Origin of the sequence: Chitinophaga sp. RAB17 (assembly GCF_052114225.1) — a bacterium.
Lineage (GTDB): Bacteria > Bacteroidota > Bacteroidia > Chitinophagales > Chitinophagaceae > Chitinophaga.
In genome coordinates, this window is record NZ_JBFREI010000002.1 from 576,715 (window position 1) to 634,385 (window position 57,671).

General features: G+C 45.2%; 36 protein-coding genes (2 of these 36 only partly in view). 18 read left to right on the plus strand and 18 right to left on the minus strand.

What is annotated here, in order from left to right; all coding sequences use genetic code 11:
* From AB4Z08_RS08415 to AB4Z08_RS08435, 5 genes are all read left to right on the plus strand, one after another.
* Positions 1-1,989: the 3' portion of a GH92 family glycosyl hydrolase gene (locus tag AB4Z08_RS08415; RefSeq protein ID WP_441573282.1), read on the plus strand. Its footprint begins 306 nt before the window's first position; 1,989 of the gene's 2,295 nt are visible here — the last part of the coding sequence; its start codon lies beyond the left edge, outside the window; its stop codon occupies positions 1,987-1,989.
* A gap of 148 nt (positions 1,990-2,137) precedes the next feature.
* Positions 2,138-4,420 (plus strand): GH92 family glycosyl hydrolase, encoded by a 2,283-nt coding sequence (locus AB4Z08_RS08420; RefSeq protein WP_441573283.1) that lies wholly within the window; start codon positions 2,138-2,140, stop codon positions 4,418-4,420.
* 153 nt (positions 4,421-4,573) lie between these two features.
* Positions 4,574-5,308 carry a GNAT family N-acetyltransferase gene (locus AB4Z08_RS08425; protein ID WP_441573284.1) on the plus strand — a complete coding sequence of 245 codons (735 nt, stop codon included), beginning with the start codon at positions 4,574-4,576 and terminating at the stop codon, positions 5,306-5,308.
* Between the two features lie 590 nt (positions 5,309-5,898).
* Positions 5,899-8,967, plus strand: coding sequence for a SusC/RagA family TonB-linked outer membrane protein (locus AB4Z08_RS08430; RefSeq protein ID WP_441573285.1), 3,069 nt, complete (start codon positions 5,899-5,901; stop codon positions 8,965-8,967).
* Between the two features lie 21 nt (positions 8,968-8,988).
* Positions 8,989-10,389, plus strand: coding sequence for a SusD/RagB family nutrient-binding outer membrane lipoprotein (locus tag AB4Z08_RS08435; protein ID WP_441573286.1), 1,401 nt, complete (start codon positions 8,989-8,991; stop codon positions 10,387-10,389).
* Between the two features lie 118 nt (positions 10,390-10,507).
* On the opposite strand, the gene AB4Z08_RS08440 is transcribed toward AB4Z08_RS08435, so the two are convergent.
* From AB4Z08_RS08440 to AB4Z08_RS08470, 7 genes are all read right to left on the minus strand, one after another.
* On the minus strand, positions 10,508-13,915 hold the full coding sequence (locus tag AB4Z08_RS08440) for a ThuA domain-containing protein (protein WP_441573287.1): 3,408 nt from the start codon (positions 13,913-13,915) through the stop codon (positions 10,508-10,510).
* 9 nt (positions 13,916-13,924) lie between these two features.
* Entirely contained in the window at positions 13,925-14,668 is a 744-nt protein-coding gene (locus AB4Z08_RS08445) for a ThuA domain-containing protein (protein ID WP_441573288.1), read from the minus strand.
* Between the two features lie 146 nt (positions 14,669-14,814).
* The gene (locus AB4Z08_RS08450) at positions 14,815-15,537 is read right to left on the minus strand and encodes a 3-keto-disaccharide hydrolase (RefSeq protein ID WP_441573289.1); all 723 of its coding nucleotides are present in this window, start codon (positions 15,535-15,537) and stop codon (positions 14,815-14,817) included.
* A gap of 31 nt (positions 15,538-15,568) precedes the next feature.
* Positions 15,569-15,985, minus strand: coding sequence for a c-type cytochrome (locus AB4Z08_RS08455; protein WP_441573290.1), 417 nt, complete (start codon positions 15,983-15,985; stop codon positions 15,569-15,571).
* 53 nt (positions 15,986-16,038) lie between these two features.
* Positions 16,039-17,094, minus strand: coding sequence for a sugar phosphate isomerase/epimerase family protein (locus AB4Z08_RS08460; protein WP_441573291.1), 1,056 nt, complete (start codon positions 17,092-17,094; stop codon positions 16,039-16,041).
* 23 nt (positions 17,095-17,117) lie between these two features.
* A complete protein-coding gene (locus AB4Z08_RS08465; RefSeq protein ID WP_441573292.1) occupies positions 17,118-18,281 on the minus strand; it encodes a Gfo/Idh/MocA family protein in 1,164 nt (387 codons plus the stop codon).
* A gap of 22 nt (positions 18,282-18,303) precedes the next feature.
* Positions 18,304-19,587: an MFS transporter gene (locus AB4Z08_RS08470; RefSeq protein ID WP_441573293.1), complete on the minus strand. Its 1,284-nt coding sequence runs from the start codon at positions 19,585-19,587 to the stop codon at positions 18,304-18,306.
* A gap of 351 nt (positions 19,588-19,938) precedes the next feature.
* On the opposite strand from AB4Z08_RS08470, the gene AB4Z08_RS08475 reads away from it, so the two are divergent.
* The 7 genes from AB4Z08_RS08475 (at position 19,939) to AB4Z08_RS08505 (ending at position 36,074) form a co-directional block, all read left to right on the plus strand.
* Positions 19,939-24,045 (plus strand): two-component regulator propeller domain-containing protein, encoded by a 4,107-nt coding sequence (locus AB4Z08_RS08475; protein WP_441573294.1) that lies wholly within the window; start codon positions 19,939-19,941, stop codon positions 24,043-24,045.
* A 310-nt stretch (positions 24,046-24,355) separates the two neighbouring features.
* Positions 24,356-25,153: a CHRD domain-containing protein gene (locus AB4Z08_RS08480; RefSeq protein WP_441573295.1), complete on the plus strand. Its 798-nt coding sequence runs from the start codon at positions 24,356-24,358 to the stop codon at positions 25,151-25,153.
* A 35-nt stretch (positions 25,154-25,188) separates the two neighbouring features.
* Entirely contained in the window at positions 25,189-28,020 is a 2,832-nt protein-coding gene (locus tag AB4Z08_RS08485) for a SusC/RagA family TonB-linked outer membrane protein (RefSeq protein ID WP_441573296.1), read from the plus strand.
* A 17-nt stretch (positions 28,021-28,037) separates the two neighbouring features.
* Positions 28,038-29,675, plus strand: a complete 1,638-nt coding sequence (locus AB4Z08_RS08490) for a RagB/SusD family nutrient uptake outer membrane protein (RefSeq protein ID WP_441573297.1) — start codon at positions 28,038-28,040, stop codon at positions 29,673-29,675.
* A gap of 19 nt (positions 29,676-29,694) precedes the next feature.
* Positions 29,695-32,811, plus strand: coding sequence for a SusC/RagA family TonB-linked outer membrane protein (locus AB4Z08_RS08495; RefSeq protein WP_441573298.1), 3,117 nt, complete (start codon positions 29,695-29,697; stop codon positions 32,809-32,811).
* 35 nt (positions 32,812-32,846) lie between these two features.
* Entirely contained in the window at positions 32,847-34,619 is a 1,773-nt protein-coding gene (locus AB4Z08_RS08500; protein WP_441573299.1) for a RagB/SusD family nutrient uptake outer membrane protein, read from the plus strand.
* Positions 34,620-34,643: 24 nt separating this feature from the next.
* Positions 34,644-36,074 carry an alpha-L-fucosidase gene (locus AB4Z08_RS08505; protein ID WP_441573300.1) on the plus strand — a complete coding sequence of 477 codons (1,431 nt, stop codon included), beginning with the start codon at positions 34,644-34,646 and terminating at the stop codon, positions 36,072-36,074.
* Between the two features lie 86 nt (positions 36,075-36,160).
* On the opposite strand, the gene AB4Z08_RS08510 is transcribed toward AB4Z08_RS08505, so the two are convergent.
* The 6 genes from AB4Z08_RS08510 to AB4Z08_RS08535 all read right to left on the minus strand — a co-directional run bounded on the left by AB4Z08_RS08510 (position 36,161) and on the right by AB4Z08_RS08535 (position 45,256).
* Positions 36,161-37,573: a PKD-like family lipoprotein gene (locus AB4Z08_RS08510; protein ID WP_441573301.1), complete on the minus strand. Its 1,413-nt coding sequence runs from the start codon at positions 37,571-37,573 to the stop codon at positions 36,161-36,163.
* Positions 37,574-37,605: 32 nt separating this feature from the next.
* Positions 37,606-38,343, minus strand: a complete 738-nt coding sequence (locus tag AB4Z08_RS08515; RefSeq protein ID WP_441573302.1) for a DUF4843 domain-containing protein — start codon at positions 38,341-38,343, stop codon at positions 37,606-37,608.
* Between the two features lie 17 nt (positions 38,344-38,360).
* Positions 38,361-39,776, minus strand: coding sequence for a RagB/SusD family nutrient uptake outer membrane protein (locus tag AB4Z08_RS08520; RefSeq protein WP_441573303.1), 1,416 nt, complete (start codon positions 39,774-39,776; stop codon positions 38,361-38,363).
* Between the two features lie 20 nt (positions 39,777-39,796).
* Positions 39,797-43,180: a SusC/RagA family TonB-linked outer membrane protein gene (locus AB4Z08_RS08525; protein WP_441573304.1), complete on the minus strand. Its 3,384-nt coding sequence runs from the start codon at positions 43,178-43,180 to the stop codon at positions 39,797-39,799.
* Between the two features lie 285 nt (positions 43,181-43,465).
* The gene (locus AB4Z08_RS08530; protein ID WP_441573305.1) at positions 43,466-44,620 is read right to left on the minus strand and encodes a FecR family protein; all 1,155 of its coding nucleotides are present in this window, start codon (positions 44,618-44,620) and stop codon (positions 43,466-43,468) included.
* A 57-nt stretch (positions 44,621-44,677) separates the two neighbouring features.
* Positions 44,678-45,256 carry an RNA polymerase sigma factor gene (locus tag AB4Z08_RS08535; RefSeq protein WP_441573306.1) on the minus strand — a complete coding sequence of 193 codons (579 nt, stop codon included), beginning with the start codon at positions 45,254-45,256 and terminating at the stop codon, positions 44,678-44,680.
* Between the two features lie 377 nt (positions 45,257-45,633).
* Between AB4Z08_RS08535 and secA the strand changes: the two genes are divergently transcribed.
* The 4 genes from secA (at position 45,634) to AB4Z08_RS08555 (ending at position 51,348) form a co-directional block, all read left to right on the plus strand.
* On the plus strand, positions 45,634-48,957 hold the full coding sequence (gene secA, locus AB4Z08_RS08540; RefSeq protein WP_441573307.1) for a preprotein translocase subunit SecA: 3,324 nt from the start codon (positions 45,634-45,636) through the stop codon (positions 48,955-48,957).
* A gap of 88 nt (positions 48,958-49,045) precedes the next feature.
* On the plus strand, positions 49,046-49,717 hold the full coding sequence (gene deoC / locus AB4Z08_RS08545; protein WP_441573308.1) for a deoxyribose-phosphate aldolase: 672 nt from the start codon (positions 49,046-49,048) through the stop codon (positions 49,715-49,717).
* Positions 49,718-49,748: 31 nt separating this feature from the next.
* A complete protein-coding gene (locus AB4Z08_RS08550) occupies positions 49,749-50,189 on the plus strand; it encodes an SPOR domain-containing protein (RefSeq protein ID WP_441573309.1) in 441 nt (146 codons plus the stop codon).
* The gene (locus AB4Z08_RS08555) at positions 50,173-51,348 is read left to right on the plus strand and encodes a M20 metallopeptidase family protein (protein WP_441573310.1); all 1,176 of its coding nucleotides are present in this window, start codon (positions 50,173-50,175) and stop codon (positions 51,346-51,348) included. The genes AB4Z08_RS08550 and AB4Z08_RS08555 overlap by 17 nt, the downstream gene beginning before the upstream one ends.
* Positions 51,349-51,477: 129 nt before the next feature.
* On the opposite strand, the gene AB4Z08_RS08560 is transcribed toward AB4Z08_RS08555, so the two are convergent.
* The 5 genes from AB4Z08_RS08560 to glyA form a co-directional block, all read right to left on the minus strand.
* Positions 51,478-52,203, minus strand: a complete 726-nt coding sequence (locus AB4Z08_RS08560) for a hypothetical protein (RefSeq protein WP_441573311.1) — start codon at positions 52,201-52,203, stop codon at positions 51,478-51,480.
* A 1-nt stretch (position 52,204) separates the two neighbouring features.
* Positions 52,205-52,576, minus strand: a complete 372-nt coding sequence (locus tag AB4Z08_RS08565; RefSeq protein ID WP_441573312.1) for a GntR family transcriptional regulator — start codon at positions 52,574-52,576, stop codon at positions 52,205-52,207.
* Between the two features lie 12 nt (positions 52,577-52,588).
* A complete protein-coding gene (locus tag AB4Z08_RS08570; protein ID WP_441573313.1) occupies positions 52,589-53,401 on the minus strand; it encodes a hypothetical protein in 813 nt (270 codons plus the stop codon).
* A 9-nt stretch (positions 53,402-53,410) separates the two neighbouring features.
* The gene (locus AB4Z08_RS08575; protein WP_441573314.1) at positions 53,411-54,244 is read right to left on the minus strand and encodes an ABC transporter ATP-binding protein; all 834 of its coding nucleotides are present in this window, start codon (positions 54,242-54,244) and stop codon (positions 53,411-53,413) included.
* Between the two features lie 162 nt (positions 54,245-54,406).
* Positions 54,407-55,684 carry a serine hydroxymethyltransferase gene (glyA, locus tag AB4Z08_RS08580; protein ID WP_441573315.1) on the minus strand — a complete coding sequence of 426 codons (1,278 nt, stop codon included), beginning with the start codon at positions 55,682-55,684 and terminating at the stop codon, positions 54,407-54,409.
* A 226-nt stretch (positions 55,685-55,910) separates the two neighbouring features.
* On the opposite strand from glyA, the gene AB4Z08_RS08585 reads away from it, so the two are divergent.
* Together AB4Z08_RS08585 and AB4Z08_RS08590 are read left to right on the plus strand one after the other, a co-directional pair.
* Positions 55,911-56,903: a sugar phosphate nucleotidyltransferase gene (locus AB4Z08_RS08585; RefSeq protein ID WP_441573316.1), complete on the plus strand. Its 993-nt coding sequence runs from the start codon at positions 55,911-55,913 to the stop codon at positions 56,901-56,903.
* 120 nt (positions 56,904-57,023) lie between these two features.
* Positions 57,024-57,671: the 5' portion of an NAD(P)H-dependent flavin oxidoreductase gene (locus tag AB4Z08_RS08590; RefSeq protein WP_441573317.1), read on the plus strand. It continues 291 nt past the right edge of the window; 648 of the gene's 939 nt are visible here — the first part of the coding sequence; the start codon lies at positions 57,024-57,026; its stop codon lies off the right edge, out of view.

The window sequence follows — 57,671 nt, forward strand, 5'->3', positions numbered from 1 at the left end:
ATTATGCCGGTGACGGGAGCCGTTAAGTTTGACCAGCACGCACGTGCCAGCTGGTTTTCCCATAAATCGGAAGTAGCCAGACCTTATTATTATAGCGTATACCTTGCTGATCCGGATGTAACTACAGAAATCACCCCTACAGAAAGAGCTGCCCAGCTGCGTTTTACCTATCCGGCTACCGACAGCGCCTTTATCATTGTAGATGCATTTGATCACGGGTCTTATATTAAGATATTACCGGAACAACGGAAGATCATTGGCTATACCACTAAAAACAGTGGAGGCGTTCCTTCCAATTTTAAAAACTATTTCATCATCACTTTTGATAAGCCATTTACCGCTACTAATACCTGGCACGACTCCGTACTGGTGAAAGGTCAGCTGGAATTACAGGCAGATCATACCGGTGCTGTGGTAGGCTTCAAAACAAAGAAGGGAGAAAAGATAGGGATCAAAACTGCATCTTCCTTTATCAGCTTTGAACAGGCAGAATTAAACCTGCAGCGCGAAATTGGCGGCGATAGTTTCGATGCTACCTGCAAAAAAGCAAAAGATATCTGGAACAAGGAACTCGGCAGACTGTCTGTAGAAGGCGGATCCAGCGAACAGGTAAGTACTTTCTACTCCTCCCTGTATCGTACCATGCTGTTCCCCCGCAAGTTTTATGAAATCAATGCGAAGAACGAAATCGTACACTATAGCCCGTTCAATGGCCAGGTATTACCCGGCTATATGTTTACCGACAACGGATTCTGGGATACTTTCCGCGCAGTACATCCTTTCTTCACCCTGATGTACCCTACCCTGAGTTCACATATCATGGAAGGATTATCCAACGCTTACAATGAAAGCGGATGGTTACCTGAGTGGGCCAGCCCCGGTCACCGCGACTGTATGGTGGGCTCCAACTCTGCTTCCCTAATCGCTGATGCCTATCTGAAAGGTATCCGTGGGTATGATATCAATAACCTGTACAAGGCGATATTGAAAAATACAGAAAACGAAGGTCCGCTCAGCTCTGTAGGCAGACTGGGGGTGAAATACTACAACTCCCTGGGTTATGTGCCTTACGATGTAAACGTAAATGAAAATGCGGCACGTACACTGGAATACGCATATGACGACTTCACCATTTTCCAACTGGCAAAAGCGCTGAACCGTCCTAAAAGCGAAATAGACCTCTTTGAGAAGCGCTCCCAGAACTACCGCAATCTCTTTGATCCGGAAACAAAACTGATGCGTGGCAAAAACAAGGATGGTAAATTCCAGGTACCCTTTAATCCGTTCAAATGGGGGGATGCTTTCACCGAAGGAAACAGCTGGCACTATACCTGGTCTGTATTCCATGATGTGCAGGGTCTTGCTAAACTGATGGGTGGACAACAAATGTTCTCTCAAATGCTGGATTCTGTTTTCAACATGCCACCGGTATTTGATGAAAGCTACTATGGAACCGTTATCCACGAAATACGCGAAATGCAGATCATGAACATGGGACAGTATGCACATGGCAACCAGCCCATTCAACACATGATCTATTTATATAACTATGCAGGTCAGCCATGGAAAACACAATACTGGGTACGCCAGGTAATGAGCCGTTTGTACAAAGCCACTCCGGATGGATACTGTGGCGATGAAGATAACGGTCAAACCAGTGCCTGGTACGTATTTTCAGCGATGGGATTCTATCCTGTATGCCCGGGTACACAACAGTATGTACTGGGTACGCCCCTGTTTTCCAAACTGACAATGACATTGGAAGACGGTAAAAAAATGGTGATCAACGCACCAGGCAACAGTGATACTAACCTGTACGTTCAAAGTGCGTCTTTAAACGGACAGCCTTATTCCAAAAACTGGATCAGTCACCAGGATCTGCAAAAAGGCGGTACTCTGGAATTCAGAATGGGGGCTACTCCTGAAAAATCAAGAGGTACCAGTCCTGCTGCTTTTCCATACTCTTACTCGCCAACAGCGAATAAGTAGACCTGTAAACGATTTTTCATTGTTCACTGAAATATTTCGTCCCGACTCTTCGGGATGTACTTCTTTTAGCTTTTAGGGGTTAGCTGTTGGCTTTTAGGAAATGCAGCGGATGGCTAACACCTACAGCTAAACACTAAAATCAACCGGCATGAGAAAATTTTTATTACCCATTATCCTCTTTTCTTCTCTGTCAGTAATGGCACAGGAGAACGTTATTCAATATGTGAAGCCGATTACCGGCACACAAAGAATGGGACACACCTATCCCGGCGCCACAGTGCCTTTCGGGATGGTGCAACTCAGTCCTGAAACAGATACCATCCCCTACGAAATGAATGGGAAGTATAATCCCGATGTATATAAGTACTGTGCGGGTTATCAGTATGAAGATAAAACCATTGTAGGTTTCAGTCATACGCATTTCAGTGGTACCGGCCACTCCGACCTGGGAGACTTTCTAATTATGCCCACTGTTGGTAAACTGCAGCTGAACCCTGGTACAGCAGATCACCCGGAAAGTGGCTATCGTTCTGCCTTTTCCCACAGTACAGAGGTAGCAGAGCCCGCCTACTATAAAGTGAAGCTGGAAGATGATAACATCCTGGCTGAACTCACTGCCAGCAATCGTGTTGGATTTCACCAATATACTTTCCCCGGTACAGATCAGGCACATATCATCCTGGATATGATGTCCGGTATTTACAACTACGACAATAAAAACGTGTGGACCTTTATAAGAGTAGAAAATGATACCCTTATTACCGGTTTTCGCCAAACTAACGGTTGGGCACGTACGAGAATAGAATATTTTGCAATGACCTTCTCCAAACCATTTGTAGCGTACGGACAGCAAAACAATGCCAAAGACGTGTACAAAGGCTTCTGGAGGAAGTTTGACCAGACAAAGAACTTCCCTGAAATGGCCGGCAGACAGATCCGCGCCTATTTCGATTTCAAAACAGCGCCCGGCGAGAAGATCAAAATAAAAATGGCATTGTCACCTGTAAGCACCGAAGGCGCCCTGAAAAATCTGCGTGCAGAAATTCCGGGTTGGGACTTTGAACAGGTGAAGCGCGATGGACAGGCCCTGTGGACAAAAGAGCTGAATAAAATACATATTGAGTCCGGCAGCAGAGAAGAAAAGGAAAACTTCTATACCGCGATGTACCATGCCTTCATTAATCCTACTACCTACATGGATGTGGATGGGCAATACCGCGGACTGGATATGAACATTCATACCGCTAACGGTTATACGAACTATACTACTTTTTCTTTATGGGATACATACCGTGCATTGCACCCGCTGTTTAACGTGATTCAGCCACAGCGCAATGCCGATATGATTCAGTCTATGCTGAACCATTACGAACAAAGTGCCCAGCATATGCTGCCTGTCTGGGCGCATTATGCCAATGAAAACTGGTGTATGATCGGTTATCACAGTGTATCCGTTATTGCCGATGCCATTATGAAAGGCAATGCGCCTTTCGATGTAAACAAGGCACTGGATGCCTGCGTTACCACTGCCCGTCACCGTACTTATGACGGCCTGGAGTATTATATAGACCGGGGTTATATACCGGAGGATAAAAACGGATCTTCTGTTTCCAAAGTACTGGAATATGCGTATGACGACTGGTGTATTGCACAGGTTGCGAAGAAATTAGGCAGAACGGATATTTACGAAGAATTCATTAAGCGCTCTGTGAATTATAAGAACGTATATGATAGCAATACCGGATTTATGCGGCCCAAACTGAATGATGGTACCTTTAAAGCCAGCTTCGATGCGCTGCAAACGCACGATCAGGGCTTTATTGAAGGTAACGCCTGGAACTACAGTTTGTATGTGCCGCATGATCCCAATGAAATGATTGCCATGATGGGAGGAAAGAAGCAGTTTACTGCTCACCTGGATTCCCTGTTCACCATGGAGTTGCCGGATAAATATTTTGCGGAAACGGAAGATATTACCCGCGATGGTATCATTGGAAATTACGTTCATGGTAACGAGCCTTCGCACCACGTAGCCTACCTGTATAACTGGACCGGCTATCCGTGGAAAACGCAGGAACGTGTACGTATGATCCTGAAAAAAATGTACCATCCCGGACCTGATGGTTTAGGTGGCAATGATGACTGCGGACAAATGAGTGCCTGGTACATTTTCACCACACTGGGTTTCTATCCTGTGTGCCCGGGATCTGATCAGTATTCACTGGGAAGTCCGGCGATAGACAAGGCTACTTTGCAACTGGAAAATGGTAAATCATTTGTGGTAGATGTGAAAAATCAAAGTGATAAAAACGTGTATGTGCAGAAGGTGTTACTGAATGGTGCACCGTTGAATCGTTTGTACATTACACATGCAGATATCATGAATGGCGGTACCATTACGTTTTATATGGGTGCTAAGCCAAAGAAATAAAGATCATTTAATGATGAACAGGCTGCCGCTGGAATACAGAGGCAGCCTGTTTTTTTGTAGGTAAAAGGGCAGTTTAACAGCTGGTGTACGCGGGCGTTATTATTTGAAATGAGATATGCTATATCTTGCGGCTATTATCTAATAGCTAATAATATGAAACAACCCTTCGATATTATAGGAACGAATTTGGACAATCTCACTTCTCTATGGAAAACAGCAGGTATCCCTTTTAACGCTTATGTAGAAACACCTGCATTTAATTATTGCAGGATCGAAGATGCTGACTGGCCCAACCGGTTGTGGTTTAAAGAAGATGTAACGCCGGAGGCGTTGAATGCTGCGCTGGAAATACTTCCTGCAGGGAAAATGACGATTCCTTACTGGGATATCTATAACAGTAACGCCGATGAGTATATTGCTGCCAAAGGCGGGGTGAAAGCGTTTGAGCAGGCAGGCATGTCTTTAAAACTGGACCGGCCGTTTACAGGGGCACGTAATCTATCTTACGTGCAGGTGACCAACGATGCGCAGGCAGAGATATGGGCGATGTTATACCCGCAGTCTTTCGGATACAGGATCAGCGCAGGCATATTAAAGAAGCTGTATAATGATGTCAGGTTTTACCTGGCTTATTACCAGGATCAGCCAATAGGTACCGCTATACTGCATTGTACAAACGGTATTGCAGGTATTCATGGTGTAGGGGTAATTCCTGATATGCGAAAGAAAGGTTTTGCCAATGAGATCATGGAGTTTGTTTTAAACCAATCTATTGATTTAAATGCGACTTACGCCACTTTGCAGGCGTCTAAGATGGGCGCGGGTATTTATCTGAAAATGGGTTTTGAGGATCAGTTCCTGATTAAAAATTACACATTCCTTTCGTGAGTAAATGGTCAGCTGTGTTGGCAAACATAGCTGACCTAAACAACTCCGCAATAAACTGGCAATATGAACGGATTTTAACCCATCGGAAAGCAGGCGCTATTACGTCACCACACATTTTTTCACCCCGGATTTACTGCGTTTAATGGGGGCCTGTTATCTTTAATATTATTGTCTGATGGACATTTAATACTTGTTTGGATAGATGGGATAAAGCTTCTGAGGATACCTGTATTAACGAAATTATCTTCCTGGTTACTTTTTTACCCGAAGTTAATATCTGCACAAAATTGGTTAATTCTGGTGTGACTACATCGGTGAATGTGACCTAATTTTACTTTTATATCAAATGTAATTTATACGTCTTATTTCAGTTGAAGGAGGATGCATATTGGTATGCAGAACGAATCGGCCAATAGCACATGTTATGAACTGCCTTTAGGCAAATAAAAATCACCAGACACAAAATCTTAATACCGGACACAAAATCTTTACTATTATTCATTAATCATTTTTCCGCGTTGCTTACAACGCTGGCTGGCTTGCGTTTGCAAGCGTGATGCCGGCTGTTTAATCTCAACAATTTATCTCTTATGAAAAAAACAATTGCAATGGCAGCATGGCTGCTGTTAGCGGTAGCTTTTGCCTACGCCCAATCACCGGCTGTTTCCGGGAAGGTGTTGACTAAAGAAGGGGCGGCCATACCTGGTGCGTCTATTCATGTACAAGGCCGCAATACTGGTGTAGCAGCAGCGGCAGATGGGAGCTTTAAAATAGAGGCAAAAGATGGCGACCTCCTGTTGATTACTGCTATAGGATTCACTACAGCGACCATAAAGGCCAGCACCACTGTTCCGCTGATGATATCCATGACAGAAAATTCCAAAGAAATTAATGAAGTAGTAGTAACGGCACTGGGTATTAAGCGCGATAAGAGAATGCTCACATATAGTGTGCAGGAAGTAAAAGGCGCTACCCTGATAGAAGCCAAGCAGGATAACCTTGTCAACGCGATTGCAGGAAAGGTAGCCGGCGTACAAATCACTAATTCCAGTGGTATTCCGGGTAGTTCTGCCAGGATTGTGATCCGCGGTAATACTTCCCTGGTAGGTAATAACCAGGCATTGTTTGTAGTAGATGGTATTCCAATGGATAACAATGAAGCCGGCAATCCCAACAGGCCGGAGTATTCAGGTGGTACCGCCAACAGGGCGAGTGATATAGATCCCAACATTATTGAAAGTATTACGGTGCTGAAAGGTGCCGCTGCTACAGCACTTTATGGTTCTGCCGCCGCAAGGGGTGCAGTAATCATTACCACCAAAAATGGTACAGGTGCGGGAAGCAAAGGCGCACCAAGTGTATCCGTGAGCAGCAGCTACTCTTTTCAAACCCCTATACTGCCTGAATTGCAGGACAAATTTGCACAAGGTACGGGTGGTGTGTATGTAGATGGTAATAACGGCGGTATCAGTTCTTCTTCCTGGGGTCCACTGATGGATACCCTGAAAGTAAACGGTGTGCCGGTGCCGAAACATAATCCTGCCAAAGAGTTTTTTAAAACAGGACATACCTCGGATAATAATGTGAATGTTAGTGGCTATTCAGATAAATCTAATTACCTCGTTTCTTACTCTTATCTGAAAACAACCGGTACTATTCCCAACACGGATTATTCCAGGCATTCCTTTTTCACCCGCTATGGTGTGAAGTTACTGAACAACCTGCAGCTCAGCGCTCAGTTCAATTATGTTCAGTCAAATAATCATCGCTACCTGGAAGGCAATAACTTCGTCAATCCACTATGGACAGTATACGGCGGACCTATTTCCTGGGACCCACATCCTTCTGTGAATGAAGATGGTTCGCAGCGCCTGTTCCGTGCAGCGCGTAATAATCCTTACTGGATACTGGATAACACTGGTTTGCAGGATAAAAACAACCGCATTATCCCGGTGGTGACATTGAGCTACAATCCGCTGCCCTGGCTGACGATCACGGAACGGGCCGGCGCGGATATGTATGTAAACTCCACTGATTATCACGAAGCACCTGGTGCTATAGGCTGGGGCAATACCGGTCCTACACCCGTGATAGGTCAGTTATACCAGCGGAATATCAAGTACCAGCAATTCAATAATGATGTGATGGTGGAAGCCAGGAAAGAGTTTGGTAAAGACTGGTTTACAAGTGTACTCGTAGGAAATAATATCCTCAGTAATTATAATGATTATTCTTTTGTACAAGGAGTAGGGATATCGGTAGATAAGCTGTATAACATCGGTAACTTCTCCAAGGTATCTTCTAATTATAGTTATTACAGAAGCCGGAAAGTAGGCTTTTACGGACAAGCCAACCTGGAATATAAACGTATGCTGACGATAGCCCTCACTGGCCGTTATGATGGTAGTTCCGTATTATCGAAGGATAACCAGTTTTATCCTTATGGCTCTGCCAGTGCAGGCTTTATTTTTACAGAAGCATTGCATATGCAGGATAATCCGATCCTGAATTTCGGTAAAGTGCGGGTGTCTTACTCTGTAGTGGGTAATGACAACGTAGCGCCCTATTCTCTCAGCAATCCCTGGTACCAGGCCAACATAGGTAATATTACCTTTCCATTCCGTGGTGCAAATGGATATCAGCTGACTACTACTTATGGGTTCCCACTAAAGAATGAAACCCTGAAAGAATTTGAAATAGGACTGGAAACAAGATTCCTGAAGAACAGAGGCTCACTGGAAATTTCCTGGTTCAATAAACGCAGCAGTGATTTGTTAACGCCTGGTTCTCCTATTTCCGCGGCTACCGGGTTTAATGCTGCTTCTTTGAATGCCGGCGATATGCTCAATAAGGGCGTTGAAGTCACCCTGGGTTTTACTCCTGTGAAAACAAAAAATGTGACCTGGACTATCGGTGTCAACTATACGAAAATCGATAACAAGGTGCTGAGCCTGGCGAATGGTGTTCCTTATATACAGCTGGCAGGTTTTACAGCTCCGGGTATTTTCGCTTACGCCAATCAGCCTTATGGTGTTATTTATGGAGATCACTATGTACGTAATGAACAACATCAGCTGGTGCTGACAGACAATGGTTATCCTATTGTAAGTACGGACTTTGGCCCTATTGGTAACTCCACACCCAAATGGACTGGCGGCATCAACAGTAATCTGACGTATAAAGGATTTACGTTCTCTTTTGTACTGGATCATAAACATGGTGGTGATGTGATCAACCTGGATAACGGATCACTCTTTTACTATGGAACTGCCAAGGCAACAGAAAACAGAGGTACTTCGGTGGTACTACAGGGTGTAAATGAAAAAACAAATGCACCTAATACCAAAGCAATTGTATTAGATGAAAACTATTACAAATCCTACTATTCTGCCGCTGATGAAAACAGTGTGGAAGATGGATCTTATCTGAAGTTGCGCCAGGTATCACTTGGATATAATTTAGGCGCCAGTGTATTGAAAAATTCATTTTTTAAATCGGCCGTTATCACGCTCACCGGTACCAATTTCATCCTGCATAAAAACTACACCGGCTCTGACCCTGAAGTAAGCCTGAATGGAAGTGGTAACGGGCAAGGTTTTTCCAACTTTCCCGTGCCTTCCAACAGGAGTATTATTGCCGGAGTAAAGGTTACGTTTTAAACAACATCAAAAGAGTACGACATGAAAAATAAACTAATCATCTTCCTGGTGGCCGGTTGCACCTTATTGGGTGCCGGCTGTAAAAAGTTCCTGGATATAAATACCGATCCTAATAATCCGTTAAAAGTAAAAGAAGCGCAGGTACTGGGACCAGTGGAGGTTACTACTTCTACTACTGTTGTGGGTGGGTTATACGGAACTGTTACCGCTTACTGGATGCAGCAGTTATCACTTAACCAGGCATCTCCCAGCATAGAGTCGTATACCATTACCCCGGTAGATGCGAATAACACCTGGAGCTCTTATTTGTACCCCAATGTTTTCCAGAACCTGAATATGATGATTGATGAGGCAGAGCAACAAAAGCACCACGAGTATGCGGCGATTGGTAAAGCATTGTTTGCCTATAATCTGGCTATAGCGGCTGATCTGTGGGGAAATATTCCTTATTCACAGGCGTTCAAAATACCAACGGTCATGCAACCAGGTTACGACAAACAGGAGGCGATTTATACTATCATTCAGCAAATGCTGGATAGCTCGTTGTATTACATGGCGCAACCTGCATCCAAAATACAGCCCGGTGATGATGATTACATTTACAAAGGCGATATGGGCTTGTGGAAAAAATTTGTTTATACCCTCAAGGCGCGGTATTACCTGCGTTTGAGCAAAGCGCCCGGTCATACGGCTGCGCAACAGGCAGATAATGCCTTGCTTGCTTTGCAACAGGGATTTGGCAGTAACCAGGATAATGCATTGGTATCCTATCCGGGCACCGGTCAGGCAGAAAACCCCTGGTACATGAATACCGGCGATGCATCTGGTGGTGTGGTGATGGCACAATCTTTTATAGACTCGCTGGTGTCGAGAAAAGATCCACGGTTAGCCATCTTTGCTACCAAAGGGAATAAAGGAAATTATGCAGGCAGAAGAGTTGGTGATACGCCTGCTGCTGATCCGGATTCTTTTTCCCTGGTGAATAAATTTTATGCCGGTAAGGATGCCAATCTTTATTTATCTACTTACAGCGAAGTGTTATTTATAAAAGCAGAAGCTACCTTTATTAAGCAGGGCGCTGCGGCAGCCGCGCCGGTATACACCGCTGCTATTGCTGCACATATGACGATGCTGGGTATTCCTGTTGCAGCGCAGCAAAGCTACATTGCTTCCAGGCCGGTATTAACGGCTACGAATGCGCTGGCGCAGATCATCACCGAGAAGTATGTGGCAGGTTTCCTGTCTCCCGAAACATACAACGACTGGAGACGCACCGGTTATCCACAACTGAAGCCTTACCAGGATGAAATAGTTAAAAGTATTCCGCGCAGGTGGCCTTACCCGGCCAATGAGATGCTCACTAACCCGCAACCCGATCAGAAAGTGACGGTGAGCGACCGTGTGTGGTGGGACGCGAATTAAGCAGAGAGCAAAAAGCAGAAAGCAAAAAGCTATTAAAGCGAATGACCCAAGCGAATATTATTCTTTCGCTTGGGTCATTCGCTTTAATAGCTTTTTGCTTTCTGCTTTTTGCTCTCTGCTATATATGTAGCGTAAAGGTCAAAATACCTAACTGTACTTTTTGTGTAGCATCCGTTGCTTTGAAGCGGAAATAAAGACTATGTTTCTTACCATCTGCTACCGGGGTGAAGTTGAAGTTCGCCTTGTTGGCGGTTTTAGGCAAGGCGCCTGGTCCAATGGTCACTTCGCCTAAGCGGGCACCGTTGGCATCGTCCAGGAAGGCTTCCACTACATAACCCTGTTGTGGTGTTTCCTGAACCATGTAGGCCAGTTCTATCCCTTTCACATCTGTAAGATCCAGTTTGCTATATACTACCCAGCCTTCTGCGTTGGAAGGAATGAGGAACTTCATACCGTCTACAGCGAAGGTAGATACGCCGTCTGCCTTGTTGTAGTCTGCCGCTGCGAGTACGGGGCTGACCAGCTCGGCCTGTGCTGTACCGGTGATAGGCTTAATGCCGGGACCACCTTTATCGGTATAGCTGGCGAGCATATACAATACCCCGTTATCTTTTGCTTCACCACCCATAGTAGGATTAATGGTGCCGGAAACGGGCAGGGAGGCTATTTTAGGAGCGTTGCCGCCAATAGAATAAATATATTCTACCAGTTGTTTGGCTTCTCCCACAGAGAGACCTGGGTGAGCAGCCATGGCTGTTTCGCCCCATACGCCACCTCCACCGCTGATGATCTTTTTAGCCAACATTTCAGGGGCGGCAGGATCGTTTTTATACTTTTCTGTTACCTGCTTGAAAGAAGGTCCGATTGATTTTTCATCCGGTTTGTGACAGGTTTTACAGTCAGATACTTCCATAATGTTTTTACCTGCAATAGCGCCGGTAATCACCTGGTGCCCCTGTGGTGCTGCTGCTTTATCACGTCCTTGGATATAATCTGCCTTTACGAAAATATTGTTGGCATCGAGTTTACCGTCAGCTGAATTACCATCTTCTTTATCATTGATGTTTACGGTGTACTGTACGGGTTTGCCCGGGAAGTAGAACATCTGGTTGCCGGTGATGGCAATTTTCACATCAGGTGTTTCATTACCTGCGTAAACATCTATGGATTTACTTTTCGTTTTAGCGCCTTTGCCATCCGCTACTTCTACAAATACCTGGTATTCACCTGGTGTGGTGTAGGTAAATTCAATGGTAGGCTCTGTGGTTTCTTTTTTGGTACCATTACCAAAATTCCAGAGGTAGGTGATTTTGTCGCCATCAGGGTCAACAGAACCTTCTGCGCTTACTTTCACTTTAAAGGGCAATCCGCCGGTTAAACGGTCTGCGTGGATGTTAGCCTTCGGCGCACGGTTACCACCGTTAAAATCGATCCGGGAGAGGCCTGCATCTACGTTTTTGCTGAACCATCCATTACCATATTCCAGGATGTACAAACGACCGTCCGGACCCATTTCCATATCAATCGGTGCATTCAGTTTGGTATTAGGCATGAATCTTTCCATTTTGGAGAAGTCGCCGTTCTTATCCATGGTTACTGCCATCACCCAACCGCGGATCCAGTCGTAGATAAACAGTTTGTCGTTATAGTAATCGGGGAAGCGGGTTTCTTTTGGATAGAATTCGCTGTAATAAACCGGACCTGCTTCTGCGTTACGGCCGCCACTACCTACAATCGGGAATTCTTCTGATTTTGCGTAGGGGTACCAGATGAATGCAGAAGTTGCCGGAGGCAGCTCTTTCAGGCCGGTATTGTTACGGGAATCATTGATAGGTTTCAGCGGATCGAAGTAAGGACCGCTTTCGCCTGTTTCGTAATTGTATTTGCGGTATGGTTTGTTGTTGGCAATGAACATCGGATAACCGAAGTTACCGGGTTTTTTCGCCTGGTTTATTTCATCATATCCTCTTGGTCCGCGGGTAGAGTCATCGTTATTTGCATCGGGTCCTACTTCTCCCCAGTATACATAGCCTGTTTTCTGATCTACAGACATACGATAGGGGTTACGTGTACCCATGGCAAAAATTTCAGGACGGGTGCCTTTGGTACCTTTTGGAAACAGGTTACCATCAGGAATGGTATAAGATCCGTCTGCCTGTACTTTGATGCGCAGGATTTTTCCGCGCAGATCGTTGGTGTTGGCAGAACCGCGGCGGTCATCGTACTGCAGGTGACCGGGACGGTCATCTGTAGGACCGTAACCTTTACTTACATATTTCTGTCCGGGCTCATCAAACGGAGTAGTGTTGTCGCCGGTAGATAAATATAACAGTCCACCTGGTCCGAATGCAATAGAGCCACCGGTATGGCAGCAGATATCACGTTGGGAGTAGAACTGCAGGACTACTTTTTCGGAAGACATATCCAGTTTGTTGTTTTCAAATTTGAAACGTGACAAACGGTTTACGGAAGTATCCGCGGGGGAATACATCGCGTAGATGAAGTGGTTATTTTTGAAGTCGGGGTCAGCGGCGAGGCCGAGGAAACCTTCTTCAGCATTTACATTTGGTACATTGGTATGGTGATATACATTCAGGAAGCCTGCCTGTGAGAGTTTCTTTTCTGCTGTATTGTAAAGCATCAGTTCTCCGCGGCGTTGTGCCACCAGGATATCCAGGTTAGGGAGTATAGCCATTTCCGTTGGTTCGAAGAACTCACCGGATACCAGTACATTTTTAGTGAAACGATCTTCTTCCGGTACACGCAGGGTTTTAGCCAGGCTGTAATCCAGTACCTGGTTTTTACCGATTGCATATTTGATACCGCCGGAGAGGTGTTTCAGGAATAAGCTGTCTGTATAAGATTCTTCGGTGTGTCCGAGTCCTGTATAGAATGCACGGCCACCATCGTAGTCATGATACCAGCTGATTGGGTGATTGCCGCCCATGGTACCACCCTGGTAAGATTTCTCATCTAATTTTAACAGGACAGTGGTGGTGGTGTCCACATTTTTGTAGTTATACCACTCATCGGTATGTTCCCATTTTTCGGGGAGACCTTCCGTGGCTGGAAATGATTTTACAATTACGTCAACTATAGCTTTGTGAACGCCCGGAGGATGGCTCTGGAACCATGCGCCGGCGAGGTGGTTATACCAGCCCCATTCGTATTCTGTATCAGCCGCGGCGTGTATACCTACGTAACCGCCGCCTGCCTGAATATATCTTTCGAAATCTGCTTCCTGGTAGTTGTTGAGTACATCACCGGTGGTGCTGAGGAAGATCACCGCAGAGTAGTTCTGGAGGGTATCTTCATTGAATTTGGTGGCATCGGTGGTGGTATCTACGTCAAAGCCGTTTTCGGTACCGAGTTTCTGCACGGCAGCAATGCCTGCTGGGATGGAGGCGTGGTGAAAGCCGGCTGTTTTGGTAAACACGAGTACTCTTGGTTTACCCGGACGGGATTTTTTACAGGCCGCCATGCCCACAAGGGCCAGCAGCAAAATAAGCTTGATGGTATGTTTCATTATAGCGGATTAGTTTTTGGGTTTCCAGTTGCCGATAGCATATTCGATGCCACCCAGCAAATGTTTCAGATATACGGGATCCTGGTATGATTCTTTGATATGTCCCATTTCAGTGTAGAAGGCACGTCCTCCTTCAAAATCGTGATACCAGCACATTGGGTGGTTATCGCCGTTTTTGCCGCCGGTGTAGCTGCTTTCATCAATTTTGATCAGCACATGTACATCGGGGTTGAGGTTTTTGAAATTGTACCACTCATCTTTACGGATCCATTCATCTGGCAGGTCTTTGGTAGCAGGATGATTATGATCCACTACTTTCAGGGTGGCTGTTTGCTGATTCGGGTGACTCAGAAACCAGGCACCGGCGAGTTTGTTATACCATGGCCAATCGTATTCCGTATCTGTTGCTGCATGGATACCCATCCAGGCGCCGCCTTTGTGGATGTAGTTTTCAAAAGCTACCTGTTGTGCGCTGTCGAGTACATCGCCGGTGGTGCAGCTGAAAATAACGGCCGCATATTTTTTCAGGTTGTTAGGGGTAAATGCGCTGGCATCTTCAGTAGTATCTACTTCAAAGCCATTGTCTTTTCCCAGTTGCATGATAGCTGTTTTGGCAGCAGGAATGCAATCGTGGCGGAAGCCTTTTGTTTTAGAAAAAACCAATACCCTTTTGGCCTTGTGTTTATTCTTTGCCTGCACAGAAATGGTGCCGGCGAGGAGCAAGAGTGTAATAAACGCGGTTAATGCTTTCATCTTATTTTTCGTGGGATTTTAGTGAGAATTACGAATTTCAAATTACGAATTACGGATTTACAGGTAGATTATAAACGCGAAAGCCATCTTCCGCTTAGATCTACCTGTAAATCCGTAATTCGTAATTTGAAATTCGTAATTCTTAATTAGAGAACTCTTATTTTGATATTGCGATACCATACATCATCACCATGATCCTGCAGGGCAATATGACCTTTGGCATATTTGCCGAAATCTTTCCAGTCATGGAATTTGCTCTTGGCTACCAGTGCATCCCATTCAGGGGTACCCATAGTAGTTTCTGCAGTTTTCACGCCATTGAGCCAGAGAGTCAGGTGACCATCTTTCTTGGATATTTTGGCGGAATTCCATTGTCCAACAGGTTTAACGGGTCTGTTAGTTGCTTTGATCAGGTCGTACAATTCACCCGCATTGTGTTTTGGGTTTTTGCCATCCGGATGGCCAGCATCATCGATTACCTGCATTTCAGGACCTGACAGGTAGGTCTGGCTTAAGGAAGGATCTTCGTGAACGCTGAAAATAAGACCGCTGTTGCCACCTGGAGAAATTTTCCATTCGTAGCTCAGTTCATAGTTTTCATATTCTGCGTCTGTAACGAGGTCTCCACCGGGTGCGCCATTCTTTTTTGCTGCCTGATCCAGTGCAATTGCACCATCTGCCACGCCCCATGCAGGGCTGGCGGTAGACTTCAGATACGTATGCCAGCCTTTGGTAGAAGTACCATCGAACAGCAATACCCATCCTTGTTTCTTTTCCTTAGCTGACAGGGTATTTAATTGCTGGGCTTTCACTGCGGAAGCGCCGAGTATAGCGCTTGCCATGAATGCCCCCAGGATTATTTTTTTCATTACAGATGATTGAGTTTATGTTAAACAACAATTATTTGCCAATAGACAGGATATATGTTACCATCTCTTTAGCATCTTCTTTTGAAATCTGTGGATGTGGTAACATCGCTACTTCACCCCAGTTACCAGAACCGCCTTTGATTACTTTGTCGGCCAGTTTATCTATGTTTTCCGGTGTGTTTGGATATTTACCTGCAATGTCTTTCAGTGCGGGGCCTACCACTTTCATTTCTTCTTTATGGCAGGTTTTGCAATCGCTTTGTGCCATCAGGGTTTCGCCTTTGCTCACAGGTTTGCTAGCACTTGGCGACACCATGGAATTATCTGCTGCTGGCGCGCTTTCATGAGTGCTTGCACTATCAGCATTTTCTTGTTTTTTTTCACCTCCTCCGCATGCTGCAAAGAATAAAACACTTAGTACGAGCGGCGCCAGATATCTCTTTCTCATTTGTTGATTTTTTATTTGGTTATTGTTTACTATAACGATCGGTGGATAATTAATTAAATACCTAGTATTCTTTTGTTGAAAGCATCATCTGTGCCGGCACCTGCGAAATCATCGAATGCTTTCTCGGTGACACGGATAATATGATCCTTAATAAATGGTGCGCCTTCTTTGGCGCCATCTTCCGGATGTTTGATACAACATTCCCACTCCATAACGGCCCAGCCGGCAAAATCGTATTGCGCCATTTTGCTGAAGATGGATTTAAAGTCTACCTGTCCATCGCCGAGAGAGCGGAAACGGCCCGGACGATCTATCCAGGACTGGTATCCGCCATAAACGCCGGAGCGGCCGGTAGGATTGAATTCCGCATCTTTTACGTGGAATGCTTTGATCCTTTCATGATAGATATCGATATACTCCAGGTAGTCGAGGCATTGCAGCAGCAAATGGCTCGGATCATACAGGAGGTTGGCACGGGTGTGATTGCCGGTAGCTTCCAGGAAACGTTCAAAGGTGATACCATCATGCAGGTCTTCTCCCGGATGAATTTCATAACAAACGTCTACGCCGTTGGCATCAAATTCATTGAGGATGGGGAGCCAGCGTTTTGCCAGTTCAGCAAAACCTGTTTCTACCAGTCCTGCCGGACGCTGTGGCCATGGATACATGGCTGGCGCCCATAACAGTGCACCACTGAAAGTAGCGTGGACATTAAGGCCCAGGTTACGGCTGGCTTTAGCAGCATATTTCAGCTGGTTTACGGCCCACTCCGTACGTGCGTTAATGTTATTGTGATATTGTGCAGGCGCAAATCCGTCAAACATTTCAGAGAATGCAGGATTTACAGCTACCAATTGTCCCTGCAAATGTGTACTCAGTTCTGTTATTTCCAGTCCTGCGGCATTTACAATACCTTTGATTTCATCTGCATAGGTTTTGCTTTCCGCTGCTTTTTGCAGGTCTATCAAACGGGAATCCCAGCTGGGGATCTGCACTCCTTTAAAACCAATGGAGGCCGCCCATTCACAGATAGATTTCAGACTATTGAAAGGCGCTTCATCTCCCATGAATTGCGCCAGAAAAATACCAGGTCCTTTTATCGTTTTCATACGCTCGTTCTAGTGATGAAATACTATATCTCGAAGTTTGTCCATTTAGCATCGCTCTGAGAAGAACGTACTACGTTATCGATGAAAGCCATACCGCGAACACCTTCTGCTGTGCCCGGGAAATCCAGGGATTCCGGAGATGGTTGTACGCCATCAATTTTAGCAGATAAAGTTTGTGCGAAGTTGCGATACAGGTTACCGAATGCTTCCAGGTATCCTTCCGGATGGCCGCCTGGCGTGCGGGTATTATGTGTCATGTAGCTGGACTGGAAAGAATAGCCACCACCTGCGCGGTAGATTTCAGTAGGTTTATCCAGCCATTTTACAAGGAGGGTATTGGGTTCGTGCTGTGCCCATTCGAGACCACCCTTTTCTCCGTATACACGGATTTTCAGTGCATTTTCTTCACCGGCAGCTACCTGTGATGCCATCAGTACGCCAGCAGCGCCATTGTCGAAGCGGAGCAATACAGCGCCGTCATCATCCAGTGCACGACCCGGTACCATGATGTTCAGGTCAGCGCATAATTTTTCAATTTTAGCGCCGCTGATATATTCTGCCAGGTTAGCAGCATGGGTGCCAATATCGCCCATACAGCCGCTTTTGCCTGATTTTTTAGGATCTGTTCTCCAGGCTGCCTGTGCATTACCTTCTCTTTCACTCAGTTTGCTGAGCCAGCCTTGCGGGTATTCTACCCATACTTTGCGGATCTTGCCGAGTGCACCATCTTTTACCATCTGCCTGGCTTGTTTCACCATTGGATAGCCGGTGTAGGTATGTGTGAGCAACAGTGTTAAGCCGGTGGCTTCTACTTTTGCCTGTAATTGTTTGGCCTCATCGAGAGAAAAAGTGATGGGTTTTTCTATAACTACGTTGAAACCAAGATCGAGCGCCATCATAGCCGGTTCGAAGTGAGCGAAGTTAGGTGTAACGATGGTCACAAAGTCCATACGTTTATCTGCCGGCATCTTCGCTTCGTTTTCCAGCATGGTTTTGAAATCGAGGTAAGTGCGTTCCGGATCGAGGAACAGCATTTTACCGGATTCCACTGCAATGTCGTTATTGATGCTGAGGGCGCCTGCTACCAGCTCAATCAGTCCGTCCATATTGGCCGCAATACGATGAATTGCACCAATGAAGGCATCTTTACCGCCTCCTATCATTCCCATTCTTAGTTTCCGTGTCATATTTACAATTATCTTTTATAAGTTATACTATTTGAACCTGTGCTTTTTCTACCTTTTTGCGGTTGCGCATAAAAAAGAAAAGTCCTGCAAAAGCTACGACCAGCATTACAGGTATGATCAGTGTGGCATTGATGATTTCAGGTCCGGCTACTGCGGTGGCCTGACTAAAGGCGGTGGCTTCTGCACTGCCTGCTGCCGCAGAACGGTAAGCATCCAGCGAAGCACCGGCAGGGAGTTGTTTTACAATGATGCGATCATAAAAACCTCCCATGAAATACATGTATACTGATACGGCAAACATACCGGCACCCCCCATCAGGTTCATACCTAAAGCGCCTGACTGAGGAATATTTTCTGATACAAAACCCAGCATGGTAGGCCAGAAATAAGTAACGCCCATACCAAAAATAACGGCGGCTACAAAGATCATATTACCAGATACATGGGAAAGTAAATATAAGCCCAAAGCGGAGAAGATCGCGGAAAAAAGTAAAACGCCGGTAGGAGATATTCTATGAACTACTGGCCCGGCTACACCTCTGCCCAATGTTTGCACTCCTGCTGTTAATGCCAGGATGAGGATCGCATTCTCGGTTACATTTTTTAACAATACGTTGATCCACTGTCCGGTGAAAAGCTCTGTGATGGCGGTGCCAAACATCAGGATAAACATCACGATGAACAGGGGACTTAAAATTGATTTGTACATCTGTGCGGAAGAAACGCCGGATGCTACCCTTTCAGTAACAGGGAAATCAAGTTTCAAAAAGAGATAACCATAGATAAGGGTAGGGATGATCATGGTGGCTACCTGCAGCTGCCAGCTGAGGCCCAGTTTAGATAATAAGAATACCAGCAGGGTACCTACTACGATACCACCAGGGAACCACAGGTGAAAGTGATTTAATTTGGTGGTTTTGTTGTCAGGGAAAATGGTGGCTACCAGCGGGTTACAGGCCGCTTCTACGGTACCATTGGCCATACCGATAAACAAGGTGGAAATAAACAGGGACCAGAAACCGGACGCAAATACCGTCAGTACAATTCCCAGCAGATGCAGGATGAAAGCTGCCAGCAGCAATCGTTTCATGCCTATTATATCTACTATAAAACCGCCTATTACTACTGCCAGCGGAAAGCCCCAGAATGCAGTACCGGTGATAATGCTCAGTTGCTGCGTATCCAGGTGGAACTCAACGCCAAGACCGCCCAATATACCGGCGCGGATGCCAAAGGACAATGATGTTACCAGCAGCGCCATGCAGCTGGCTACGAACAATTTCTGTGGCTGAATTACATTTGCCATAAACGTGGATATTTGTGTAAAAGTTAAAAACGGCTATTAAACCTTTAAATTTATAAAAAGTATTTGCATATTTCCATCTTTTTGTATGGATGACACGCAATTTTCCTGAAAATTTTTATTCCGACTGCCAATGTTCTGTTTAACATTTTAAATGAAGTGTTAATGCCCGGCCCGGACGGTAAAATTTCAGGATAAACGGTTGGTATAATTCCTGGGTAATCCAGGCTAAATTGATTATTTCCCCTGCTGATATTTTACCATATGCTGATATTTTATTCACTCTCCGGGTTTTAATACGGCAGCCGGCTTTAACTTAAACCATTTATAGGGTCAACCAAAATCAGTAGCGTTATGATTTGTCCAGGAAAAGTATGGCCGGTCAACAAAATGATTTACCATATTTTATTGATGGTATGCTGTGTTTTCCCACTTTGTACGCTTTGGGCGCAGGATACACCGCTTCGTTTTTCCCACCTGGGAATTGAGCAGGGATTGCCGCAAAATACTGTTCACTGTATCTTACAGGATAGCAGGGGATTTATCTGGATAGGTACAGATAATGGACTTTGCCGTTATAGTGATGATGAAATAAAAATCTTCCGGTATGATAATAGTACCAGCAACAGCATCAGCAGTAACTACGTGCAGGCGCTGGCGGAAGATAGCATGGGCAATATCCTGGTGGGAACAGATAACGGACTGAATATTTATGATGCCCGGAAAGAGCAGTTCCGGCTGGCAGATGCAGGAGAACCGATTGCTGATGTTACCTGTGTTTACAGGGATTCCCAGGGTAATATCTGGGTAGCCGCCTCCCGTCGCTTCTATCATTATGAGCCGACCAGGGAAAAGCTGAACAGCGTTAACCTGGCAGGGCAGAATTTATCCACCATCCGCTCCATTGCGGAAGACAGTACCGGTGTGTTGTGGATCGGAGCCGGTGCACGCATCTTTCGCTATGATACCCGCAATGGCCGCATATTACCATTGCCTGCCGCATTGACCAATAACCCATATTATGGTAAAAGCCCTATTCATGCCATTACTTATCATGAGGGCGAACTGTGGGTGGGTACGCAATCCAGCGGGGTGGTTATGCTGGATATACCCAGGCAGCAGTGCTTTAACTACCATGCCGGCAACGATTCCAACAGCATTACCAATGAAATGGTAAAAGCCATCAGATTTATCAAAGGGAAATATTGGGTTGGCACCCGCAAAGGCTTGTATATTTTCCAGGACAGAAAAGTAATCGCGCATTACACCAACGATAAGTTCGATCCGGCTACGCTTTCGCATAACTCGGTTTGCGCGGTAATGGAAGACAATGCAGGCACCGTCTGGATTGGTACCTATTGGGGGGGCATCAGCCAGGTATATCCGGGTAGCCGTAACCTCAGCTTTATTTCCAGCCTCATGAAAGATGGCGTAGGTACTAACAACCGCACCATCATGGGCATACAGGAAGATGCGGCGCATAACCTCTGGCTGGCCACCGGAGCCGGGTTGAATTTTTATAACCGGACCACCAATACTTTCCTTTACTATCACATTCCCGGCGCGGAGGAACAAACCAGTAAGGATATCATCAAATCCCTGTTGTTTAAAGATAAAGATAACCTGTGGGTAGGCAGTTTAGATGGGTTATACCTGTTTAATATCCCTACCGCCACGTTTACACGGGTACCGTTATCAAGGAACTATCCTGCATGGGTATACGCCGTTTATGCGCTGGAGAAGGGAACCGATGGCTGGTGGGTAGGCACACATAATGGTCTTTTTTTCCTGAATAAAAAAGGTGTTGTGGTGCGGGAATTACGTCACAAAGGTGATCATCCCGGTAGCCTGATGGCCGGAGAAATTAATTGTTTACATGAAGATAGTAAAGGCAACCTCTGGGTGGGTACACTCGAAGGGCTTTGTTATTTGCCATATAACGGCATTCATTTTCAATCCGTAAACTATGCCGCCACTTATGCTTTTAACCGGACCAGTAATGTACACTGTGTGAAAGAAGACAGTCGCGGTATTATTTGGGTGGGTACTCATGAACACGGCCTGCAATATGTGGATAAAGGCACCAATAGCTTGCGGTCACCGGATACTGAACATGCTCCTGCGGAGAAAATCATCCGCGGGATAGTGGAGGATAATAAAGGAAATCTCTGGCTGAGCGGACAGAATAATATTGTGAGGCTCAGCATCATCGCCCAAAAACATTCCACAGCACCACAAAGCATAAAGGTGACGCCATATGCGGGGGCGGCCTGGCCTGGCAGTAACGAATACCTGAACCCTGCATTTAAAACGGCCGCCGGCGAAATTATGTTTGGGGGAATTAATGGCATCGTAGGTTTTAACCCGAACAGAATTATCCTTAATACGCTGAGCCCCAAAGTAGTACTGACGGGTATGCTGATTAAAAATATCCCGGTAGATATTGGCGCCCCACATTCTCCTTTAAAGGAATCCATTACTTATACGGATAAGATCACCCTGGATCACGACCAGGCCTACTTTACGCTGCATTTTGCAGCGCTGAATTATATTAATCCCGGCTCCAACAAATTTGCCTACATGATGGAAGGGTTACACAGTGATAATAAATGGCACTATGTAGGACATCAAACGGCAGCTACTTTCACCAACCTGGATCCCGGCGATTATATTTTCCGTGTAAAGGCTACCAATAATGAAGGCGTATGGAGTGATGCTGCCACCAGTTTGGAAATACGTGTACTGCCGCCTGTCTGGAAAACATGGTATGCCTATCTGTTTTACGTGGCGATAGGGATTGCGCTGTTATGGTGGTATTATTACTATTCTTCCCGCACCATCCAGTTGAAGCATGAGATTACGAAACAGCAGTTATTCCGGGAAAAAGATCGTGAGCTGGCGCAGAGTAAACTGGACTTTTTTACCAACATCTCTCATGATATAAAAACACCATTGACGCTCATTATGGCACCGGTGGAAAAGCTACTGCAAACGACTACTGCTGAAAAGTCCGTGCAGTACCAGTTACAGCTGATACAGCAAAATGGGGAAAGACTGATGCGGTTAATGGATCAGCTGCTGGATTTTCGTTTATTGGAAGAAGGTGGAGTCCCTATGCAGGCGGAGCATACGGATATGGTACACTTCTGTCGGGATATAGCAGGTGCCTTTGAAAGTCTTGCCAAACGCCGGGACATTACCCTGGAGGTAGTACCTGCTACGGATACCATCATGGCATGGTTTGATAAAGATAAATTTGAAAAGATCCTCTTCAACCTGTTGTCCAATGCCCTGAAATTCACTTTAACAGGTGGCCTGGTAAGAATCAGTGTACGTATGGAGGATAACGAGATGCTGCTGCTCACCGTAGAAGATAATGGTATTGGCATTCCGGCAACTCATTTCGAAGAGATCTTCGGACAGTTCCGGCATTATGATTTCAATAACCTGCAGGCAGGTGGTACGGGCATCGGGCTGGCGCTGGTAAAAGGGCTGGTGAGCAGGCATTATGGCACTATTACCGTCAACAGCCGGCAGGCATCAGCAGCGTCCGAAGGGCATACCTGCTTCAGCATTAGTATTCCTGCAGGTAGTACCCATCTTAAATCCACAGAAATAAAAAAGACTTCTGATAACTTTTTAGTGCCTGCTTCTTTGCCTGATTTTTCATCGGAGATTCCGGGAGATGAGGCTGACAAGCCGTTGCTGCTGATCATAGAAGATAACGAGGAAGTGCAGCAATACCTGGCGGAGGTGTTTAAAGAAAGATATACGCTGCAACTGGCAGCAGATGGTGTGTCGGGGCTGGAGCTGGCCACCCGTCACCTGCCGGATATTATTATCAGCGATGTGATGATGCCGGGCATGAATGGTGTGGAATTATGTCATGCCTTGAAAAATGATAGCCGTACCAGCCATATCCCGGTGATATTGTTGTCTGCCCGCTCTACGGTTTCGTTTATCCGGGAGGGATATGAAACCGGCGCTGATGATTACATTACCAAGCCATTCAGCATCTCGTTGCTTACCAGCCGGGTGAAAAACCTGCTCGACTCCAGGAAGTTACTACGGGAGCGCTATAGCCGCAATTTTACCCTGGCATCAGATAATGACCCTATCACGGGGCCAGACGACATTTTCCTGAAAGCAGTGATTGCATTTATTGAAGAAAATATTGCTGAGCCGAGTCTCAATGTAGAAGAGTTGGCCAGCGCGGTTAACATGAGCCGGGTTACCCTTTACCGGAAATTAAAAGCACTCACCAACCAAACCATTGTTGAATTTATCCGGATCATCCGGTTAAAAAAAGCGGCCCGTTTACTGGCCACCCAGCAGTACAATGTAAATGAAGTCGCCTATATGACCGGTTTCTCTGATCCCGATTATTTCCGGAAATGGTTTAAAAAAGAATTTGGGAAGACGCCTACCGAGTATGTGAGAGAAAATCACATAACTAATTAATTATCAATAGAAAATAAGTTCCTGTTTGTCGATTGTTACAATTGACAGGTATTTTAGTGAAACAAAATAGGGGTAATTCAGACGGATATGTAGGGTATCCGATTCTGTGAAGAGCCTAATTTTACCCTGTTGCCAAATAAAGAGGTAAAGAACGAATCGTAGCAAATTTATCAGCCAGTCAGCCATCATAAAGTGAACAATTCCTTTATCTCTTATTGGTGAATAATGAAAAACTGCTGCCTGTCAGCTCCACAATTGCATGCTGTTGCAACAGCAGTTGCAAGGTCAGTCAAATCAAAATCTATTTAAAATGCGCCTGAATCACGTATTCTTATGCTGCATGCTATTCGCAGCTTACGGCCTGTCTGGCTGTAAGAAAAAACAACACTCAGATGAGTTTGTATTAAAGTTCTGGAATGTTAGATTGAATGCAACCAATGTAGTTCCTGCACTTCCCGGCAATGGTTCCAGCGCCTACGCAACGCTGTACCTGCGCGATGATTACCGTTTGTACTATGACATTTATTTTGATTCTCTCGCAGGACTTACACCGGAAACGGTAGAAATCCGGATGGGGAATCCGCTACAAAATGGAAACGCGGCGGTGTTGCAACTGAGCGGCAATTTCACCGGTTCCAAAATGAAAGGGGATGTGGCCATGCCTAAAGAAGTGGCGGATAGCCTGCTGAAAAATCCAGGCTACCTGGTGATTGCTTCCAAAACGGCCCCGGGCGGATTGGTACGTGGTCAGCTGGACAGGAAAATTCTACTGGCGAAAGATGTGTCTTTGACAGGAGATCAGGTGCAGCCACCTGTAAATACCGCCGCTACAGCAAAAATTTATCTGCGTATGACGGACGATAATACGCTGTTTTATGCAATCGATGTCAAAGACCTGCCGGCCAACGATCAGTTGATGGAAGCGCATGTGCATAACGCCGGCGGTTCGGTACTTTTAAAGCTGGCGACTACCGCCACTGACTATACGCAGCCGCTTAATACATCTGTTACCGGCGAGGCGCTGAGGGCGCTGCAGCAAGACCCTCTCTACCTGGATATTCATAGTACGCTGGCACCGGCAGGGCTCCTCCGGGGTACACTACGCTGATACAACTCTTCCTTATTCCATAAACATGTTTCATCATGATGCATTTCACACCTACCCGCTGCAGGTGCCTGTCCGATAAACTATTTCGTTGGTGCCTTTCCGTTATACCTGCAGTGATATTATCTACTCCCGCTATGGCATTCACAAAGGACACTACTGCACGGCATATAAAACCGGCAAAAGACAGTTCATGGTTCTCCTATACGACCTGGTTGTGGAACAGAAACAGCTCCCGGGCTAATATGGTAGCCGCTACATCTTCCGTTTACAGCCAGGAAGTGGGCAGTACACCGGTTGCCGATATCACCAATGTACTGGCAGGTCGTATGGCCGGACTTTATACTCTTCAACTCTCCGGCATGAACGGAGCAGACGGCGCCTCTTTTTCTCTGCGCGGAAAAACGCCACTCATTGTCATCGATGGTGTGGTACGTGACTTTACCGGCTTCAATCCCAATGATATTGAAAGCGTAACACTACTGAAGGATGCATTGGCCACGGCGATGTATGGGCAACGTTCTTCCAACGGGGTATTAATGGTGACCACACGGGAAAAAGGACGCAAAGCTTTTGAAATTAACGCTTCTGCACAATACGGCCTGCTGGAATCATTATATAAACCACAGTATGCAGATGCTTTTCATTATGCGCAATTGTATAATGAAGCACAGCACAACATGAATGCTGCGGCCACTCCCCGTTATTCAGATGATATGATGAACGCCTGGAAGAACCACACGAACGATCCCTATAAACAGCCGGACGTAAACTGGTACAATGAAATCATACGCCATACCACCAGCCAGCAACGCTATAACATAGACCTGGCAGGCAACGCCAGCAACTATCACTATTATGCTTCCCTGGAACACTTTGCACAATCCGGCAATTTTATTACGTCTCCAGCCAACAGTTATAACACCAATAACGATTACAAGCGTTATAATATCCGCACCAATGCACTGGTGAATTTTAATAAAAATATAGAACTGGGGCTGAATGTGTTTGGCTCTGTTGCCTCTGGTAACCAACCCGGAATTGGTACAGCAGCCCTGATGTCCCTGACAGGGTCTACTCCTCCCGTTGCTTTTCCCGTGTTTAATGCCAACGGCTCCTTTGGTGGTACTAATCTTTGGCGTACCAATCCATACGCGGGAGCTATCTCTTCCGGCTATCAGCAAACAACAGAGCGTACCATCAGCGCCGATATGACATTGCAATATAAACTGGATGACCTGTTAAAGGGTTTGTGGATAAAAGGACAGTTGTCTATGAACAACTATTACATGGAAACCATTGACCGCTCCAAAGGAGTAGCCGTATATGAACCGGATACCACTGCCGGCGCTATTCCCAACAGCTATATTCAATATGGCACTGACGGGCTGGTAGCAGGCGGACAGGCAAAAGTAAACAGCCAGGTACGACAGAATTATTATAATATCATGGCAGGCTACGACCACACCTGGAACGGGCACTCACTCCGGTTGCTGGCCACCTATAATGTAGATAATACCATCCGTAGTTTTACCCAACTGAATACATTGTATAGCAATGCAGGGCTTACCGCTTCTTACGACTGGCATAAAACCTACCTGGCAGAGCTGGGCCTGGTATATGGTACCCTAAACAGGTATACACCAGGTAAACGCGGTAGCTTCCTGCCATCGGCGGGATTGGCCTGGGTGATCAGCAATGAGCATTTTTTCGCCAGCAACATTTTTGACCGCCTGAAAATAAGGGCTACTGCCGGACAAACCGCCTGGGGAGATCCTAACAACTATTTCCTCTACCTCCCTAACTATGTAACCGGAAGCACCGGTTACAATGTAGGTGAAACATCTTCGGGTGTAAGTGGCACCATAGAATCGCAGTTAGCCAATCCGGATATCACCTGGGAAAAAGCCTGGAAATTAGATGTAGGCCTGGAAGCGGCGTTGTTTCACAGCCAGTTGTCGGTATCGCTGGATTATTATCGTAACAAATATTATGACCAGCTGCAAACGCGCGGTCGTAACTCCGGTATCCTGGGACATAGCTATCCATTGGAGAACATTGGCCGCAGCAGGTATTCCGGATTAGAGGCCAGTGTGAATTACAGCCCGGTAACTACACATACTTTTAAATATTACCTGGATGGCAATGTAAGTATTGCTGCCAGTAGTTTATTGTACAATGGTGATCCTATTTATCCTTATGCCTGGCAGAACAAAACCGGGTTACCCGTAGGGCAGGCATTTGGGCTGGTGGCTGATGGATTTTATCAGACCGGAACGGATGTGAGCAAAACGGCTAACTGGCAGGGATATACGCCGGCACCAGGAGATATCCGTTATAAAGACCTGAATGGAGATGGCGTTATCAATGTGCTGGATATGCAGCCCATCGGTAATCAGCGCCCGATGATATTCTTTGGGATGGGCGGTGGTTTCAGCTGGAAAGGATTTGATTTTAAACTGTTGCTGCAGGGCGTGATGAACCGTAATATGGTGTTGAGTGCAACGAGCGTAAGTGCTTTCAACAACAGCTATGGCAACGTAATGGATATGCACAACAATCGCTGGACACCAGAGAACGCTGTGAATGCAGTATTTCCGCGACTTACTATTGGTACTAATGTCAATAACAGTCAGGCTTCCACCTTCTGGATGCGCAATGGAAATTATCTCCGGCTGAAAAATGTAGAATTGGGATATGACTTCAAAAAAATATTGCTACCCCACAGCAGGGTGAGTCACCTGCGGTTATTTGTAAATGCCTACAACCTGTTCACCTGGAAAAAAGTTGACTGGTTTGATCCTGAATCCGGCATGAGTGCATTTAGCAATCAGCGAATCATTAATGGGGGAATTTCCCTTGGCCTGTAAACCTTAAAGCTATTTTCATGATGAAAAAATATATTCTCCTGCTTCCTGTTGTGGTGATGGCAGGGCTTGTAGCCTGTCAGAAGAATGTGGTAGAGAAAGCACCGCTGGAATATGTGAACGAAGACCTGGTGTTTGACAAACTTGATTCGCTGGGCGTTTATGCAGAACAATTTCTTTACAACACCTATAGTGATTTACCACAAGGGTACAACCGCATTGGATCGAATATCCTGGATGCTGGTACCGATGATGCCGTTCCTTCCAATACAGACGACCAGGTACAATATTTTTCTGTGGGTCAGTGGAGCCCCTATGTGTTGCCGGACGATCGATGGGATGCGCTGTACGGTGGCATCCGCAAAGTCAACATCTTTCTCTCAAAAATAGACCAGGTACCATTAAAAACAGCGGGTCTTAAGCAGCAATGGAAATCTGAGGCCCGCCTGTTACGTGCAGTCTTTTATTTTGAATTAATAAAAAGATGGGGTGGTGTACCGTTAATTGGCGATAAGGTATTTACACTGAACGATAATATTTCCTTTGCCCGTAACAGTTATGAAGCATGTGTACAGTATATCCAACAGGAAGCAGACACTGTTCAGAAATATTTGCCGGCCAGCTATGCCACTGCTTATTTTGGACGTGCAACCCGCGGCGCCGCGTTGGCCCTAAAGTCACGGCTGCTATTGTATGCAGCCAGTCCAATCAACAACCCGGCAGGCAACCGTGAAAAATGGCTGTCAGCTGCGCAGGCTGCAAAAGATGTGATGGACCTGGGCACCTATTCCTTGACAAGTGGTATAGATGACCCGTTTATGAAGCGTAAAAATTCAGAGGTCATCCTGGCGTATATGTCATCGCCCAACAGTAGTGTGGAAGCACTTAACGGCCCGGTGGGATCCAAGCGTGGAGATCAGGGGAAAACAAACCCAACACAGGAGCTGGCAGATGAGTTTGAAATGTCCAATGGAAAAATGATTGCAGAAACCGGCGCCGGTTATGATGCGCAAAAACCTTATGCTAACCGTGATCCACGTTTTTATCTGACCATCTTTCATAACGGCATGTCATGGCTGGGGAGAACAGTGGAAACTTTTGATGGTGGCCTGGATAGGCCTGCCGGCTTTGGTAATTCCAATGGTGCAGAAACACGCACCGGTTACTATATGCGAAAGTTCCTCAGCACCGCAGGTACCGCGGCCAGTTATTCCAATGCAGAACATAGCTTTCCGGTTTTCCGCTATGCCGAAATACTACTCAACTATGCAGAGTCGCGCAATGAAGCTGATGGCCCCGTAAAGGAAGTATACGATGCATTGGAACTGATCCGGAAAAGAGCAAAACTTAATCCATATCAGCTACCCGCAGGACTCTCCAAAGAACAAATGCGTACACGTATACAACATGAACGCAGGGTAGAAATGGCTTTTGAAGAACAACGTTTCTGGGATATCCGCCGCTGGAAAATAGCGGAGCAGGTATTAAACCGTCCGCTGCATGGAGTGCAGGTGATTAAATCAACAGATAATACGATGACCTACAAACGTGTAGAAGTAAGTGGGACGAAGTTTTTGCCCGATCGTATGTACCTGTTCCCGATTCCTTACAAGGAAATGTTATCGAATAGCAACATGCATCAGAATCCCAATTGGTAAAACTCATTAACGGCATCTCATGAAAAAAATATTAAACTACCTGCTGTTGCTGCTCCTGTTGTGTAGCGTTATACCCGGTAAAGCACAGCAAAGGGCTACTATAAAAGGAACTGTTACAGATGGAACACAGCCATTACCCGGCGTGACCATCTATGAAAAAGATCTACCCGCAAACGGCGCCACCACAGATGAAAGAGGTAATTATATACTTACACCGAAAGGAAAGTCGGGTATATTGATATTTTCTTTTGTTGGTTATCTGAAAAAAGAAATCGCCATCGGTAAGCTATCTTCCAATGTAATATTACAACAGGATACGAAAGGGCTGGAAGAGGTAGTAATAGTAGGTTTTGGCACCAGGAAAAAGATCACTTCCACCGGCGCAGTAAGTTCTATTTCCGGTGAGCAGATCCGGCAAAGCCCTTCTGCGAGTTTGCAGAATTCACTCGCAGGTCGCCTGCCAGGCTTGTTTACGCAACAACGCAGCGGACAACCTGGTAAAGATGGTGCCGCCTTTCAGATCAGGGGTATCAGTTCCTATAATAATACGGATAACAACTCTGCCAACAATCCCCTGATCATTGTAGATGATATTGAGTTCACCTATGGTCAGGTAAACCAGCTGGATCCAAACGAAATAGAAAGTGTATCTATCCTGAAGGATGCCTCTACTACGGCAGTATATGGTATCCGTGGAGCGAACGGCGTACTGGTAATTACTACACGCCGTGGTAAGTCGGGTAAACCACTGTTAACGGTGCGTAATGAAACAGGTATGCTGTCGCCTACCCGCCCACCTGAAATGAATGACGGGTATACTACCTTACGATTGTTACGTGAATATGAAACTACCAGTCTGCGGGATCCTGCCGTGAAGTATCCGCAATTTTTCGCCAATAATAACCTTGACTATTATAAGGACAACAGCGACCCTTACAACCATCCGAATGTAAACTGGTGGAAGGTATTGATGCGGGATTATAGTCTGCAGAACAGAACTAATTTTGATATCAGCGGCGGATCAGATCTCATCAAATATTTTATCTCCCTGGGATATATTACGCAAGGGGGAATCTATAAAAACTTTTCTTCCGGTGAAGGATACAACAGCAACTACTTCTATAACCGTTATAACTTCCGGTCCAATATTGACATAGACCCCAGTAAAAGCCTGCATATCCGGGTAGATTTATCGGGCCGTTTCGGTACTACCAATGAGCCTAATGACAAGGCTTTTAACGGTGGAGGTAACACGTTCCAGTATTTGTGGAACGGAGAACTGTCGTCTTTCGGGTATCCGATTTATAACGAAAACGGATCGTTGGGCGGTACGTTGTCTTCCGGCACCAAAGGCAATCCACTGGCTATTTTACAATACTCCGGCTACCAACGTTCCTACGAAAATAATTTTAATATTGTTACATCCGCCACACAACAGCTGGACGCGCTTACAAAGGGGTTATCTGCCAATGTACTGTTATCAGTAGCCAGCGATTATGACTTTGCCAGATCGCTGACCCGCTCCAATAATGAAATACTCACTTACTATTACGATCAGGTGGCAGAAGCCTATAAACCAGTGGTGAACAACCTGTATAGAATGGGCAAACTTAGCAGCAGTGGTGGATATCGTGGTAGCGCCCGGAAGGTTAATATCCAGGCGTCTCTGAACTATGCACGTAGCTTTGGGGATCATAACCTCAGCGCCCTGTTACTGGTGAATCAGATTACCAATACCAGCAATGACTGGGACAATAGCGCCAGCGTGGTAAATGCAGGTATTCCAAATAATTTCCGTGGTGTTACCGGCAGGATAGGATACAATTATAAACTGAAATACCTGTTGGATGTGAACGCCGGTTATAATGGGTCTGATCGTTTTGCCAGCAGTAAAAAATATGGTTTATTCCCTGCTGTGGGCGTGGGTTGGAATATCAGCGAAGAACCGTTCTTTAAAGACAATATCCGGTTTATTGATGCCTTCAAGTTGCGTGGCTCCTATGGTGTAGTGGGGAGCGATAGAATCGGTGCATATAAGTACCTGTATGAGCAAATTTATAATGGAGGCAAGGGCTACAATTTCGGAGAGGTACCTACCGGCGTAAGTGGTATCATAGAAGGAGATCTGGGCAACAATGAAGTTACCTGGGAAAAAGAACGGAAAGCAGATATTGGTATAGACATCAAAATGCTGCATGGTAAACTGGGTATTGTGGCTGATTATTTTGATAACTACCGTCATGATATCCTTTCTACCCGCGGTACAGTACCACAGCCCTGGGGTGTAGGATTGCCACCCATGAACATTGGACGCGTGAGTAACAAAGGGTATGAGCTGGAAGTAGAATATAAAGACCGCATTAATAAACTACAATATTTTGTCAGAGGGCAGGTAAGTTTTGCCAAAAATAAAATCCTTTTCCGCGATGAGCCCAACGTACGTTATCCATGGCTGGCCAGCACCGGAAAATCGATCGGACAACAGTTTGGTTACCAATTTAACGGCTACTATGCGGACATTGAAGACGTGATGAAAAGCCCAAAGCTAATCACCAGTGTACCCATGCAAAACCTTTTCCCCGGCGCAATGAAGTTTGTGGATCAGAATGGCGATGGCATCATTAACGATGATGATAAAATTGCGATGGGCGTAAATCAGCCACGATATGTGGCCGGATTGGGCTTTGGCTTTTCCTGGAAAGGATTTGACGTAAGCACCTTGTTCCAGGGTTCATTTGATTATGTGATCAATATACAGCGGGGTAGTTTAGCGTATAGCCGTCCTGAAAGACAAACCACGCCTTATAACCTCGGACGCTGGGTACCGTGGAACAGTACAGACAATGTATTCCCCGCGCTTGCCGATGGACAAGGGAGTCCACAGTCTTCTACTTACTGGTACAGAAAAGGAGATTATATCAGGTGGAAAAATTTTGAAATCGGATACGCCGTTCCCGCTTCCAGGTTGAGAAATAAAGTACTGAAAAGTATCCGGATCTATGCCAATGGTTACAACATGGCACTCGTGTATACGGGACTACCAGTAGCCATAGATCCGGAGTCGGCGATGTCGTCTTCTGTTGGTGAGTATCCTCAGCAACGGATTTATAACCTGGGCTTGCAGGTAGGATTGTAAGCAGATTATTATCACCTCTACTAAAAGTTTTGAAGATGATGAAAGTTTTTAAATATATGATGACAGCGGGTTTGGTGCTGGGATTGTTTGCCGCCTGCAAAAAGTCAGATAGCTTTCTTGATAAAAGACAGACAGAAAGTTTAACAGAGCAAATTGTATTTGCAGATAGTGTGAAGACGCTTAACTTCCTGAATGACTTGTATGCTTATACCGGTATGGATCTGATCCATAACCGCTACACATTGATTACTTCGGTCGTTGGTAACGATTATGCCTGTATGGAAGATATGACATCGCACTCTGTATCTTATTATGGCGACCCACAGGCATCGTTTATCACCGGCGCAAGTACTTCGAGGAATTATTTCAGCAATAACTATTATAAAACCTATTACACCAAAATCAGGGCTGCCAATCAGTACCTGAAAAAGGTCGGCGGCTCGCCCCTCTCCGTCAGCCTGCAACAGCGCACAAAGGCAGAAGCCCGTTATTTACGTGCCTGGTATTATGCGCAGCTGGTACGTTATTACGGTGGAGTGATGCTGGTAGGTGACACCATCTTCAGCGATCTTAATGCGCCCATACAATATCAGCGCAACAGCTACAAAGCCTGTATTGATTACATTGCATCAGAATGCGATAAAGCCGCGGTAGATCTACCATCAGTAGCGGATCAGCAGCCGGCAGATTATGGTCGTATTACCAGTGGTATGTGCCAGGCACTGAAAGCACGTATGCTGGTAACAGCTGCGAGCCCATTATATAATGGGCAGCCCATTACTACAGATGCCGCATTGCAGCCATTGATTTGCTACAGTGCCACCTATGATGTAAATGTGTGGAAGCAGGCAGCAGCTGCCTGTAAAGTGCTGATCGATCAGGGGCTCTATAGCCTCTATGAAAATAACAGTCCTGAATCCCGCCCGGGATACGGGTTTTGGAAGCTATTTCTGCTGCGGAAAAATAGTGAGTACATCACGCCCTATATGATGGGTAATAATACGAACCTGGAAGGCGCCTGGTTCCCAAAATCAAGAGGCGGATCGGGATGGAGTACCCCCAGCCAGAACCTGGTAGATGCTTTTGGTATGAAAAACGGGAAAAACACCAGTGACCCGGCTTCCGGTTATGATGCCCGTTTCCCTTATGATAACAGGGATCCGAGATTTTATAATACGATTATTTACAACCAGGCATTGGTGTATAACAACAGCACCAAGAAAATGGATCCGGTAGATATTTATAAAACGTGGCAGGGAACACTTACCGGTGATGGCCTGCAGGCCTATTCTACCAAAACAGGTTACTATTCGCGTAAAATGAGCAACGATAGTACCGGCAGCTATAGCACGCAAAGCAGGGTATATCCGGTGATCCGTTATGCAGAAATTTTGCTGGGCTATGCCGAAGCTACGAATGAGATCAATGGCCCGGTATCGGAAGTATATGATATCGTGAAACGTATCCGTAAAAGAGCGGGTATTGACGCCGGAGCAGATGACAGCTATGGTCTTCCTGCTGGTTTAAGTCAGCTGGAAATGCGCAGGATCATCCGCAACGAATACGAAGTGGAATTTGCCTATGAAGGCCACTGGTATTATGATACACGCCGATGGAAAACAGCAGAAACTACCGAAAATATACCTATTCAGGGCATGATGGTTACCCGGGAACAGAATAATAGCTGGAGTTATCAACGCATCACTGCGCTGAATGCAGTATTTCTATATCCTAAAATGTATTTCTGCCCATTCCCTTATGATGAGGTGAATAAGAGTAATCTGTTATTGCAAAATCCGGGATGGTAGGCGTTATTGTGAAAATTTATGAACATGAAGAAGATATTATTGTGTATGGCCCTGTCGCTATTCCTGCTGAAGGTGGGTGCACAGGGGAGTAACAGCAGCATTATACCATTAAAGTATGGTGCGCAGTACAGCGGCAAACGAACGGACGAGGCCATGAACAAGTGGCGCAGCAATCGTTTCGGACAATTTATTCACTGGGGATTGTATGCTATTCCTGGTGGTGTATGGAATGGTAAAACATACAACTACGCGGCGGAGTTCCTGAAATCCAGTGCCAATGTGCCTGACGCAGTATGGGATTCGCTGGTGTACCAGTTTAACCCGGTGAAATTCGATGCAAAAAAATGGGCGCGTATGGCCAGAAATATGGGCGTGAAATACATGACCATTACCACCAAACACCACGAAGGATTTTGTATGTGGCCCAGCAGGTATACTGATTTTAATGTGGGAAACTCGCCTTATAAAAAGGACCTTCTGAAAGAACTGGTGACCGCATATAACGCTGAAGGGATAGACGTGAATTTTTATTATTCCGTGTTGGACTGGCATCATCCCGACTGGCGCTATGATATTAAAACGCCGGAAGATAGTATTGCTTTCAGTCGCTACCTGACGTTTGCCGGCAACCAATTAAAGGAGCTGGCCACCAATTATCCGACTGTAAAAGCCTTCTGGTTTGATGGTACCTGGGATAATTCCGTGAAAAAGAATGGCCGCTGGACATACGAAATGGAAAAGATGCTGAAGGAAGTAAGGCCGGGCGTGATCGTTAACAGCCGCCTGCGTGCAGATGATTTTGGGAAACGTCATAAGGATTCCAACGGACAACTGATGGGTGATTATGAATCAGGATATGAGCGCCGCCTGCCAGACCCTGTTAAAGACCTGGCTGTTACCAAATGGGACTGGGAAGCCTGCATGACGATCCCGGAAAACCAATGGGGATACCATAAAGACTGGACCATCAGTCATATTAAAACACCGGTAGAATTGCTGGAAATGCTAGCCAACGCCACTTCTATGGGAGGTAACTTCCTGTTGAACTTCGGGCCCGCAGGAGATGGTACTTTTCGTCGGCAGGAACAGGACATCGCTACTACCATCGGTAAATGGATGGCACGTTATGGTAAAGCTATTTACGATTGCGACTATGTAGAAATGAATAAACAGGACTGGGGTTATTTTACAGGGAAGAAAAATACGAATCAACTGAACATGATTGTTTTTAATACACCTGTTAATGGACTGCTGAAAATTGCCACACCTAAAGGAATGGTGCTGGATAGAGCTGTTTTTATGGGTGGTGATGGTCAAACACTGCAATTGGAAGAAGTGTCCAAAAATCAATATCATTTGCATCTACCACTGAAATTATATGATTTGCCGCCTGTGATTATACTTGATTTCCATACCGGAGATGCGGGTAAAAAATACCAGGATGCAAAAACCTGATGCGTTACGATGCTGTTTGACTGCAGCATTTTCAGAATAGAAACCTGCCCGGAATATAAATTCCGGGCAGCTTGTTTTTATTTAAATCAGGGAGCTACTTTATAAGTGATGTCATTAATAATACCAAAACCGCCGAATACTTTGCGATAGGTATTTCCTTCAAAATCACCGGTGGCGCCTATGGTGAAGTAATATACCTTGCCTTCTGCATTTTCATGTGTAGCTACTACAAGCTGACCGTTATCCTTACTTGTTTTCATGCTACGTACCACCGTTCCTGCCGGAAAGGTGTATACGATCCTCGCTGTTGCGGCCGGAATATCATACAGGTATATTTTGTTGTTACTGACATAGTACAGATGTGGAAGTAGTTTCGACATCTGGAAAACGCCGGCATCTTTTATTCCCGGAGCAATGCCTATCGGAGCTGCTGTGCCTGAGGTACTGTAAGGACCGTTGTTGGTGAAGGTATATACGAACATGGAGTCATTGTTATTGTTTTTGAAGAAAGCATAGCTCTGATCAAATCCGGGTCCATTTTCCGCATATTGCAGATGTTTACCTATTTTATTCATATTGAACGCATCTGTGGGCTCGCCATTGGAAAATGGTATCAGATCAAAAGTATAGGAATCCTGGGCAATAAATCGTTGTGAAATGGTATCGTAGAATACCGGTCCATATGCTGACGTCAGATCAAACGGCGCCATGTAGTAATTGCCGGAAGGAGCCAGGCTGAGCTTATAAGGTGGTGGCACAAAGAGCGACATACCAAATGGGTGGCCATCGTTGAGCAGCACTTCACCGCCCATAAAAGGCAGGTATCGCTGAGGCTTGGCAGCAGGAGTTATAAAGAACCAGTCTTTAAAACTTCCGATGACCATAAAAGTGGAATAGTCTACCTGTGTACCGCCAGCGGGTGAAAGGATATAGATGATCTGACTATTCCGTCTGTCGAATACATATAGATGGTGCGTACCCGACGGAAGTGGTATGTTAGGATTGACGCGTGAATAGATGTGATGGAAAGCAACATCCACCGGTGTAATGATGGAGATATCTGCCTGCGTGGTACTATCTTCCAATACTAACCATCCTTCATTCAGCGCACTCATTACTTTTATATGCTGCTCAATAGTGGTGGTAACTCCGGTGCTTTTATCTGTGATAAACAGGTTCAGTATGTAGGGGCCGGGACCTTCAATAATCTGTGCATCCAGGTTGCGGCTGTTGCCCAGTGTGCGCCTTGTAAGCGGAGCTCCTATCTTTGGATACATTACCCATTCATAAGATAGTCCTTCTTTGTCCGGAATAGATTGTTTTACGTCGGGGTGGATACGCAAGGTATCCAATTGAAAGACGGCGATGGTGGTATCTGATAAATCGGTGCTTATGTTATTCAGATCATGATACTGATAATTTCCCTTGTCTTTGTAACAACCTGTTAGCATCCCCCAGCATAGGGTTAGCAGGATGGCTGGAATTATTATTGTGCGCATATACTGATTTTGAAGAGCAATAATGAATTGGATTAATCAAAAGAAACGGGGTCTCCGTTTTCATCTATCAACGGACCATGAGCCGCTTCATATATTTCCAGTTGTTGTTTGCATAAAGTACTGTAAACGGAATATATGCCATAGGGAAGATCAGAGGGAATGACACTCAGACCGGTAGCGTTGATGATAAATTTAAATTTTACGGCACTGTAAGTGCCAAAGAAGTAGGTCAGCCAGGTATCCCAGTTGTCAGGTTTGGTGAGATAGTCATTGATTCTTATCCGGTAATGTGTGGTACCACCTGCCACTGTTGTACTTCCTTTGGAATTTGGTACCCCTGGCTGGAAATCCGGGGAAGCCACTACTTCCAGCAGTATATTTATTGATTTGGTTTTTATGCCAGCTGTGCGATATATTACTACCGGCTGAATTGCCGAATAAGCACCCGCCGGAATATTGCAGGGCAGCAATTTGTAGTCGGTACCTGCTGTAGCAGTAGTACTATCTGCTATCACCCTGATAGTTACCGCTCTATCTTTGGATGCGGCCATGCCAATGATGCGAACCGGGATTTTTATGGTGTCCTGCATTAAACTATCCGGCCGTATGGCAAAAGAGTATACGATTGAATCAGTGTTGAGTATCCAGGGTGCTTTATAGATATACACCATATCCACTGCACTAAACGAAAGTGGGTTACTTTTTTTGCAGGCAGACAAACTACATATGGCCAGTAGTAATCCACCGATATATTTGAGTAATTGTTTCATCAGTAATGATTTAATAATTAGTGATTTCCGAATTCAATTTCATTATCCGGTAATGGGAAAGTATAAATGGCGTCACTGGTAATCATTGAACTACCTCCTACTTTGGCAGCATTTAATCTTTTGTAGTAATAGAACAACTGCCCTTCTGCATAAAATTCTTTTTTATATTCTTTTAGTATTTCCGCTTGCAGTATATCCGCTGAAATGTTTGCCGGCAGGGCCATCAGGCCCCGATGGGTGCGCACCTCATTCAGATAGGTAACACCTGTTGCTGGCAATGTTGCTGCTTCTGCTGCGATATAATACATTTCAGACAACCTGATCACCGGCATATTATACATCAGGAAGTTGGCGAAGATATTATCCAATGAATATTTGGAAGTGGCTACGGCGCCGCCAATAGTGGTAAACTGGTAATTGAACCGGATATCAGAACTACCACCCTGAGCGGTTTCATAAAGGGTATTGAAAGTTTTGCTGGTGATAGACAGTGCCGGAGCGCCTGCGCCATCAGAAACAAAATAAGCATCAGCGTACGTTTTTATTTTATATACACTGAGGGCAAATAACTGCTCCCGGGCATAGGAGCGGTCTCTGTTCGATGTTGCCGCTGCACTGGCCTTGTCTGTAAATGGGAAGTTTTGCTCATGATTATTAATGACCTCCAGCGCTGCCGCCATGGCATTCACTTTATCATTGTTGTATAGTAATATGCGGGCTTCGAGTCCTTTTACTGCCCAGTAGTTCATATGATTCCTGGTATATGACTGAAAGGCGTCCTGGTCATAGCTTTCCCGGATAGTTTTATCTGTGGATAGTAATGCTTCAGCTGCGCGTAAATCTCTCATACAGCTATCTATTACATTTTGTACGGAGAGCAATGGAGATACCTGTACGCTAAAGGTGGTGATGTAGGGAATAGATTTTTTTTGTGTTGCTACTACCGGTGCTGTGCCGAACATGCGCAACAGGTCGAAGTGCATCAATGCTCTTAATCCCAATGCTTCTCCTTTTACTCTTGCATAATTGTTGCCGGAGAAGAGCTCTTTTTTGCTGTCTATTACTTTCAGAATATTATTAGCATTGGCAATGGCGCCATACATATTGGTCCATATGGAAGCAATGATGGCCTTGGGAGTTGCGCTGGTATAATTGTAAGATGATATATTATAGTATGGGCTGGTAGTAGTGGCTGTGTTGTAGCGCTGAGCCAGAATGTCTGTGAATCCCATGGTCAGGGTCTGACCATATATAGAAGCATCTGTCATCTTTATATACAGCCCGGTAATGGCGTCTTTAAAGCCTTGTTCATCCTTTAGCATCTCCGTTTCCCGCACCTGCGTTTTCGGACTTACATCCAGCCATTTTTTGCAGCCTCCCTGTGTAATAAGAACGATGGTCAGGAGAGCGTATAAAATATATGTATTTTTCATCGATGATACATTTCAGTTAATTAAAAAGAGGTACTGATATTCATGGTGAAGTTCCGGGCGAAAGGATAATCCAGTCCACGTTCAACCGTGATAGTTGACCAGCGGGCAATATCATTTGCAATAAGTCCGATGCGTGTATTCTGCAGTTTCCATTTACGTGTATACTTCTCCGGTATAACATATGCGAAGGATATACTTTGCAGGTTGACGAAATTATTTGTCTGTACGAAACGGGAAGTGGCGTAGGTAGGGGTGTTAATAAGTCCACCAGTTTCGCTGCTTAGTCCTTTGAAGAAAGTTTTGTCGCCTGGTTGCTTCCATCTTCCAAGCAGTACGCGTTCGTCTACCTGGTATGCCAGGTCTGCGTTTTCTACACGATCAGCCAGTGTTTGGTTATATAGTTGTCCCCTGTACTGGTAGTTGAAATACACGCCCAGCGACATTCCTTTCCAGGTAGCGTTGCTTCCGAAGTTTCCCTGCAGAGAAGGAATAACATCACCTACCACCACTTTGTCCTGTGGACTCCAGTCGTAGGTAAGGGTACCATCTTTTTTGACGTATAATTCGCGGCCGGTGGACGGATCTATCCCTTTGGAGGGTACTGCCCATATGGCATTGGGACTCTGCCCTTCCTGAAACCTGAGCTGAGGCGTTTTTTGTTGTCCGTTATCGTTTTTATCGTTGTTGTCGTTCAGTTTCTTTAATGAATTCGAAATATGTTTGATATAGGTATTGTTATGAATGCCATTTACAAAGAAGCTCCAGTAAATACCTTTTGTATCCCGTTTTATAGCGAAGAAAGTGGTATTAAATTCATAGCCCTTGTTTTCCAGTTCTCCTACATTTTCTTTGTAGCTGGTTACGCCGGCAGACGGAGGCGTATTAATATCGAGTATCAGGCTTTGGGTATTTTCCTGGTAAATATCAAAGCGCACTACCAAGCGGCTATGCCATAGGGCGAGATCGGCACCCAGGTTTTTTTTCAGGGTTTGCTGCCATTGCAGATTGGGATTCCCGTAGCCCATCAGAGTGGAGCCTACCTGGCCACGATAGCTCTGGTCTGTATAGTAGCTATAGGTGGTGATGCCCATGTAAGGCGGAAAACTGTTACTACCGGTGGTTCCAATGGTGGCGCGTACGCGAAGGACATCCAGCCATTTACTGGTGGTGGCAAGGAACTTTTCTTTATTCAGATTCCAACCTGCACCAACACTCCAGAATGGAGCAAAACGTTTATTAATACCAAACTGGGAAGAGCCATCCGCACTTATCCCTACATCTGTGGAGAAGCGCTGGTCGTAACTGTAACTGAAATTGGTAAACCCTGAAATACGCCTTGTTACATTTGCGCTCCCGTCAGGCCTGGTGTTTACAGGATAAGCATTACCAAATTGCAACTGATCCATTCGGTCACTTGGGAAGCCGAGTACATAGATACTGGTTGCATCACTGTTTGTTTCGGCGGTACTGATATTGGTAGTGTTAAAAAATAGATGACGCCCGGATCGTTTTGAATAATCGAGATTCAGGCTGGCATCGTAAGAAAAGAATTTATTGTTTCCCCTGGTGTAACTTCCTTTTTTAGTGAAGTCAGATTCAGACATAAAAGAAGTATGGGTAGCGGGCAAAAATAAATTGCTTTCATCTGTTTGTTTGGTGAGACCTAAACGGCCACTCAGCCGGAAACCTTTTCCCATAGTCCATTCGGCGGATGTTTGGTTGCTGACGCTGGTGTACTCGCTGTTATTAACGGTGTGAAGCGTGGTGTTAAACAATGGGTTAGTGTATCTGACGAGTTGATAGCTCAATGGGTCCTGGTAGGATTCCAGCAGCTGATTGATTTTTCCGTTTGCGTCATAGGGCGACCAATACTGATTTAAGCGGCTATAGTCACTAAAGCTGCCATAGTTGGAGTTATTGGCCTTATTGTAGTTAACAGATAATACATTTTTGAACAGGAATCCTTTGAAGCGATAGCTGAGGTTCATATCCACATTATAATTATTCCGGTCGCTGCTTTTCATCACTCCTGCATCGTGGTCATAACCCAGGTTTAATCCATAGCGGATATACTGATCACCACCTTCGAGGTAAAGCGAATGCTTTTGTCCTACGCCTGTTCTGACAGGTTGTGCCAGCCAATAGGTATTTACACCTCTTTCCACTGCGGCCAGGCGGGAGGAATATAGCTTCCTGTAAAATGCATCTGCATCTGCTCTATCTGTGTTATCACTGTATTGGCTATATAAACCTGCCAGTCTTTCTACTTCCAGTTTGTCGCGTGCATTCAACAGATGATACACCGTAAGATCGGGGGCCGTTACCTGCATGACGCCACTGTAGCTCACCTGCAGTTTTCCAGGTAATGGTTGTTTGGTATCTACCACTATTACGCCATTGGCCGCGCGGGAGCCATAGAGAGAAGTGGCGGCTGCATCTTTCAGAATGGTAAAACTGGCGATGCGGTTGATATCCATGTCGTATAATTTCTGGAGACTTACTTCAAATCCATCCAGGATAAATAGTGGCTGGTTGGGGTTGGTGGCGTAATTAGCCATGAAGTCAGCGCCTGAGGTAGCCCCGGTTTTTCCGGTAACTTGTTGCGGGAAATTATTAGTTCCGCGCATGTTAATATTGGGAAGTTTATTGGGGTCACTCCCAAATTGGATGTTATCGGGAATTCGGATAGAAGGATCAAATACTTTCATCGCCTGCAGCGCATTCAGCATACTTACACTGCGTAGTTGCTGCCCGGAAATGACCGTAGCCGCGCCGGTAAAACTTTCTTTCGGGCGTTTGAACATACCGGTAGTGACGGAATGTCCTTCCAGCTGAAGGGCTCTTGGCTTCAGTTTGATGGTGATGTTACCATCTTTGTATACTTTAACAGTCGCCGTTTCATAGGCAATATGTTTGATCTGTAAAACCGCATTGTCGCCGTTGACAGTTATGCTGAATTTTCCTTCCAGGTCGGTGGTGGTACCGGCTGTTTCAGAAAGCATTATACTGGCGCCGGCAATGGGTACGCCTGTTAATCCATCGAGTACCGTGCCCCGGATCACCATAGCTGGTGCAGCATTCACGGGGAGCTCCGCAGTTGGTGGGCTGATCTCTTTCGCTTTTATAATGATGGTATTGTACTTGATTTCGAAATCCAGCGGTTTGTCTTTAAAACACAGTTTCAATACTTCTTGTACCGAAGCATTTTTAAGATCGAGATCTACGGCACCTGCATGGCTAACCAGGTGAGGATTATACAGTATTTCAAAGCCTGATTGACTACGAATAGCGTTGAATACCGTTTTTAACGGTATGTTTTTCCCGGAAAGGGAAACGGACTGTGAATAAGTAGTGGCACTTAACTGTAGAGCAAAAAAAAGTAGCAACAGGGATGTTAATTTCATTATTAACAGCGTTTTGGTTGATGAGAGTCGTGGCCAGGGCCTGACTTTGTTGCATAGAAATACTTTCATACTTTCGTATAGTTTAGGTTTGACTAATAATTGCATTTTTGAACGGATGCCTTTTGTTAATGTATAGACCCAAACATCCGCCGGAAGTGCTTCGAACCACTTCCGGTTTTTGTTTGGCTTTTACTGGTTGATGGTTGATTGTTACTTACTCATGTAATTGGTAATTGACTAATTGAAAATGGTTGGTTGATGATGATTTAAAACAGACTGCGATGTTCACTTATGAGCAGCCGTTACTGTAATTTGCTTATCCTTTAATTTAAATTTTACGTTGCCGGTTGCCTGCAATATCTCCAGTAGCTGGGATATGTATTGTTGGCGGGAGATCCCACCGGTGAGGGTGATACCGGTAAGATCACCTTCATAGCGAATGTCTACATCATACCACCGGGCTACCTGTCGCATGATGGAATAGATATCTGTTTCGTCAAATAAGAATTTACCGTCTTTCCACGCTGTGGTGGCGGCTATATTGGCATTGTTTGTTTTAAACTGTGTGGAACCCTCATCCAGTATGGCTTCCTGGCCGGGCGTAATGGTCACCTGGTTATCCCCGTTGCTTACTTTCACGGCTCCTGTTACCAGTGTGGTACTGATTTTTTTCTCTTCTGTATATGCCATAATATTAAAAGAGGTGCCGAGTACGGCTACTTTTATATGATTGATGGCAACGGTAAATGGCATTTCCGGCTGTTGCGCTATTTCAAAGTATGCTTCACCGGTAAGGTCTACAGTTCTTTCGTGGCCTGCAAATACTGTTGGGAAACGCAGGGAAGAGGCGGCATTCAGCCATACCCGCGAACCATCCGGCAGTATTACCTGGAATTGGCCGCCACGTGGGGTAGTAATGGTATTATACTGTACTTCACTGGTAGCTCCGGCGACCTGGTAAGACAAGAGTCCACTGTCTATTTTAATGATCTGTGAAGCACCCTGTTGGCCTAGTACACCATTTTCAGCATTGTTGAGTACAATCTGTTGTCCGCTGCCCAGTGTTAGGATTGCTTTATTTCCTCCTGGCTGAATGGCGCTGTAAACGGGCGTTTTAGCCGGTTTGAACAGGAACCAGCATAGTAGCAGGGCCGCGAGCAGTGAGGCGGCGGCACTGTAACGGAACCATAGACGGCGGTATATAGGCGTAGACGGGTGCACCTGTTCAGCTATCGTGATCTGTTCATTTATCTTTTTTAATAGTGCTGCATTATAGGGTTCCGTCACATTTTGCTGTACCAGGAGATCACCGTATTCAACTAATATCTGTTGATACGCAGATTCACTAAGGGTTTGCAGCCATTCGCGCAGCGAGGCTCTTTCTTCCGGTGTACTGTTACCGGCGGCAATTTTCTGTAATAATTCCTGGTATTGGTTCATCACGATGTTATATACACGTTGGGAAAAAGGCAAAGGGGACGGTAACCAAAAAAAAAATTATCTAACCAATGAAATGCACAGCAGCAGCGCAAAAATGATATCTCCATGTTTGCGCATATAGTCTTTTATAAATTTACTGGCAAGATGTAGTTGTTTTTTGACTACTGCCACGGATAGGTCCTGTTGCGCGGCTATTTCGGCCCAGGAAAGGTCTTGCTGGGTACTGAGTTCAAAGATGAGTCTTCTTCTTTCCGGTAAAAGGGCGATGGCCTGTTGGGCTATCTGCTGGTATTCCCGGTATTTGAGCTCGTCTTCCAGGTGGTAATCCGGGGTGTCTGACGGGAGGGCGGCATCCTGTTGTTTTCTCTTTTTTTCACTGCGGAAAATGTCGATAAGACGGTTGCGGGCCATACGGTATAGGTAGTATTCAAAGGCCTGCAAACCGACGAAGGTTTCCCGTTTAAGCCAAATTTTCACAAAGATATCTTGCGTTATTTCGTCTGCAATAATAGCCGTGTCCCCCGTAAATGGCAGCAGGTAGCGAAGTAGTTTCGGTTGATAATATTTATACAGCGCAGTATATGCATCGCGGTCGCCCGCTGCAAGGCGCTGTAATTGCAATACCTCGTCAATCATGGCGTGAATATACTTTTTTTGGCTAAAGTTTTCAACTTAGACCTGCCACGACAGTATGTTCGCAGTAAATACTATGGATATGTTAATTGATGCCCGGAAATTGCAAAATCCCCTCAAAATCCCCGCTAAATCCCCAAATTTATTCCTACTTTTACAGGCCTTGCCCGGGGAGCTGTAAAACTGACACCTTGACAGTTCACTGTTACAAGCACAATATTTGAGTAATCTGGATGCCGTCTATCCAACTGACTAAGCCCGCAACGCAGCCTAAGTGCCACAGGCCGGGAAAGCAGGAAATATCAACTGATGATCAACTCAGCCTGGATGGGGTTAGGTTACAATAAATAGAAATCGTAATTCGTAATTAAACATTTAACATGTTAGGTTTTTTATCAAAGCTATTTGGAGGGAATAAATCAGAAAGGGATATCAAATCCATCTCTCCAGTGGTGCAGCAGATTAATGAGGAGTACGAAAAACTGCAATCCCTGCCTATTGATGAGCTGCGTCGTAAAACGCAGGACTTCCGCGCACGCATCGCTGAACATCTCGCCGTTATTGATAAAGAAATAGCGGAAAAGCAGGCTGCTGCAGAAGAAGAGGAAGATGTGACCGCAAAAGACACGATTTATCAGGAAATAGATATTCTCAAAAAAGACCGCGACAAGCAACTGGAAGTAATACTGAAAGAATTGCTGCCAGCGGCTTTTGCTGTTGTAAAGGAAACTGCCCGCCGCTTTACCAATAATACCACACTGGAAGTAACTGCTACCGATCTGGATCGTCAACTGGCCCTGAAAGGAGATTATGTGAGCATCCAGGGAGATAAGGCGATTTGGCAAAACAGCTGGAATGCAGCTGGTAGCCGCGTTACCTGGAACATGGTACACTACGATGTACAGCTGATTGGTGGTACCGTACTGCATCAGGGTAAGATTGCGGAAATGGCAACAGGTGAAGGTAAAACACTCGTGTCTACCCTGCCTGCTTACCTCAATGCACTGGCTGGCCAGGGTGTTCACATCGTAACGGTGAATGATTACCTGGCGCGTCGTGACTCTGAGTGGAATGGTCCCCTCTTCGAATTCCTGGATATTACAGTAGACTGTATAGATAAACACCAGCCTAATACACCCGACCGCCGTAATGCTTACCTGGCGGATATCACCTATGGTACCAACAACGAATTCGGTTTTGATTATCTCCGTGATAACATGGTACACAACCCGGATGAAATGGTGCAGCGCAAGCATCACTATGCGATGGTGGATGAGGTGGATAGCGTACTGGTGGATGATGCCCGTACCCCGCTGATCATTTCCGGTCCTATCCCACGTGGAGAAGAACAGGAATTCCATGCACTGAAACCACGTATCGAATACCTGGTGGAAATGCAGAAAAAAGCGGTGAACCAATACCTGCAGGAAGCTAAAAAGCTGATTGCTGAAGGTAAAGATGATCCTAAAACCGGTGGACTGGCCCTGATGCGCGCCTGGAGAGGCTTGCCGAAGAGCAGTGCACTGATCAAATATCTCAGTGAAGCAGGTAACAGGGTATTATTACAGAAAGCTGAAAACTACTACCTGGCAGATCAGCAACGCGAAATGCCAAAAGTAGATGAAGGCCTGTTCTTTGTGATCGAAGAAAAACAAAACAGCGTAGACCTCACCGATAAAGGTATTCACCTGATCACACAAGGCGGAGAAGATGCAAACTTCTTTATTCTGCCAGATGTGGGTTCTGAATTGGCAGAAATTGAAAAACTGTCAGTTACACCGGAAGAGAAATTGCAGCAGAAAGATGTATTACTGCAGGACTTCGCCTCTAAGTCAGATCGTATCCACTCCGTTCAGCAATTATTAAAAGCCTATACTTTATTTGATAAAGATGTAGAGTACGTAGTAATGGACGGTAAAGTGAAGATCGTAGATGAGCAAACCGGTCGTATCCTCGATGGACGCCGTTACTCTGATGGCTTGCACCAGGCGATTGAAGCCAAAGAAAATGTAAAAGTGGAAGCTGCCACCCAAACATTTGCTACCATCACACTGCAGAACTTCTTCCGTATGTATCATAAGCTGGCCGGTATGACGGGTACAGCCTCTACGGAAGCCGGTGAACTCTGGGAAATCTACAAACTGGATGTGGTAACCATTCCCACCAACCTCCCGATCACCCGTATCGATGCGGAAGATCTGGTATACAAAACCAAAAGAGATAAATACAAAGCAGTTATCGAAGAAATCAAAACACTGCAGGCAAAAGGACGCCCGGTACTGGTAGGTACTACCTCCGTGGAAGTATCCGAATTGCTGAGCAAGATGCTGACCTTCGATAAAGTAGCACATAATGTACTGAATGCGAAACAACATGCCCGTGAAGCACAAATCGTTGCGGAAGCAGGTTTGCCGGGAGCCATTACCATTGCTACCAACATGGCAGGTCGTGGTACGGATATCAAACTCGGACCCGGCGTAAAAGAAGCAGGTGGTCTGGCGATTATCGGTACAGAAAGGCATGAAAGCCGTCGTGTAGACAGGCAGTTACGTGGTCGTGCCGGTCGTCAGGGTGATCCGGGAACTTCACAGTTCTTCGTTTCCCTGGAAGATGACCTGATGCGTATGTTCGGTTCAGAACGTATTGCCGGTCTCATGGATCGCATGGGTTACAAAGAAGGAGAAGTGATTCAGCATAGTATGATCACGCGCTCCATTGAAAGAGCACAGAAGAAAGTAGAAGAAAATAACTTCGGTATCCGTAAGCGTTTGCTGGAATACGATGATGTGATGAACAAGCAACGTACCGTGATCTACGCAAAACGTAATCACGCCCTGTTTGGCGAACGTCTGGCAATAGATATCGACAACGCGTTCTATGATGTAGCTGAGAACATGGTAACCACCCACAAAGGAAGTGGTGACTATGAAGCGTTCAAAATGGATGCAATCATGAACTTCTCTATTGATACAGCGATTACCAGGGAAGAACTGAACAGAACAGATATTCCTAATCTGTCTTCCAAACTGTATCACGAAGGAAAAGATAACTATACACGCAAAGTAAATGAACTGATCAGCAATACACTGCCGGTGATTGAACGCATTCACCAGGAACAGGGGCACCAGATCGAAAATATCTCTATTCCGTTTACAGACGGTAAAAAAGGTATCAACGTAATGGCTAACCTGCAGAAAGTAGTGGAAACCAAGGGGCATGAAACCATGAATGCCCTGGAACGCAGCATTACACTGGCGCTGATAGATGAGTCCTGGAAAGAGCACCTGCGTGCAATGGATGACCTGAAACAATCGGTACAGAGTGCTGTATACGAACAGAAAGATCCATTACTGATCTATAAATTCGAGGCATTCAACCTGTTCAAGGAAATGGACGGTGAAACCAGCCGCGATATCGTTTCCTTCCTGTCTAAATGCGGTATCCCCGTAAATAACCAGGCAGAGGAAACTGCACCTGAAATCAGGGAAGCAGTGGAAGAAAAAACAGATATGAGCCGCATGCGTGCTTCTCATGAAGACCTGGTAGACCACAACGGCCATCAGGCCGGTGCACCTGATTTCCAGACTGCTGAAGAAGTGAAAACGGAGCCAATCCGTCACCAGGGACCACAAATTGGTCGTAACGACCTTTGCCCTTGTGGTAGCGGTAAGAAGTACAAACAGTGCCATGGCAAGAACGCGTAAGCGCTTTTACCTGTAAATGATATCAGAACGGATTACGGCAACGTAATCCGTTTTGCATTAATTTCGCCTTGTAATAAGTAAATGAACGATGATGGAGATTAACCGCTATATAGACCATACTATATTAAAACCTACTACTACGCTGGAAGACATCAAGCAGCTGTGTATGCAATGTGTGGAGTATGATTTTGCAGCTGCCTGTGTGCCGCCGTTATATGTAAAGCTGGCCAAACAATTTCTGGGAGCTACCAACACCAAAGTAGCTACTGTAATAGGATTTCCTTTCGGTTATTCCGCTATTGAAGCGAAAGTAGCAGAAACGGTGCTGGCCATTGTAGATGGTGCAGATGAACTGGACCTGGTGATTAACATTTCAGCGATCAAAAACAATGACTGGGAATACCTGGAAAAAGAGATCGCCAATATCATGTACATCATCCGGGAAAAGAAAAAAGTGATCAAGATCATCATCGAAAGTGGCATATTATTGGAAGAGGAGATCGTTAAATGTTGCCAGCTGTATGCAAAGTATGGGGTTAATTTCATGAAAACATCTACCGGCTATGCAGAAAGAGGGGCTACAGTAGAAGCAGTAAGACTGATGAGAGCTAATTTACCTGCCAGCATACAGATAAAAGCTTCGGGCGGTATTCGTACCTTTGTTTTTGCCCAGGAGCTGATAGAAGCCGGGGCTACCCGCATAGGAGCCAGTGCCAGTGTGAATATCGTGAAGGAAAGCAAGGACGCTGCGGCGCAATAAATAATTATTCATAGTTAATTATACAGTATTCATGCAAAAGTTATTCATCCTGGTTTGCTGTCTGTTGGGAAGTAGTTGGGCCATGGCACAAGACAATGCAACAGCAACCAACGGAAATGTTAGGGTGGTAAAAGATAGTCGTGTGGATGTGCTGATTAAAAAACAGATCTACATTAACACCCTGGCCATCCGTAACCAGTCTGGTTTCCGGGTACAGGTAATTTCTACCAACAAACGTGGCGATGCCAATGAAGCCAAAGCAAAAGTAATGCAACTCTTTGGCGACTATCGTACCTATCTCGATTACCAGGCCCCGTATTTTAAAGTGCGCGTAGGCGATTTTAAAAGCCGTGAAGAAGCCGCCGAATTACGGGATAAATTATCTGACCTGTTTTCAGGAGGCGTATTTGTAGTACCAGCCATTATTAACGTGTCACCGGATAAAGAACTATCGAATGAAGAACCGTATTAAAGAGCTGGCAAAGGCGTATGCTCCTGAGTTTACTGCCGTCAGGAGGCATTTGCATACCCATCCGGAACTATCCTTTCAGGAATTTGAAACGACCGCTTTTATACAGCAGCAACTCACCGCTTTTGGTGTTCCTTTCCAGGCAGGCATCGCCGGCACAGGCATCGTTGCACTGATTGAAGGGAGAAATCCGGCCTCTAAAGTAATTGCCCTGCGTGCTGATATGGACGCTCTTCCAATTACAGAAGCCAATGATGTGCCCTATAAATCTGCTAATGTAGGTGTTATGCATGCCTGCGGACATGATGTACACACCTCCTGTGTATTAGGTGCTACTAAAATATTGAATGAATTAAAAGATCAGTTTGAAGGCACGATCAAAGTACTGTTTCAGCCGGGAGAAGAAAAACATCCCGGAGGCGCCAGTATTATGATTGAGGAAGGAGCACTCGAAAACCCACGTCCGGATGCTATCCTGGGCATGCATGTGCATCCTACCCTGGAAGCCGGTAAGCTGGGTTTCCGTGAGGGAAAGTATATGGCAAGTGCCGATGAAATATATATTACGATCAAAGGTAAAGGCGGCCATGCGGCACAGCCACATCTAACCGTAGATACTATCCTGGTGGCATCTCAGCTGGTAGTAAGTTTACAACAGATCATCTCCCGTAACAACAATCCCTTCTCTCCTTCTGTATTGTCGATCTGTGCTTTCAACGGCGGATTTACGACCAACGTCATTCCGAGTGAAGTAAAGCTGATGGGTACTTTCAGGGCTATGGATGAAACCTGGCGCTTTAAAGCACATGAGCTGATCCGTAAACAGGCGGTAGGTATTGCAGAAGCCATGGGGGCTGAAATAGACATTGAAATACTGGTAGGTTATCCTACGTTATATAACAATGAAGAAGTGACTAAAAAGGCTCGCCATTTCGCTACCGAATACCTCGGTGCGGACGACGTAGGTGATACAGAAATCAGAATGGGGGCAGAAGATTTTGCTTTCTATTCACAAGTGGTGCCGGCTTGCTTTTTCAGACTGGGTACTGGTAATGTTGCCCGGGGAATTACTTCCGGTGTGCATACTCCTACTTTTGATGTAGATGAACATGCGATAGAAATAGGAATGGGTACCATGGCCTATTTAGCTACGCAGTTTTAATGATACGATAAAAAAGTCCCGATGAAAATCGGGACTTTTTTTTATCTTCTTAATAAAAAAGGCCGATTGAAAAATAAGCCCGTTTATATATCGATAGAAATTATTGCTAAAAACGTGTAGTCGTTATTGTTAGTTAATCTGTTTAATACAACTGATGGCCTTACCATAGATGTTTAATTCCCGTAAACTATCTACCCTGATATCCGCCGCTTTGTATTGTATATCTTCAAACCGGAGTGCACCACCTTTGCCCATTGTTATTTTTACGCTATCCAGTGTATTGTCGCCGGCCAGAGAAAAATCGTTGGCCAGTTCACCTGCATAAGTCAAGGACTTGAGATGATTATTTGACAGGAATGTACCGGCATTAGGACCTGATTTAATTGTCAGATCCGGTATAGTGAAGTCTCTTATTAACACATTGCAGTAACTGTTATTGATGACTTTCAGTGACGGACAGGTAAGCCAGATATCATTTTGCTGATCCATGCGGATAAATAAGGTGTCGCCTGATTGTCTGGTCGTTACATTGCTATGATGATTCAATGTGTAGGTATCTCCCCTACTAATATTTATGTTGTTGATGCCCTGTGTGTAGGTCATCTGTCCATTTTGTGTATCCTGCTGATGAGTTTCTGTAGTCGCGAGGTCCGCCTGACCGTTGGTGAGTACCAATACACTGAACGGCTGAAGGGTTTCTGATTTCTGTTTGGGATCCGGTTTGGATTGGTGATTGTATTGCTCTTCGTTGGTAATCGCTTTACTATAGTTCACCCTTAGGAGGATGGCAGCAAACAACATCAAAAACACGAGTACACCAGTGAAACCGATCAATAATTTTTTACTCGTTTTCATATTAGTTGAAATTAGATTTTTTGAATTTCTCAAAATGAGGTTTCAGTTCATCGAGGCCCAGATCCAGTAAGTACAAGCTGCGGAAAAAGCTGGGCAATTCATTGCTGATGAATGTTTCTTTTTTGAATTGCCTGATTTTCTTTACGGCATCTGCACTGATGAAATAGCCGATTCCTCTTTTATTGAAAATGATTTCCTGCTGCTGCAACAGCTCGCAGGTACGCATCACGGTATTGGGATTTACTTCCAGTAATACTGCAAGTTCCCTGACGGAAGGAATGCGTTCATCCGGTTGCCATTTATTAAGCAATATCTGTTCGCAGATGTAATCCGCGATCTGTACATATATAGCTTGCGTTTCTTTGAATTCCATCTCACAAAAGTTTTAAATTTCTTGATCCTTCAACCGGAAATATGCCATGGTCCAAAACACAGGTGCTAATATAAATTTCATGATGAAGGCGTACATATCCAGCAACCAGCGAGGGATGAGGTAAGTGGTGGTATGCCAGGATACCGGCCCGCCTTCCAGTTTATTGACCATCACAAATGGTATGGCTCTTTTCCAGAATTCTCCTTCCAGTCCGAATAATAAGGTAATCACTATACAGTTGATCAGATACAGGCCAAACAGGAAAATGAATACGCAGAAGACTGTTTTAAGAAAACTATATTTATGAAAATAGGTAGCACCCAGTAAGAAGATCGACTGCAGAACAAAGTAGCCATAGTAGATGTATTTTTTCTCATCCGGGTCATTGAGGAATTTGTAGTCCCTTGCTATCTGTTGTCCGGTATAGCTGATTTGTACATTTTCGATGATCCTGAAACTGAAGTAGCAACTGACATGATAAAACAGGAAGTAACCAACGGTGGTGATCATGAACAGGGTAAAGAATTTTTCGAATTGAGACGCTGGTAGCATTAAGTAGTCTACACCCTTTTCTTTGTTGCCCAGTTCATTAAAGGATCTGCTGGTAAAGAGAAGCCCTCCCAGAAACAAACCGATATAATAGAACGGCATGAAATTACTGACCTGTTCAAACCGGTTGTGGGAAAGCACTGCCAGCACACCTATCGTAGTAGATAATACAAATATGGCGACTGCTCCCATCAGATAAAAACGAAGATGATCCGTAGAGTGTTTCTGCAGGTAGAACTGYATGCGCCGGAGGTTGAAAACGTTGTTTGCTTGCATGGGTAGTAATTAGTTGAATATTTCCTGGATAGGTTTGTGATTAGTGAGTATCGCGTTGAACAACAGCTCCATATCTATTTTACTGTGTTCATTGCCTGCATTTTTGGTAATGATGGTATGGCCACGGAGATTACTGTCGGCGAACAATACACCGGTGGTTTCTTCCATACGGCTCACTGTTTTGAAACTCAGTTTATCCGTTACCGTTTGTACGTCTTCCCGGAAAATGATTTTGTGACCGTCTATAATGACAATGCTGTCTATCAGGTTATCCAGGTCACGGACCTGGTGCGTGGAGATGACAATACATTTATCTTCACTCACAGCTGCTGCAATCACCTTACGGAACTGGCTTTTAGACGGGATATCCAGGCCATTGGTGGGCTCGTCCATGATCAGCACTTTGGTGTTGGTGGCGAGGGCAAAACTGATCAGCACTTTTTTCTTTTGTCCATAAGACATTTCCGTTAGTTTCTGATCGCGTGGAATTTCAAACTCTTTCAGGTACCTGAAAAACGCTGCTTCATCGAAGTTGGGATAAAAGGGCGCATAGATATTTACATACTTTTTAACGCTCACTTTAGGCAGATAGAATTCTTCCGGCACCAGGAATATTTCCCGCAGGAAGGCGGGTTGTCTTTTGGCAGAAGGGAAGCCCATTACTTCACAGGTGCCGCTGTCGGGGAATAACAGCCCGGCCATTTGTTTCAGGAGGGTAGACTTGCCCGCACCGTTTTTTCCAAGCAAACCATAGATGTGGCCTGCTTCCAGGCGTAGTTGCAGGTTCTCGAACAGGGGCTTGTTTTTCCGATAGCTGAATGTCAGGGATTGGATGTTAATCATATCATGTGGTTTAGTGTACTACTTAACTAGTACACTATAAAGATAATGGGATTTTTAATATCTCAAAAGAATTTTTTTGGAGAGATAAAAAGCAGGGAACAAAAAAAGAGGAAGTCTTATACAGACTTCCTCTTTTATAACTTATATAGCAGGTGGTTATACTTACAGTTCAGGGTACAGGGTAAACTGTTTCATGAACGCATTTACTTCGCCTCTTACGCTGGTGATGAGTGCTTCGTTATCAGCATCCATCAGCAGTTGATCGATCCAGTCAACGATCTGGCCCATATGCCCTTCGTTCATACCACGGGTGGTGATAGCTGGAACACCTACACGGATACCGGAAGTAACAAAGGCAGATTTATCGTCAAATGGTACCATGTTTTTATTAACAGTGATATCCGCTTTTACGAGTGTTTGCTCTGCTTTTTTACCGGAGATATTTTTATTGCGGAGGTCAATCAGCATCAGGTGATTATCGGTACCGCCGGAAATGATTTCATAGCCTTTGCCAACGAGGCTTTTCGCCATTGACTGGGCATTTTTGAGCATCTGGTTGGCGTATACAGTATAATCGTCAGACAGGATTTCGAAGAAGGATACTGCTTTAGCGGCAATAACGTGTTCGAGTGGACCGCCCTGGATACCTGGGAATACAGATGTATCAATGAGAGAGCTCATCATGCGGGTTTCGCCTTTTGGTGTTTTCAGACCAAATGGATTTTCGAAATCAGCGCCCATCATGATCATACCGCCACGTGGACCACGCAGTGTTTTGTGGGTGGTAGTTGTAACGAAATGGCAATGTGCAAACGGAGAGTTCAGTAATCCTTTGGCGATCAGACCTGCAGGGTGTGCAATATCTGCCATTACAAAGGCGCCTACCTGGTCAGCTATTTCGCGGATACGTTTGTAATCCCAGTCACGGCTGTAAGCAGATGCTCCGCAAACAATCAGTTTTGGTTTTTCGCGGTTCGCGATTTCTTCCATTTTATCGTATTCTACCAGGCCGGTTTCTTTGTTAACACCGTAGAAATGAGGCTGGTAAAGCTTACCGGAGTAATTTACTGCAGAACCATGGGTCAGGTGACCACCCATGCTCAGATCCAGTCCCAGGATTTTATCACCAGGTTGAAGTATTGCCAGCATTACAGCAGCATTGGCCTGTGCACCAGAGTGAGGTTGTACGTTCACATAGGCGGCACCAAATATTTGTTTAGCTCTGTCTATGGCCAGTTGTTCGCTTTGGTCTACAATTTCGCAGCCTGCATAATATCTTTTGCCAGGATAACCTTCGGCATATTTATTCGTCATCACTTGTCCCATCGCCTGCATTACCTGGTAGCTGGTAAAATTTTCAGATGCGATTAACTCAATGCCATGGCGCTGACGCTCCAATTCCTGGCCAATTAAATCAAATATTTGCTGGTCTCTTTGCATGTTGCCTTAAATTTGGTGCAAAAATAAATTAAAGCGGGATCAATTGCAAGCGGAAAGCATAATGCATAAAGTAAAAAGCCAGGGTAAGGAAGATTGCGGCGGTGCCGCAGTGTATTATACCCTTCTGTCTGCGGAACAATAGCTTTATGCTTTCCGCTTTCGGCTTTTTTGTCCTATTTTCGCGGCATTCGAGCAGCAATAGCTATCATCCTAACTACAACAAGTAATGAAGGCAATAATACCAGTGGCAGGGGCAGGCACCAAGCTTCGTCCACACACATATACACAGCCTAAAGCATTAATACCTTTAGCCGGCAGAACCATTCTCAGTATTATTATTGATCAGCTGGTGGATGCAGGTATCAACGAATTTGTATTTGTGGTAGGTTACCTGGGCGAAAAAATCCAGCACTATGTGGAGAAGAAGTATCCACAACTTACCTGTCACTTTGTGCAACAAAACAGCCGTGAAGGTACCGGCCATGCCTTATCCCTCACCCGCGACATCGTAGGCACCGATGAAATACTGATCGTACTGGGAGATACCATTTGTGAATGTGATTTCAAAGAAGTTATCGACTCTCCTTATTCTATGCTGGGCCTGAAGAAAGTAGATGACCCACGTAATTTTGGGGTAGCAGAACTGGATGAAACAGGCAAAATTACCCGCGTGGTGGAAAAACCTCAGATCCCCAAGTCTAACCTCGCGCTGGTAGGACTCTATAAGATCAAAGAAACGCAGCAGCTCTATGATTGCCTGCAAAGCAACATCGACAATAAAATAAAATCACATGATGAGTTCCAGCTCACAGATGCGCTGGAATGCATGATTGAACATGGCGTACAGTTCAATGGCTTTAAAGTATCCAACTGGTTTGATTGTGGTCGTAAAGACACCCTGCTGGAAACAAATGCCATTTTGCTGAAGAAATATAAACTCGCCAATAACCCGGTATTACCGTATGAAAATACGATCATCATTCCACCGGTAAGCATAGGAGAAGGATGTAATATTAAGAACGCTATTATTGGCCCTAATGTAGCCATAGGAGATAATACCGTGATCAATTACTCTATTGTAAAAGATTCCATCATCGGCTCTTTCAGTAACCTGTATGAAGTGGTATTGAAATCTTCGCTCATCGGCAGCGATGCCAATATCCGCGGATTGAGTCAGAGCCTGAACATTGGTGACAATACGGAAATAGATCTGGGGTAGAGAGAATTACGAATTAGGAATTACGAATTACGGATTTGTAGGTAGATCAATAATTGCCGGTCTATCCACAAATCCGTAATTCGTAATTCCTAATTCGTAATTCTTTCTATATTCGCTTCCATGAACAACCGTATCACTTCCTTATTCAATATTCAATATCCTGTTATCCAGGCTGGTATGATCTGGGCAAGTGGCTGGCGTTTAGCCAGCGCTGTTAGTAATGCCGGTGGTCTTGGGCTGATAGGCGCAGGCAGTATGTATCCGGATGTATTGCGGTTGCATATACAGCAATGCAAAGAGGCGACTAATAAGTCTTTCGGCGTAAATATACCTTTGCTATATCCTGATATAGATCAGCTGATAAATATTATCCTGGAAGAAGGGGTACAAATTGTATTCACTTCTGCCGGAAATCCAAAAACATGGACACCGGTACTGAAAGCTGCCGGAGTAAAAGTGGTACATGTGGTATCCAGTGCAGCCTTTGCTCTGAAAAGCGAGGCTGCCGGTGTGGATGCTGTAGTTGCAGAAGGCTTTGAAGCCGGCGGCCATAACGGTCGTGAAGAAACAACTACCATGGTATTGATTCCGGCAGTATGCGAACAGGTACAAATACCTGTGATAGCAGCAGGTGGTATCGGTTCAGGAAAAGCCATGGCGGCAGCTTTTGCACTCGGGGCCTCTGGTGTGCAGGTAGGCAGCCGTTTTGTAGCTACCCCTGAAGCATCTTCCCATATAAATTTTAAACAAGCGGTGGTCAACGCAAAA

Bases quoted from the DNA above. Each gene is read 5' to 3' on its own strand.
- AB4Z08_RS08420 (WP_441573283.1), top strand. From the start codon at position 2,138: ATGAGAAAATTTTTATTACCCATTATCCTCTTTTCTTCTCTGTCAGTA.
- AB4Z08_RS08425 (WP_441573284.1), top strand. From the start codon at position 4,574: ATGAAACAACCCTTCGATATTATAGGAACGAATTTGGACAATCTCACT.
- AB4Z08_RS08430 (WP_441573285.1), top strand. From the start codon at position 5,899: ATGAAAAAAACAATTGCAATGGCAGCATGGCTGCTGTTAGCGGTAGCT.
- AB4Z08_RS08435 (WP_441573286.1), top strand. From the start codon at position 8,989: ATGAAAAATAAACTAATCATCTTCCTGGTGGCCGGTTGCACCTTATTG.
- AB4Z08_RS08440 (WP_441573287.1), bottom strand. From the start codon at position 13,915: ATGAAACATACCATCAAGCTTATTTTGCTGCTGGCCCTTGTGGGCATG.
- AB4Z08_RS08445 (WP_441573288.1), bottom strand. From the start codon at position 14,668: ATGAAAGCATTAACCGCGTTTATTACACTCTTGCTCCTCGCCGGCACC.
- AB4Z08_RS08450 (WP_441573289.1), bottom strand. From the start codon at position 15,537: ATGAAAAAAATAATCCTGGGGGCATTCATGGCAAGCGCTATACTCGGC.
- AB4Z08_RS08455 (WP_441573290.1), bottom strand. From the start codon at position 15,985: ATGAGAAAGAGATATCTGGCGCCGCTCGTACTAAGTGTTTTATTCTTT.
- AB4Z08_RS08460 (WP_441573291.1), bottom strand. From the start codon at position 17,094: ATGAAAACGATAAAAGGACCTGGTATTTTTCTGGCGCAATTCATGGGA.
- AB4Z08_RS08465 (WP_441573292.1), bottom strand. From the start codon at position 18,281: ATGACACGGAAACTAAGAATGGGAATGATAGGAGGCGGTAAAGATGCC.
- AB4Z08_RS08470 (WP_441573293.1), bottom strand. From the start codon at position 19,587: ATGGCAAATGTAATTCAGCCACAGAAATTGTTCGTAGCCAGCTGCATG.
- AB4Z08_RS08475 (WP_441573294.1), top strand. From the start codon at position 19,939: ATGATTTGTCCAGGAAAAGTATGGCCGGTCAACAAAATGATTTACCAT.
- AB4Z08_RS08480 (WP_441573295.1), top strand. From the start codon at position 24,356: ATGCGCCTGAATCACGTATTCTTATGCTGCATGCTATTCGCAGCTTAC.
- AB4Z08_RS08485 (WP_441573296.1), top strand. From the start codon at position 25,189: ATGATGCATTTCACACCTACCCGCTGCAGGTGCCTGTCCGATAAACTA.
- AB4Z08_RS08490 (WP_441573297.1), top strand. From the start codon at position 28,038: ATGATGAAAAAATATATTCTCCTGCTTCCTGTTGTGGTGATGGCAGGG.
- AB4Z08_RS08495 (WP_441573298.1), top strand. From the start codon at position 29,695: ATGAAAAAAATATTAAACTACCTGCTGTTGCTGCTCCTGTTGTGTAGC.
- AB4Z08_RS08500 (WP_441573299.1), top strand. From the start codon at position 32,847: ATGATGAAAGTTTTTAAATATATGATGACAGCGGGTTTGGTGCTGGGA.
- AB4Z08_RS08505 (WP_441573300.1), top strand. From the start codon at position 34,644: ATGAAGAAGATATTATTGTGTATGGCCCTGTCGCTATTCCTGCTGAAG.
- AB4Z08_RS08510 (WP_441573301.1), bottom strand. From the start codon at position 37,573: ATGCGCACAATAATAATTCCAGCCATCCTGCTAACCCTATGCTGGGGG.
- AB4Z08_RS08515 (WP_441573302.1), bottom strand. From the start codon at position 38,343: ATGAAACAATTACTCAAATATATCGGTGGATTACTACTGGCCATATGT.
- AB4Z08_RS08520 (WP_441573303.1), bottom strand. From the start codon at position 39,776: ATGAAAAATACATATATTTTATACGCTCTCCTGACCATCGTTCTTATT.
- AB4Z08_RS08525 (WP_441573304.1), bottom strand. From the start codon at position 43,180: ATGAAATTAACATCCCTGTTGCTACTTTTTTTTGCTCTACAGTTAAGT.
- AB4Z08_RS08530 (WP_441573305.1), bottom strand. From the start codon at position 44,620: ATGAACCAATACCAGGAATTATTACAGAAAATTGCCGCCGGTAACAGT.
- AB4Z08_RS08535 (WP_441573306.1), bottom strand. From the start codon at position 45,256: ATGATTGACGAGGTATTGCAATTACAGCGCCTTGCAGCGGGCGACCGC.
- secA (WP_441573307.1), top strand. From the start codon at position 45,634: ATGTTAGGTTTTTTATCAAAGCTATTTGGAGGGAATAAATCAGAAAGG.
- deoC (WP_441573308.1), top strand. From the start codon at position 49,046: ATGATGGAGATTAACCGCTATATAGACCATACTATATTAAAACCTACT.
- AB4Z08_RS08550 (WP_441573309.1), top strand. From the start codon at position 49,749: ATGCAAAAGTTATTCATCCTGGTTTGCTGTCTGTTGGGAAGTAGTTGG.
- AB4Z08_RS08555 (WP_441573310.1), top strand. From the start codon at position 50,173: ATGAAGAACCGTATTAAAGAGCTGGCAAAGGCGTATGCTCCTGAGTTT.
- AB4Z08_RS08560 (WP_441573311.1), bottom strand. From the start codon at position 52,203: ATGAAAACGAGTAAAAAATTATTGATCGGTTTCACTGGTGTACTCGTG.
- AB4Z08_RS08565 (WP_441573312.1), bottom strand. From the start codon at position 52,576: ATGGAATTCAAAGAAACGCAAGCTATATATGTACAGATCGCGGATTAC.
- AB4Z08_RS08575 (WP_441573314.1), bottom strand. From the start codon at position 54,244: ATGATTAACATCCAATCCCTGACATTCAGCTATCGGAAAAACAAGCCC.
- glyA (WP_441573315.1), bottom strand. From the start codon at position 55,684: ATGCAAAGAGACCAGCAAATATTTGATTTAATTGGCCAGGAATTGGAG.
- AB4Z08_RS08585 (WP_441573316.1), top strand. From the start codon at position 55,911: ATGAAGGCAATAATACCAGTGGCAGGGGCAGGCACCAAGCTTCGTCCA.